The sequence below is a fragment of the Neisseria sp. HMSC061H08 genome (assembly GCF_001836795.1).
Classification (GTDB): domain Bacteria; phylum Pseudomonadota; class Gammaproteobacteria; order Burkholderiales; family Neisseriaceae; genus Neisseria; species Neisseria subflava_A.
In genome coordinates, this window is the sequence record NZ_KV830576.1 from 76,530 (window position 1) to 132,941 (window position 56,412).

Genomic DNA, 56,412 nt, shown 5'->3' on the forward strand with positions numbered 1-56,412 from the left:
AAGGTCGTCTGAAAAATTTTCAGACGACCTTTTAGGTTAATTTTCCGAATAGCCTTTCTAAGGCAGTACAACCACATTTCAAGATTTTTCTGCGCAGAAAAAGGAATACAGCAATTGTATCATCTCGGTTACCCTCGGGTCGGCAATGTAATATTGCCGTTCCCGATGGTTTACTTCAAATGATACCAAACCGGCTTCACGCAATAGGGCTAATTGGCTGGACATTGCCGCTTGCGGCAGTCTGGATGATTCAGCCAACTCGGTTACATTGTGCGGCCTTTCATGTAGTTTGCACAATACGGCGAGGCGGTTGGGATTGGCCAGTAGTTTGAGAAAAGCGCTGGCTTCTTCGTAGGGCGGTTGATTGTCGGCAATGGTCATTTTTCACGCTTGTCGGCAAATGAGGAGGTCGAATTATCAGTCATAATGGCCTCAGCAGCAACTTTCAGACGGCTTTTGTTTAATGATTCCATGGCATTTTGGCCAGCAGGCGCGCCATGCCGCAGAATCCGGTTAGTCCGGCCGTTAATAGGCCTGCGCCGACCATTACGTCTATCAGATAAAACCAAGGCGATACCAGCCAACCTGCCAGCACGCTTAACAGAATCAAACTGCCCGCTATGGTTTGCACCTGCCGCATGATGTCCGGTGCGGCACGGTCGGCAACAATAGGAAGCCCTGCAGCCTTCCATGCCTGTAAGCCGCCTTCTAAAATATAGCATTCGCGGCTTTGGCCAAGCGCTGACAATATTGTTTCAGCCCCTGCTGTACGTTTACCGCTCAGGCAATAAAAAATCAGGCATGGGGCCGTATCATCGGGCAGTTTGTCTCGCTGCTGTTCAGGCGGAAGGGATAATGCACCGCCAATATGCCCGCCCCGATATTCGGCTTGGCTTCGGATGTCCACTGCCAACGCGCCCTCACGGATTTTTGCCATTGCTTCGGAAGGCATAATTCGCGGGAGTTGTCCGACCGTAGTCATGTTTTGCCTTCGTTATTTTTTGTTGATACGGCAGGTGTTGATGCCCAATAAGCTGTACAGCGCGCAGTTGCCAATCAGTGCTGTACCCAGGGGGATGATGCCCAGCCAACCCCACCAGCCAATTTGTCCGGTAGCGGCTGCAGCAATCAGCGCTACGCCGATAACAATACGGATTACGCGATCTAAAGTACCCAAGTTTCGTTTCATTTTATTGCTCCTTGTTTAAGAACGGATTGTCTATAAATAAATATATATAACAAAAATCATATATGAGAAATATTATAGCTTTAAAGATGACTTTGTCAAATGGTTTACAGTAAAAGTGTAATGAATATTTGCATTGTATTTTTTAAACGCACAAATAGAATCAATCTCCAACGGCATGGTTAAATGTAAAAATACAGCCTGATATTTTCAGACGGCACTGGAGATGATCTATATAATATTTTATTTATATTGGAAGAATGAGTAGTCAGTTTTCAGAAGGAATCAAATCATGACCGATTCGGAAAAGAAGCCCAATGGAGACGATTTGAAGACTGGATAATCCGTTGTGTAACTAGCAAGGGAGAGGAAACAATTTAAAATCAAATTGTCTACGAATTATAAAAGGCCGTCTGAAAATTGAATCTCAGCCGGCCTTTAGTTTCTTTATAACGTCGTTCGTATCATCAGAAACGATAGTTCACACCCAAGGCAAACTCGCGGCCGCGCTCGTAGAAGGGGACGCGTCCGTTGCCGTCGGGGAAGCGTTGGCTGTGTGAACGGTATTGCTTGTTACCGATGTTGTTGACGGCGAAGTTGACGTTCAGGTTGTCTTTTTTCAGCGGCTGCCAGTTGGCGTAGATGTCGTGTACGCCGTAGCCTGATTTCTTGCCATGTATCGTGCCTTGTCCGCGGGCGACGTCGGTGTATTTCACACTTTGGGCGTAGCGGCCGCGCCAGCCGATTTCGAGTTTGGGGTTTTCAAACTGATAAGACAGGCCGGTCAGCCATTGGCGGCCCGTGTTCCAGAAGGTGAACGAGCTTTCGTGGTCTTCGGCTTGAATCGGGCTTTCGCCGTAGTACATTTCGCCGTTCAGACGGGGTTTGACGTAGGACACGCCGGCGCGCGCGGTCAGACCGCCCCAGCGGTAGGACGCGTCAAGTTCGTAGCCGTAGGTTTTAAGTGTGCCGCCGTTGTAGATCTTGCCGCGTTCGGTGATGGAGGCGGTGTTGTTGTTGATTTTTGCCCAACGATAGACGATGAGGTCTTTGATGCGTTGGTGGAACACGCTGCCGCTGACGTTGAAGTTGTCGTTGCGCCATTTGAAGCCCAATTCGGCACGGCGGGCGGTTTCGGCTTTGAGGTTGCCGTCCAAATCAGCGGCGGCACCTGCGCGTTCGTTAGCCAACAAGGCTTCGTTCAGGCGGGGCGCGCGGCTTGCCTGATTGAGGTTTGCCAAGAGGGAGAAGTTGTCATTGATGTCCCAAATCGCGCCGATGCTGGGGTTGAGCTGGCCGTGCGACGCGCTTTGTTTGCTGGCGGCGTTGTATTTGAAATGGTCGTAACGCAGGCCGGTCGTCAGGGTAACGGGGTGCAGGTTCCAAATGCCTTCCGCGTACACGCCGTATTCGGCTTTTTTCTCTTTGTCACGGTCATACAGGCCGAGAATCTTCAGCCACGCGCCTTTGTCGGAAGGCTCTGAGGTTTCGTGGCGGTAGTTGACGCCGTATTTCACCATGTGTCCGTCGCCGAAGGAGCTGGCGAGGTTCAGGTTAGCGCCGGTCGCTTTGATTTTGCTTAACTCAAGTTTGCCGATAGGAACGCCGCCTTGCGCAGTGCCGGAAGCTTGGGCTTTTGGAGAAGGGGCGCCTTTGGGCGGTTTGGTGTCGTCGGTATTGATTTGGAAGACGTTGGCGTCGATTTTGTCGATAAAGCCGACGTTGCGGCCACGGTATTCCAGATTGTAGGTTTGTTCTTTTTGATAAGTGCCGTCCACGCCGATGTAGCTGTCAACGTTTTGGAACTCGGCTTTGTCGGTGCGGTTGCCTTTTTGGTATTCCTGACGGTAGGTCAGGCGGATGCCGTGGTCGTCGTTGAAATCGTAGCCGAGTTTGGCGAGGTAGCTGTGCTGTTTCAGACGACTGCCGAGGTTGACATTGCCGTTGCCATCTTTGTAGTCACGGTTGTTGAGGAAGTTGCCTGCAAACAGGGCATCGAAGCCGTTTTGATAGCCATAAACCGCTGCGCTGCCGGTTGAGCCTTTATTGCTGCTCAAGCCTGCGCCCAGTTTGAAACCGAAAGGTTTGCCGTCGGTCAGCAGGTCTTTTGCGTCAACCGTTGTTACACGGATGGTACCGCCGACCGCACCCAAACCCGCGCTCGCCGCGCCTGTGCCTTTTTCGACGTTGATGCTTTTCACCAAAGCAGGATCAAGCTGGAAGCGGCTTTGGTGGTGGAAGATTTTTGTGGATTGGCTGGTGTTGTCGACTTCTAGGTTAATTTTGTCTTCACCAACGCCGCGGATGCTGTAAAACTGCGCCACGCCGTTGCCGCCGCCGACATCCATGCCGATTTGGTCTTTCATGACTTGTTTCAAATCGGTCGAAGTTTCGCGGTCAAGCTGATTGCGGGTAACGCGGGTCGGTACGGCAGTACCGGTAACCTTAATTTCATTCAGTTCGGCAGTTTCTGCGGGGTGCGTATTTTCGGCATGGGCGAAGCCTGTTGATAGTGCGAGTGTAATGAGACTAAGGCGGAATACAGGAAAAGAGGTTTTATTCATGATTTTTCCCAAGAAATAAAAAATTGACTGCTTATTCTAATTATTTTAATAATGATTATCAAACTACAAATAAATGTAAAAGAACATATTGGTCTCATTTTGATTTGTGGTTTGAATATTTTTATAAATATCAATCGGTTTATTTATGGTTAAATTTTGTAAAACTATTTTGAGAGAAAATATGTTGAGGCTTACTTTTTTGAAACTGAAGAAAAGGGATGAGTTGAATATTTATCGATGATAAATATTGTGTATAAGTGTTTTAAAAGGCCGTCTGAAAAGTGTTTTTCAGACGGCCTTTAAGTTTAACAAGCTTAACTATGCAGTTTGTGAGGCTTGTTTATTTGGAAGGTGGTTGGGCATATCCGTTATCGGCTGGGAATGCGTCAGGTTCGTTATTTTTTTGCGTTGGGTCGTATAGTTCAAAAATAGCCGTACCAATTACACCTGTATTTTTGATGGAGCCTTTATCCGAGTTTGCAGCGTAAGAGTCTTCTGGGTTGCTGAATACAAAAGATGCTACAGCATCATCACTTTTACGGAAACCTTCGATTACCAGTGAATCATGTGGGTACAGAACATAGCCATCTGAGTATCTGCTGGCAGCCTGGCCTGAGATGACATCCAAACCATCTACGCTGGCTATAATTTCCAAAGTTTTATTGCTATTGTTCTTATAAACCAAACGGTATGACTGACCGTCTTTACCTTGTAAAAAGTAGTTGCTACCGTCGCGGAAGATTGGAAATAGGTCGCCATTGTCAGATTGCACGGATAATTCCACTTTGCCTGCTGCTAAAGAAATCGAGTTGATTTTTTTACCCCGATAATCTTTAGCAGAGTAGTTCAATACGCCTTCTGCCAAAGGGTTTTTCGTGACACGGCGCAAATCTACGGAATGAACGGAAGACTGTACTTCATCTCCCCAGCTGGTTCCTAGTTTTTCTGCTGTTTCTACGCTTTGATTGGCTATTTCTGAATCTGCTGGTGCAGGAGCTTCAGATGAAGGAGATTGCTGGGAACAAGCAGCTAAAATTGCAGCCAACAGCATTGGCAGCCACAATTTGAATTTTATTTTAAACATAATTGCTCCTGAGATAATTTAATAGGTTAACAATTTGAATATATTAAATAATATGAAAAATTATCCGTATTCTATACTATTAATCTAATTGGGTAGAAAGCAGAGCTGTAAAAACAAGATAAATTATTTATAGTAATTAAAATAGATTTGAAAACAAACCGGACTTTGATTTTGTGAGTTGGTATCGCTGGTTAATCTGTTTCTGTATAAAAAGGCCGTCTGAAAAGTGTTTTTCAGACGGCCTCACTACTTTTTTACAGTAAAGGACTCATCAGGCGGACGGCATTTTCTACGAGGCCGCGGAGTTTGGAGCGTTGTTGCCATGATTTGATGGCAATGTAGCTGCTGTTTTTAAGGTAGCTGCGCTGTAGGTGGTAGATTTGTTTGGTGGTGTCGCGATCGTAGATGGCAAGGCTTATTTCGAGGTTGAGGAAAAAGCTGCGCATGTCCATGTTGACCGTGCCGAAGAGGGAGTAGTCTTCGTCAATGGTCATGGTTTTGGCATGTAGAAGACCGCCTTCAAACATAGCGATTTTGACGCCGGCTTCCAGCAACATAGGGTAGTAGGCGCGTGAGGCGTAGCGAACCATCAGTGAATCGACTTTGGCAGGCAGTATTAGAGTTACTTTGACGCCGCGTTTGGCGGCAACGGTTAATGCCATGAGAAGCGGCTCGTCGGGGACAAAGTAGGGAGTGGTAATCGTGATTTGTTTGGTGGCGGCATAGATGGCGCTGATGATGGTTTCGTAGATAACGAAGCTGCCTTGCTCAGGGGCGGATGGAATGATTTGGGCAACAATATTGCCTTGCTGCATTTTTTCAGGAAGGATTTGGGGCAGCAGGCTTTGGGCTTGGTTGAGGTATGTTTGTACGTTTTGGAGGTTTTCATCGGTTTCGACGGCGAGGTCGGCGAAGAAGACGGCAGACAGTTCCAAAACCATAGGCCCTGTACAGCGCATCATGGCATCTATCCATTCTCCGACGCCAGAGTTTTGTTTGAAATAGCGTGGGTCGACAAGGTTGAAGCTGCCGGTGTAACCGATTTTGCTGTCGATAACGAGGATTTTGCGGTGGTTGCGCAGGTCGGTGCGCGTGAATAATGTACGCCAGATGCCGACAGGTAATGAGGTATGTACTTCAATGCCTGCTTGGCGCAGTATCTCTACCCAATCGCTTTCAAAAAAGCTCCTGCTGCCGACGGCATCGGCCAGTATGGAGCAGTCTACGCCTCTGGCTTTGGCGGCAAGAATTTCATTTAGAATTTCTTCAATGCGGCCTTTGGGTTCGATAATGTAAAAGGCCAGTAGGCAGGAATGGGTTGCGGCGCGTATGTCTGCGAGCATGCTGTCGATGATGGTATCGGTGGTTGAGAGCAGGCTCATGGCGTTGCCTTTGGTGGCACCCAGCCCCGTTCCTTTTTCGGCAACTTTACTGATGCCGTGGTAACGTGATTTGACTTGGTCGGCAATGTCGAGATAGATATCGGCTAGATGGGTGGCGGCAAAGTTGCGGTAGAAGCGGTTCATTTCGCCGGTACGTTTGGCGCGGGCGGTGCCTAGACGAGGCTCTCCGATAAGGATGTAGGCGATGGTTCCGAATACGGGGAAAAGGAATAGGATAATCAGCCAGGCAAAGGTTGAGCCGATGTTTTTTTGTTTGTACAACACGCGCAGCATGCAGATGAGTGCGGCGCAGGTGTGGGCGAAGATAAAAATTTCGGTCCAGGTAATGTCTTTTAAAAAATTCATATTCGGTAGCGGGAGTAGATGTGTTTTAAGTTTGAAGGTGTCAGCTGATAAGCTTCAAATATTAAGTATATAGAAAAACTGTCTAAAAACAAATTTACACGATAATCGTGTTTTTGCTTTCAGACGGCCTTTGAGTTGCTTTAATTAACGGTGATACTGACGGGATAATTCATGTACGGTATCGACCAAAATTTTGGCGTGTTCGGGGTCGGCGTGTTGGTTGATGCCATGGCCGAGGTTGAATACATGGCCGCTGCCGTTGCCGTAGTCGGCGAGGATGCGTGCGACCTCGGTGCGGATAGATTCCGGTGTACCGAAGAGGGCAAACGGGTCGAAGTTGCCTTGCAAGGCAACTTGTTCGCCGACGCGACGACGTGCTTCGCCGATGTTGCAGGTCCAGTCTAAGCCCAATGCGTCTGCGCCGATTTCTGCCATACTTTCCAGCCATAAGCCGCCGCCTTTGACAAATACGATAACAGGCACGCGGCGGCCTTCGCTTTCGCGTTTGAGTCCGGCAACGATTTGTCGGATGTACTTCAGGCTGAATTCTTTAAATGCTGCATCGCTCAACACGCCACCCCAAGTGTCGAAAATTTGTACGGCTTGTGCGCCGGCATCGATTTGGGCGTTGAGATAAGCGGTAACGGCTTGGGCATTGGTGTCGAGGATTTTATGCAGCAAATCAGGGCGCGAATATATCATGGTTTTGATGGTGCGGAATTCTTTACTGCTGCCGCCTTCGACCATGTAGCAGGCGAGTGTGAACGGGCTACCGGAGAAGCCGATGAGTGGAACGCGGCCGTCCAGTGCTTTGCGGATGGAAGTTACCGCATCAAAGACGTATTGCAGTTTTTCCATGTCGGGAACTTGCAGTTTGGCGATGTCGGCTTCGTGTTGCAAGGCGCGTTCAAATTTTGGGCCTTCCCCTTCGGCAAAATATAGGCCCAAACCCATGGCATCGGGTACGGTCAGAATGTCGGAAAACAGAATCGCTGCGTCCAGATCGAAGCGGTCTAAAGGCTGGATGGTAACTTCAGTCGCCAGCTGGGTGTTTTTGCACAAATCGAGAAAGCTACCTGCGCGTGCGCGCGTGGCTTTGTATTCAGGCAGATAGCGTCCGGCTTGGCGCATCATCCAGATGGGCGTGTATTCGACAGGCTGTTTGAGCAGGGCGCGGAGGAAAGTGTCGTTTTTCAGAGCAGTCATGATCAATAGGCTTTCTGATTTGGTATGTTGGAACAAAGTTCAGACGGCCTTAGTTGTTTATTCAGGCCGTCTGAAATAATTAAATAGAAGCTGGTATGAAAGATTTCATGAGTTGTTAATGTGAAGCCGGCACATCAATTTGGTTGAGGAAGGGCTGCCGGATGTTCTTCCTCGGCCACGCTTTCCAAAACCAGATTGCGTTGTTCTTGCGCTTTTTGCGGCTGATCGGTTTCATCAAACACGCGCGCTAGGACTAAATGTGCGGATACGCTGGGTTGCAGGGCGATGCTGGCTTCGAGGTAGCCTTGGGCTTTGCCCCAAAGTTTGCGGCCGTAAGCCAGTTGGCCGAGATACATCAATAGTAGCGCATTGTTCGGTTGTTCCTGCAGCCAAGAATCTGCCAAATCGATGGCTTTTTGCTGGTCGCGCTCGCTTAGGAAACGAACGGATTCGACAAATGCTTCCAATAGCTCGGGCTGGCGGTTTTGCGGATAATGGGTTTTTACCCATTTGACCGCTTCGGCATACAAGCCCAAACGCTCGTATTTCTCGGCAATCGCGACGCACAATTCGCCAGATTTCACGCTTTCGGGAATCTGTTTCAAACAGGCTTTCAGACGGCCTGCATCGGTTACTTCGCTCAAGAGGCGGCGATATGCCCAGTTTTGATACTGTTCGGCTTCATAATCGTTGATGGCGCCGGCTTTGACCAGTTTTTCCGCTTTTGTCAAGACATCTGAGGCATCGCCGTGATCAAAGGCATAACGCAATTGCAGGCGGACCAGGCGACTTAAGTTGCTATTGATTTTTGCTGCTGCTTCAAGGTTTTGTGCGGCAGTCGGATAATCGCGGCGGCTCAGTGCAGATTCGACCAGCAAAAGATGACGGGAAAGCTGTTGTTTTTGTGGCAGCTGTTCGATTTCGTGCAGATAGCGGTCGCGTAATTCAAAGTTTTCCATTTGGTCGGCTGCGTGCGCGCCCAACATCAAAGCCAGGGTACGGTTGTCGCCTGCTTCTTTGTTTTGCAAGACTTTGGCGGCTTCTTGTTCGGCTTTTTCAAAACGGCCTTCAAAATATGCCAAACCTGCGCTGTTCAAAGAGGCGGAAGCCTGACGGCCTTTGCGGGCGATGCCGAAGCGTTGCATACGCGCCGGAATGTTCAAGAGGCCGAACACGAATTTAATCAGGAAATACAAGACGAATACGCTCAACAGCAGGCCTAAAACAAAGGCATGCAGATTGATACGCAGCATGGTTTGTTCAACCACGACATACACGTTGCCGGTATAAATGCCGGAAGCCAAGGCTAAACCGACGGCAGCGGCAAACAGAATGACAATCCAAACGACGGTTTTCATGCTTGCTCTCCTTTAATTTTGGCAGCAGGCTTGGTTTGGTTTTGTGGTTTGGCAGCTTCAGCGGCCGGTTCTTTTTTGTTTTCAGACGGCAATGCAGGTGCTTCCAGAGATTGAGGGGCAGAAGCGGCAGCCGGTGCGGAAGTTGTGGCTTGTTCGGTAGTCGCAGCCGGAGCGGAAGCGGTTTGCTCGGCAGCTTGGGTTTGTGCAGCTTCCTCGGTTGTCATTTGTGTACGCGAACCTTCTTGATAAGCGCGAACGGCGCTCAAGCTGGCTTTCAGGCTGTCGTCTGAAATCATACGGACATCAAGGGCTTTGAGTTCGGCTAACTCTTTCAACCATGACTGGGTAGCAGGGGATTTGCTATCGAAGTATTGTTTCACGGTTGCTTCAACGTTGTTCAAATCGCTTTGATACACTTCGCCGTTGTGTTGCAACAGGGCAATGCGCGCATCCAAAAGGCGCAGGCGCAGGTTTTCACGGATGAAGTAGGTTTGATCGGGGGAAATCAACATGGCGTCGTTGCTGTCCAGATGACGGACTTCAACCAAGCCTTTGAGGGCATTGAGGGATTTTTCCCATGTATTTTCCCACCAAGTTCCTGAATTAGCAGCTTCGACAGGCGCGGCACCTGGTTTCAATACGCCGTCCAAAACCAAAGGCAGGCCGGAAATACCGGTTTCCAAACGGTCGATACGCAAGGCAGTGGCGGAAATATCGACATAAGGACGGTTTTTCAGCGCGGCCAAATCATTGCTGATGGCTTGCTTGATGGGGATAAGCTCAGGCTGTTCAAAACGGCTTAAGCGGCTGTCGATGTGTTCCAATACGCTGACCGCGCCTTGGAGGTTGCCTGACAGCATCAATTGTTGCGAAGCAGTGTTCAACATGGATTCGGCTTCATCGACCAGCCAGTTGATACGGCCTTTGAGTAACTCTTGATAAGCTTTCTGCATTTGCAGGATTTGCTCGCTATTGCTTTTTTGACCGTTGTTCAGGCGGTCTAACTCGGCCTGAATAGCGGTTTGGCGGTTGAGGTTGTCTTTTAAAAGGCTGGCGTTTTCAGATTCGCCCAACGCAGCTTTGTCGATTTTTTGGTTGAATTCGAGTTCTTGGTTTTTTAAAACATTTTGACCCTGTACGAACAGGAATCCGCTCGCGCCCAAGCCAAGCAGTGCCAAGACAGTTGCACCTGCGGCCAAGGCTTTGCCGCCAGATTGTTTGATGATAACAGGGGCGTTGTTTTGTGGGAGATTGTTGGACTCGGGCATGCTCGCCTCCACTTGCTGAGGTTGGGTAGGTTTGATTTGTTCAGACGGCCTGGTGTTTTCAGAACGTTCAGGTGCCGGAGCTGCCGTATTGGCAACTTGTTGGGTATCTTTATTGTCTTCGACTGGGTTCACTGCTTGGCTCCTTTGTGGCATGGATGAAAGTGCAACGGATAAAGAAGTGACGGTTTCTACATGTTTGGCGCCGACAATGCGAAGCGCATCGGCAATGCGCGGATGATGGGTAAAGTATAGCAAGGATTCGAAGAATCGGGAAAATTGCGGCGGAATCTGATGGAAAAATTCGCGCGCGAGTTCGCCGGATGTGACGTAGGCGGCGGCGATGTCTTCGGTTTTAAAGTTCTGCCAATCGATGGGGTGTGGCCGTCTGAAATAGATTTCGGCGATGTCGATTTGGAAACCCAGTTCGGTCAGTTTGTCTGCCAGAAAATCACGGCCGCCATGGCCTCGAATGATTAGAACTCGGGCGTTGGGTGGCAGGGTTTTCCAAATAGGCATTCTCAAGACGGCTTCGCTGTCGTTACCATCTTCGGGAGAGAAGGCGGGATAGGGGGAGAATTGTGCCAAAGTATGTTGGCTGGTTTGGCCGACGGTAATGTGTACTTTAGGGCCGTCTGAAAAGGTCAGACACGGTACTGCAGTTTCAATAGCGGTCGGGCTGACCCAAAACACCACATCGGCTTGCTTGAATTGTTCGGGAAGTTTTTTTAGCGCCGAATGATCCAACTCTATTTCAATCGGACTCAATACCTGAGCCTGCCAACCGGCTGCATGGCAGGTTTGGATATCTTGCTGTGGACGGTTGGACGGACGGATGATGAGTAGAGTAGGCATAATGTGGGATAAATTATTAAGGTTTAGGCCGTCTGAAAGAAGGGTTTCAGACGGCCTGTTGCTGACGTACGTTATTGATCGACGAATGCGCGCTCAATCAGGTAGTCGCCGCGAACGCCGGTTTTCGGAGAAACGGTCAGGCCGAATTCGTCCAAGACGCTGCAGGTGTCTTTCAACATGGCAGGGCTGCCGCACAGCATGGCGCGGTCGTCTTGCGGATTGATTTTAGGCAGGCCGATGTCTTCAAAGAGTTTGCCGCTGCGCATCAAATCGGTCAGACGGCCTTGATGTACATATTCTTCGCGTGAAACGATCGGGTAGTAAATCAATTTTTCTTTAACCAAATCGCCCAAGTATTCGTGTTCGGGCAATTCTTTGGTGAAGCGGTCGTAGTATGCCAAGTCTTTTTTGTAGCGTACACCGTGAACCAAGATGATTTTTTCGAATTGCTCGTAAACATCAGGGTCTTTGGTAATGCTCAAGAAAGGGGCGATGCCGGTACCGGTGCTCAAGAGGTAGAGGTGTTTGCCCGGATTCAGGTCGCCGGCAACCAATGTGCCGGTCGGTTTTTTACTGATGAGGACATCGTCGCCGACTTTAAGGTGTTGCAGGCGGCTGGTCAATGGGCCGTCTTGTACTTTAATACTGAAAAATTCCAGATGCTCTTCCCAGTTGGCGGAAGCCACGCTGTATGCGCGCATCAGTGGTTTGCCGTCAACCATCAGGCCGACCATGACGAATTGGCCGTTTTCAAAGCGCAAAGACTCGTCACGGGTGCAGGTGAAAGTGAAGTAAGCGTCAGTCCAGTGGTGTACGGACAAGACTTTCTGGGTGTTGAATGCTGCCATTGATATTTCCTGTCGGATAAGGCCGTCTGAAAAGGATAGGTCGGGGCGGCCAAGGTTAATAAAAAGAATGGAATATGGTGTTCAGCTACTTGCTTGCCGGTTTGGCTGATTTTTCGCTGAGGCTGTGCAGGTCGGAATAGCGTCCGCCTGCGTTGATCAATTCATGATGAGTGCCTTGTTCGACTACATTGCCTTCATGCATCACAACAATATTGTCGGCTTTTTCGATGGTCGAAAGTCGGTGGGCAATCACCAATGTGGTACGGTTTTGCATCAGGTTTTCCAATGCGGTTTGTACCAAACGTTCGGATTCATTATCCAATGCACTGGTGGCTTCGTCCAAAATTAAAATCGGCGCATTTTTCAAAAGCGCACGCGCAATGGCAAGGCGTTGACGTTGGCCGCCAGACAGTTTTAAACCGTTTTCGCCAACTTCAGTGTGCAAGCCTTGCGGCATTTTTTGGATAAATTCCCAAGCATTGGCTGCTTTTGCAGCATTGATAATTTCTTCTTCACTGAATTTGTCAGCTTGAGCATAGGCAATGTTTTCAGCAATCGTACCATTAAACAGGACAACGTTTTGGCTGACGAATGCCATGCGGCTGCGTAGGCTTTCGAGCGTATATTCATTGATGTTGACGCCGCCAATCAAAACCTTGCCTTCATCCGGATTAAGGAAGCGCGGCAACATATTGGCCAGGGTGGTTTTACCGCAGCCTGATGCGCCGACTAATGCAGTCACTTTGCCTTGCGGTACAAGCAGGTTGATGTGGTTCAAACTGTTGCGTTCGGCTTCGGGATAACGGTGTACAACATCGCAAAATTCGATATCGCCAGGGTTTGGGCTGAGAATCTGTTTGCCTTCGTTGCTTTCTTCGGGTTGATCCAAAAAGGTGAAGACACTTTCTGCCGCCGCCAAACCGCGTTGTAGGGACTGCATCACGCCGGTCATGCGTTTGATGGGGTCAAACATCATGATCATGCTGGACAAAAATGACATAAAATCGCCTGCACTAAATCCTGAAAGTCCGGCTTGGCGGGCGGCTGCGTAAATAATCGCAGCCAGTGCAACCGAAGCCATTAATTGCGTAATGCCGGTACCGGCAGAGCTGGCGGAAACCTGTTTGAGCAGGTTGCGGCGAACATCATTGGCAATACGGTCGAAGCGGCGGTTTTCATAATCTTGACCGCCGTAGATTTTTACAACGCGTTCACCATTAATGCTTTCGCCCAAGACCTGCATCAGCTGGCCAAGATAAATTTGGTTGTTGGCAGACAGTTTGCGCAGGCGTTTGCTGACTGTTTGGATACATACAGCAACAACCGGCAAGATGATAAAAGTAATCAGGGTCAAACGCCAGTTCAGATAAGTCAGCAAGCCCAACAGGCCGACTACGCTCACACCGTCTTTGGCAATCACAGTAATGACGTTAAACCCTGCATCGGTAATTTGATTGACGTCGTTCAAGATACGAGACATCAAACGGCCGCCGGTATTGCTGCTGAAATACGAAGTCGGCAGGTGCATCATTTTGTTGAACATTTCACCGCGCAAGCGCTGCACTAAGTGGCTGGACAGATACGTTGTGCAATATTCGTTGATGAAGTTAAACAGGCCGCGAACGAAAAACAGCGCCACAATTGCCAGCGGCAACCATGACATGCTTTTCATGTTTTTATCGACAAAACCTTCATTGATCAAAGGTTTGAGCAAGTAACCGAAAGCCGGCATCGTACCGGCGACAATCAGCATGGCCACTACGGAGACGATAAACATCTTCCAATAGCTTTTCAAATATCCAAGCAAGCGCTTGTATAGCTCCCAGTTGGATGTGGCTTGTGTTGTCTGCATATCAATCCAAATTTAGAGCAAACATGCAATTCTAAACGAAAATATCTGTCATTACAATGTTTGCAATTGAAAGTCAAAAGGAGTCGGTATTGTTTTAACGCCTTGATTTTATATTGGGAACGACTATGGTTTGGTGGGTTTGGCAATAATGTTGCCCACTTCTCAAATATCGGTTGCGGCCGTCTGAAAAAGTTTCAGACGGCCTCATCAGTCGTCAAGGACGGCCGGTTAAGCCAGAGCTTCCTTAATGATGTCTTTCACTGCCGTCGCATTATTAGGGACAACACGGACCCGTTGTGGCAGATTTTCCAAGCCTTCCAATGCGGCAGGGCGGGGGATGGAAACTTCTCCGACCGCTTCATGGATGGTGGCTTCAAATTTGGCGGCCAGTGCGGTTTCGAGGCAGACGATGGTTTCGCCGGCTTCGCGGACTTCACGGGCAACTTTGACGCCATCGGCTGTATGCGGATCAATCAATTCATGATCTTGCTCGTAAACCTGTTTGATGGTGGCAAGGCGGTTGGCATGGGTTGATTTGCCGGAAACAAAGCCATATTGTTGATGTACTTTGTTTAAGGCAAATTCCAAATTGAAGCCTTTGCCGGAGGCTACTTCCGCCCATAAGGTTTGGATTTCGTCCGCATCGCGGTCCATCAGGTCAAACACAAAACGCTCGAAGTTGGAGGCTTTGGAAATATCCATGGACGGACTGGAAGTAACGTGGGTATGTTCGCTGTTGCGCGGACGGTATGCGCCGGTTTTGAAAAATTCGTCCAATACGTCGTTTTCGTTGGTGGCGACAATCAAGCGGTGGATGGGCAGGCCCATTTGGCGGGCGATATGGCCGGCGCAGACATTGCCGAAATTGCCGCTTGGTACGCAGAAGCTGACTTTTTCGTCATTGCTCGACGTGGCGTTGAAATAACCGGCAAAGTAGTACACGACTTGGGCGACGATACGGCCCCAGTTGATGGAGTTGACTGTGCCGATATGGTATTTGGCTTTGAATTCGGCATCGTTTTGTACGGCTTTGACGATGTCTTGGCAGTCGTCAAACATGCCTTCAACGGCGATGTTGTGGATGTTGGCATCTTGCAGGCTGAACATTTGCGCGCGTTGGAATGCGCTCATTTTGCCTTCCGGAGACAGCATAAAGACGTTGACGCCTTTTTTACCGCGCAGGGCGTATTCGGCGGCAGAGCCGGTATCGCCGCTGGTGGCACCCAAGATATTGAGTTCTTTGCCTTCTTTATTCAATACATATTCAAACGCATTGCCCAAGAATTGCATGGCCATGTCTTTGAATGCCAAAGTCGGACCATTGGACAGGGCTTGGATTTTGATGCCGTCTGAAAGTGTGCGCACCGGAGTAATGGCTTTGGTACCGAATACTTCTTCGGTGTAGGTGCGGTTGATAATGTCGCGTAAATCATCAGCAGGGATGTCGGTGGCAAACAGGCTCATGACTTCAAACGCCAGCTCGGGATAGCTGAGTGTGCGCCATTGGTCTAAAGTAGCTCGGTCGATTTGAGGGTATTGCTCAGGCAGCATCAAACCGCCATCAGGAGCCAAACCCATCAATAAAACTTCGCTAAATTGCTTGCGTGCGGTCGCACCGCGGGTGCTGATGTATTTCATGGTTTCTTCTCTATGTATTTAAAATTCAAATAGAAAGTCAAAACGAATTCAGACGGCCTTGATGTGAAAAAAGGCCGTCTGAACGATTATTTGTAGAGTCGTTTGAAGCAGGCGGTAACCGTTTTTGCGGTAACGGAAGCAATGGCCTGTTCGCGGGTTGCCGGACTCAATACCTGCATCATTTCGGTTGCAGTCAATTGGTTTGGTGCTTCTTCGCTGGCGCAGCCGCAGATTTTATTTTCCCATTCGGCTTGTTTTTCCGCGCTCATGGCCAAAGCAATGACGCGCCATTCGTTACGTTTGTTCAATTCGGTACGGCATTGGCTGTCTACCGCCATTTTCACTACGCTGCTGCCGATACCCGTACCGCTGCCCAAACCGCCGAAAGAGTCGCCGCCGGTAGCGCATGCACCCAATAAGAAAACTGATGTAACAGCTGCCAAAAGAGTTTTTGAAGTCATGATGTTTCCTGTAAGCAAGGCCGTCTGAAACGCCCGAAGAGTTCTCAAAATAGCATGTATTATACCGTAATGCGGCCCGATATGTGAGTTTGCGAAACTGCCGTATAATGCTAGCGAGTTTTCTTTTCAATCAGCCAGCACGAAAGCCGCTATGTCCGACCTTTTCGCCCGCCAACCCGAAGCCCCTTTAGCCGAACGCCTGCGCCCGCATTCTTTAGATGATGTCATCGGGCAGCAACACTTAATCGGCGAGGGTAAACCTTTGCGCGTGGCGGTGGAAGGCGGAAAGCCGCATTCTATGTTGCTGTGGGGGCCGCCGGGCGTAGGCAAAACCACGCTGGCACGGATTTTGGCGCAGAGTTTCAATGCGCAGTTTCTGCCTGTTTCCGCCGTATTTTCAGGCGTGAAAGACATACGCGAGGCTATTGAAAAGGCTGAAATTGCTCTGCAACAAGGGCGAGCGACGATTTTGTTTGTTGACGAGGTACACCGCTTCAACAAAGCGCAACAGGACGCATTTTTGCCTTATGTCGAAAGCGGCTTATTAACCTTTATCGGCGCGACCACGGAAAACCCGTCATTTGAAGTCAATCCGGCATTGCTCAGCAGGGCGCAGGTTTATGTCTTGCAATCCTTGTCTTCAGACGACCTAAAAAAACTGATTGCTAAAGTATTGGCTTTGCCCGAATACCAAGACTTTACGATTGAAGCGAATGCGCAAGAATTGCTTGTGAATACCGCCGATGGTGATGCGCGTAGATTGTTGAATTTATTGGAACAACTTTTACGTGCTGCCGATACACGCCGTCTGAAAACCTTAACCGCCGAATTTCTCGCCGATAGTTTGGGTGCGCAAATCCGCCGTTTTGATAAGGGTGGCGAGAGTTTCTACAATCAAATTTCCGCATTGCACAAATCCGTGCGCGGTTCGCATCCGAATGCCGCGCTGTATTGGTTCTGCCGTATGCTCGACGGCGGTACCGACCCGCGCTATCTCGCCCGCCGCATTGTCCGCATGGCATGGGAAGACATCGGCTTGGCTGATCCGCGTGCCTTAACGATTGCCAATGATGCCGCCGCGACTTATGAGCGCTTAGGCTCGCCGGAAGGGGAGCTTGCTTTGGCTCAAGCCGTGTTGTACCTTGCCGCCGCTGCCAAATCCAATGCAGGCTATAAGGCATACAACCAAATGCGCCGTTTCGTCAAAGAAAATGCCAGCGACGAAGTGCCCGTCCACCTGCGCAATGCACCGACTAAGTTGATGAAAGAATTGGGTTACGGACGCGAATACCGCTATGCCCACGACGAACCAAACGCCTACGCCGCTGGCGAAAGCTATATGCCCGACGGTTTGGACGAGCCGGATTTCTACCAACCTGTCCCGCGCGGACTGGAAATCAAAATTGGCGAAAAGCTGAAATGGTTGAAATCCTTGGATGAAGATGCGCTGGATGATTAAAACAGTAAATGTGTCTCAAGTTTCAGACGGCCTTTGGCTATTTTGAGCCTAATAAATTGTTTAATATTGGCATTATATCTTTAGTTTCGCTATAATTTTGTCACCCTATTTTCTTGCCGAATAATCGAATACATAAAAAATCGCGGCTGCTGAACCCGATTTCCGAAACAAAATTAGAAAGCAGATAATGGACAATTTAGATCAAAGTCGTAGCCGTGCATGGCGACGACATCAAGAGCAACGCCCTAGTCATCGTGTACATGGCAAAAATCCTTTGAAATATAAACCTGAAAAAAAGTGGGATTTGATGTATCTCCGCAGCAATAAAATCAAACGTGCACAAAAACTGGGTTTTATTTATCCGTTCAGACAGCATGAATTTGATGCTGAATGGTTTGATTAACTCAAAAGATACATTTTCGATTCAATCGAGATGGTTTTCACAAGGCGGATACTTTCCGCCTTTTTTAATTTTTATGAATGCACTTTTTATTTGTAGTCGTAACCAATGGCGCAGTCCTACCGCTGAAACCGTATTTCGACGTTATCCAAATGTGCAGGCACGTTCTGCAGGGACCAGCCCCAATGCGCGGCATACTGTTTCCATAGATGATATTGCATGGGCAGATAAGATTTTCGTGATGGAACAAAAACATAAGAGCCGTCTGCTGGCACAGTTTCCCCGTGCTTTGCAATATAAGGAAATGATTGTTTTAGATATTCCTGATGATTACAGATACATGGATGAAGAGTTGATAGAAATATTGAAGGAAAGTGTCGTGCCTTATCTGTCTAGATAATGAGGTTTTCCTCAAGATTATCTGAAAAAAATATGACTTACTTCTAAGTAAAATTTATTCCAAAACATCATTTACTTCACGCATCACTGACAAATAAAACGCAAATCTAAAATCAAATTGAATTTTTCAGACGGCCTTTTCTGTTTGAATATTTTTAACCTATACCATACACATACTTTTTCATGAATATTTTTGAAGCCTTACTATTATTGTGCCTGCTGATTGTCATTAGCGCGTTTGTGTCCTGTTCCGAACTCGCGCTTGCTTCGGCACGCAAAATCAAATTGCAGGTCATGGCGAAAGACGGCGGCGATACGCGTGCGCTTGACGTAATCAATATGCAGCAGCAGCCGGGCAGTTTTATTACCGTTGTCCAAATCGGTTTGAACGCCGTCGCCATTCTTGCCGGTATCGTCGGCGAGGCGGCAATACGTCCTTATTTTGGCAAGCTATTGGAGAATGCAGGCAGTTGGGGCAGCACAGTTGCCTCTTTGTTGACCTTCTCGCTGGTTACAGGCAGCTTTATTTTAATTGCCGACCTGATGCCCAAGCGTATGGCAATGACCCATCCCGAAGCGGTGGCGGTACGCATTGTCCGTCCGATGATGTTTCTGATTTTTATCTTAAAACCCCTTGTCTGGGTTTTTGACGGGTTGGCAAACACAATATTCAAACTCTTCAAAATCTCAACCGTCCGTCAGGAGCAGCTGACCTCGGAAGATATTTATGCCGTCGTTGATGCAGGCGCTCAGGCTGGTGTGTTGAAAGAGCAGGAACACTATCTGATTGAAAACATTTTTGATATGCAGGAGCGTAAGGTAACTTCCACCATGAGCACGCGCGAATACATTGTCTATTTTGATAAAAACGACAACAGCGATACCGTGTTGGAAATGATGTCCGACAAACCGCACAACAAATTCCTCGTATGCGACGGCGATTTGGAACGCGTCATCGGCTACATCGAATCACATACGCTGCTGACCTTGTTTTTAAAAGAAAAAGACGTCCGCCTGACCGACAAGCGTGTATTGCGCAAAGTCTTGTTTATTCCCGACACGCTGTCGCTTTATGATGTGTTGGAGACCTTCAAAACTTCCGGCGAAGACTTTGCCGTCGTAGTGAACGAATACGCGCTGGTGGTCGGCGTGGTAACGTTGAAAGACGTGATGAGCATTGTGATGGGTGAGCTGGTCAATACCGAAGAAGAGCCGCAAATCATCCGCCGTACCGAGGACACCTGGCTAGTGGACGGCGCGACCCCGCTCGCCGATGTCATGCGTGCGCTGGATATCGAAGAGTTTCCCGATTCGGAAAACTACGAAACCATCGCCGGCTTTATGATGTATTCCCTGCGCAAAATCCCGAAACGCACCGATTTTTTGGTTTATGCCGGTTATAAGTTTGAAATCATCGATACCGAAAACTTGAAAATCGATCAACTTTTGGTTTCCAAGCAAGAAAATGTGGTGGGGAAAATGTAACGGGTTGCTGGGAATATTTGAAAAGAAAATTAAAAAATAAATAAAAAGGAAAAAATATTATGACAACTAATGAACCTCAAAAATACGCCCGCAGCCTGCACGCACCCATCAGCCTCGGTACCACCTCTGACGACCGCTTTATGCCGCGCGGCTTTCTTTCATATTTTGCCTCGCTGCCGAAATTGGTTTTAACCGAAAAATTAGATGGGCAAAACAACTGCTTTGCCGCACACGGCCTCTATGCCCGTAGTCATACTGCGCCTACTCAGCATCCGTGGGATAAACCTTTGCTGCAACGATGGCAGCAAATCAAAGATGATTTGGGCGATCTCGAACTTTTTGGCGAGAATATGTACGGCATTCATTCGATTGCCTATTCTCAATTGGAAAGCTATTTTTATCTATTCGCCGTCCGTCGTGGCGGACATTGGCTTTCATGGGAAGAGGTTAAATTTTATGCGCAGCTGTTTGATTTTCCGACTGTGCCAGAAATTCCCATTGTGCAGCCTCTTGCCGACTTTACCCAAAAATACGCCAATGAAGATATTGCTTTAGCGCAATGGCTGGCCGCTAATTTGGGAGAGTCGTGGACGGAGAGCGTACAAACTGCCGGCAAACTTGGCGGCTACGATCCGAATACAGGAGCAGCATGCAGCGAAGGTTTTGTTATCCGTAACGCCGCTGATTTTGCCACCAACAACGGCAACCTGCCTGTTCAATCCAATGAATTCGACAACCTTTTCAAATTGGTACGAGCCAAACACGTTAAAACCGATGTTCATTGGACGAAAACTTGGAAGCCTGCCCATCTTATTGATTACGACAAATACCATTGGCAAAGCTGGCAGTTTCAGACGGCCTGAAGTCCAATTATTCAATAATAAGAAAGACAACCATGTGGACATTCCCATATTACATACCCGGCCAACTTCCTGATTGGCAAGCCTTAGAACGTCGTTTCAGCTGGTTTGCCGATATGAAAAACGTTCCCCAAGATCCTGAATGGCATGCCGAAGGCGATGTATTTACGCATACCAAAATGGTGTGCGAAGCCCTGCTGCAACTGCCCGAATTCCAAGCACTCGGCGAGCAGGAGCAACACATCTTGTTTGCCGCCGCCATGCTGCATGACGTAGAAAAACGCAGTACGACCAAGCGTGAAATAGAAAACGGCAAAGAGCGTATCGTTTCGCCGCATCACGCAAAAAAAGGCGAGCATACCGCCCGTACTTTACTGTATACCGAACTTGCCGCTCCGTTTGCCGTAAGAGAATCAATCGCCAAACTCGTGCGCTTGCACGGATTGCCCTTATGGGCGATTAACAAGCCTAATCCTGAGCGAGCCGTCATAGCGGCCAGTTTGCAGGTCAACACTGCGCATCTTGCCATGCTTGCTAAAGCCGATGTTTTAGGCCGTATATGTTGCGACCAACAGGATATTTTGCTGCGCATTGATTTGTTTCGTGAACTCTGTGAAGAAAATGCTTGTTGGGGTAAGGCACGTACTTTCGCCAGTGACTACGGACGCTATCTCTATCTTAACGGCCGTAGCGAAATGCCGGATTATCAGCCATTTGATGATCAGACCTTTGATGTGTACGCCATGTGCGCCATAGCAGGCAGCGGCAAAGACAGTTACATCAGGCAACATCTTGCTCATCTGCCTATGCTGTCGCTGGATGAGATTCGCCGTGAGCGAAAACTCAATCCCGCGGATTCCAAACATACCGCCGAAGCAGTGCGTTTGGGTAAAGAGCAGGCAAAAGAATACCTGCGTGCCCGTACGTCGTTTGTCTTTAATGCGACCAATCTTAACCGCGACCTGCGCAGCAAATGGCTGCCGATGTTTGCCGATTACGGCGCACGCGTGCATCTCATTTATTTGGAAGTGCCTTACACGCAATTACTATCGCAAAACCGTAACCGCGAACATTCTGTGCCGAATGATGTGTTGCATCGCATGATAGAAAAGCTAGAAATCCCTGATTACAGTGAAGCGCATACAGTGGATTTTGTGGTTTCTTCTTAATAGGTAAGAACCTTGTAATCAGGCCGTCTGAAACAATCCAATGTTTCAGACGGCCTTTTTATGAAATCAAAAATTGCTAGAGCTAAGACAGAAGTCTTTATTCGCAATTTAAGCCTTTTGTTTTTTCAGCGAATGTATCCATGGCAATTTGGCACATGCGTTCACGTTGGCCTACGTCGGCGGCAGGCAGGACTTGACGCAGGTATTTTGTGTTGTCGCGTTGGAACGATGCTTTATCGCCTGCTTTTTGGTAACACGCATCTGCGCGGGTAAAGTATTGCTGGCAAATTTTCGGCAATTCTTCAAAGGACAAGGGTTTGCTTTTGTGCATGCCGTGTGCGGAGACGGAGAGGGAGGAAAGGGCGCACAGCGCGATGATTAAGGTTTGGGAAATGGTTTTCATGGTCAGCCTATTAATTGAAGTGGTGTTTAAATTAATTGTTCGCCCCAATGCAGCTTTTGGCGCAGGGTTTTGAAGTATTGGTAATCGGTGGGATGGAGGACGCGCAAGGGGTTGTGATAGCGACGGATGATGATGCGGTCGAAATTTTGTACGTCGATATGGGATTGTCCGTCAAAATGTGCGCGTGCGTCGCCGCTTTTGGTAATGAGGATTTCGATCACGCTGGTGTCGGGTATGGCAATCGGGCGGTTGGTCATGGATTGCGGACAGATAGGCACAAGCGTGAAGGCGTGCAAACCGGCCTGCATGATGGGGCCGCCGGCGGCAAGCGCGTAGGCGGTTGAACCTGTCGGTGTGGAAATAATCAGGCCGTCAGAACGTTGGGTATAGACAAATTCTTGATTGATAAAGACTTCAAATTCAATCATTTGGCCTGCGCCGCCACGAGACAGTACGGTGTCGTTGAGGGCGAGGGCACGTTCAATCGTTTCGCCGTCACGAATGATACTGGCTTCGATGAGGATGCGTTCTTCGGGCAGATATTTGCCTTCCAGTACGGGGCGGATGCCTTCAACCATGGTGTCGCGTGAGATTTGGGTGAGAAAGCCCAAGTGGCCTTGATTGATGCCGATGATGGGGACGGCGCGCGGGGCGACTTCGCGGGCGGCGGAGAGGAAGGTGCCGTCGCCGCCGAGCACAATGACGAGGTCGCAGTATTTGCCCAGCTGGGCTTTGTTGACGGTTTCGCAGTAGGCGGAATCTTGGATATAGACGCAGTGTTCTTCTACGCTCAATTCATCCAGATAGATGGTGAAGCCGTTTTCGCGCAGAAAAGAAACCAATGTGTGGACGGTATCTTGAATCTCGGGCGTATTGGGACGCGTAACGATACCGATGTTTTTAAATGGGCTTTTCATGATAGCAGGCCGTCTGAAATTAAGTATTTAATCTATCCAGATATCGCGCTCGAGGCGGTCGAGGCGTTCGTTTAAGCGGGCAACGTCGTCGCGCAGTTTGTCCACTTCTTCCAGCCATGCGGCAAGCGTGGCTTGGTCGATAACAGGGGATTCGGGTTCGCGTGAAAAGTCGCTGATTTGCTCGGCAATGCTTTTGCCGATTTTTTTCATGGTGCGGCCGATGTCGCCGGCACGCGAGCTGATGCTTTCTGCGGCTACATGACCGAATATCCGCGCCAAATCTTCGCTCGGATAATAGCGCAGTCCACCCAAAATAGGAAGGACTGACATGCCCAATACCAAGTCGCCTTCGAGGCTGATGTCGCCCACGCCGGGCTGGCCGCCTTGGAGGATTTTTTGGATGGCGCTGTTGTGGAATGTGATGTTGGTGTCGACGGTATCGTTTGCGGTTTCAAGAAAACCTTGTTCGCTGATGCGTCCGGTCAGTCTGAAACCGGTCAGGCTGATGCAGATGATGCTGCCTGCAAATTCAGACAGCTCGCGCTGCTGCTCCGGATTTTGCTGTATCAGGTGGTTGATAATGGGAAATAGGGCGGACATGGTTTACTCTAAATGCCGTCTGAAACGGATGAATGGGTTGAGTCGCAATTTTACAGGCTTAGCCCGTCTGCGCAAACGGTATTTACAATTTTGCCGTTGCTTTCATCATCAACGATGAAATCAGGAGCCGGCAGGCCGAGTTTGGTCGCTTCGGCAGTATAAAATTCGGCCCGGCTTGGGTGGCGGGGTTCGACAATATTGCGGATACGTTTGCCGTCGGCTTGGCAGGCCGTCTGAAAAAGGATTTGGACGGCTAAGTCTTTATGAAGGATATTGACGGGTTGATTGCCGCCTTGAATGCGTGTTTTTTGAACCAGCTTGGTAACGGGGTGACGGTCGGCAGAGTAAAGCCCGCCCAGTCGCAATATGTCGATATGGGGGACGGCGCTTTTCAGCAAGGCTTGCTCAACCGCGAGGATTTGACGGGCGAATTCGGTTTGCGGATCGGGCGGCGTGGTTTCATCGCATATGCGTGCTTGGTCGCCATACACGCTGGTGCTGCTGGTAAAGATGATGTGTTGTACCTTGGACTGCTCGGCAAGTTGAATCCATTTTTTCAGCGTATCGGCGTAATGGTTTAATGACGAAGGCGGAAGCAGGCAGAACCATGTCGGCTTGTTGATATGGTTTTGCCACAAGGTCGAACTGTGAAAAATATCGTCTTGATTCAAATCGATGATGTCGAGTTCAATCGGCAGATTGATGTCGTCAGAGGTCAGGTTGCGTTTGATGGCGGCTACCTGACTGCCTTGCTCATAAAATTTCTGTGCCAGCGGCAGGCCGAGATAGCCTAAGCCGAGAATGGAAATATCGGGAAGGTGCATAAATAAAGCATCCGAAAATTAACAGGCCGTCTGAAAATAGCTTTAACTTGGTTAAAGCCACGTTTTCAGACGGCCTTTGTCTGGAAAAATTAATGGTTACTGCCGATTTTTTGGTCGAATTCAGCGCGGTGTTCCGGCAGGAGGTAAGGGCGCAACAGGCTGAGTGTGCGGCTGATGCCCCGTACTTTGGAATCTTCGGTCAACTTGGCGCGGCCGCGCAGGGAGCTGTCAAAGTCGAACCAGTATTTCGTTACCATCCACATATTGACGGCGAGGTCGTTCATCGCGGTTTGGTCTGCGCTGATGATGTTCAGACCGTTGAGCTGAGTCAGCAGGTTGACCAACAGCGGGGACACTTTGGCTTGGGTAAAGGTATTGTGTTCGCCCAATAATTCGGCACTGCGGGCAAGCAGGGTGTTCACATCGCTGAAAAGGAAACGGTATTCCCACATCACATCATAAATACCGGCCATGTAGTTGATGGAGTCTTCCACATTAGACGGCAATACGGCTTCATTAAGGTAGGCAAGCAGGGCCTCGCTGTAACGTTTGAACAATTGGACGATGATTTCGTCTTTGTTGCGGAAATGGTAGTAGAGGTTGCCCGGGCTGATACCTAAGTGGGCGGCAATATGGTTGGTGCTAATATTGCGCTCGCCTTCTTCGTTGAACAAGGCGAGGCTGGCATTGATGATTCGTGTGTAAGTGTTGACTTTAGCAATGCGCGGCATGGAATACACTCCTTTGTTTTATAGGCTGTATGAAGTAGGCAGCCAGTTGGGTTCTGCGTGTAATTCTACCTGAAATTGAGTAAATACTGTATTACAAACATATTGTGCCAGCTGGTGGACATCTTGCGCGGATGCATTGTTTTTATTCACCAAAACCAAAGCCTGTCTGTCATGCACTGCCGCACCGCCGATCTGATGACCTTTCAGACGGCATTGGTCAATCAGCCAGCCGGCCGCGAGTTTGACCGAACCGTCAGGCTGCGGATAGCGTGGCATATTGGGGTATTGCTGCAACAAATCGGCAGCTTTTTCAGCGCTGACAACAGGGTTTTTAAAGAAACTTCCGACATTACCAAGCACGTTAGGATTAGGCAGTTTACTGTTGCGGATTGCACACACTGCGTCGGAAACATCTTTGGCCGTTGCTTCTCTGCCTTGGCTCAGTTCGGCAACCGCTGCTGCCAAATCGCCATAGCCCAAGTTCGGCACAAAATGCTCTTTTAGCGCAAATACAACCGAAACAATCACATAACGTCCCTTGCCTTCCTGTTTGAACAGGCTTTCACGATAGGCAAAGTCACAGTCGGAATTAGAAAGCTCGACAAAGGTTTCCGTATCCAAATCAAAGCAGCGTACGCTATGGATAACATCTTTCGCTTCAACACCATATGCACCGATGTTTTGTACCGGAGACGCGCCGACCGTGCCCGGAATCAGGCTGAGGTTTTCCAGCCCGCTTAAACCCAGTCCAACCGTATGCAAAACAAAATCATGCCAAATTTCCCCGGCTTGCGCTTCGATATAAACCAGGCCGTCTGAACGCTCAATTTCACGAATTCCCTTGTTTTCCATATGCACAACCAGACCGGCGTAGTCCTCCATCAAAAGGATATTGCTGCCGCCGCCGAGCCATAAAACAGTATCTCGGTTGAACTCGGGCAGCCGGACGATGTCGCGTAATTCATCGGCATGTTTGAGTGAAACAAATGCTTGGGCTTGGGCTTTCAGGCCGAAAGTGTTGTAGGGAGTGAGGTCGGTTTGGTATTGGATGGGTTGCATGATGATTTGTAATTTCGTGGATTTCAGGTCATCTGAAAATTTACTATTTAACAATTACGATAGGTAATGGGGTTTTGGGGGGCTTTATAGTTTTCTTGGGAAGAATAGGTCAGCTTGTCCACGATTTCTTGATAAATCTTGGATTCTTCTGGTAGTGGCTTGCCTTCAAACATCCAGCGGCCTTTAATAATATCATCGGCGGAAATCCATCTTTTGATTTCATATACTGCCAATGTCCAGCCGCGATAGACTGCAACTGCATATTTTGCTTTTTCACGTCGGTTTCCGATTTTCCAATATTTCCGTGTGCGCTCATAAATTTCCTTATGCCTATCGGCTTCAGGAATATTCCCTGATCTGATGTCTTTTTTCAGTTTCTCGTATTCTTTATTAATCGTAATTAAAACAATAGGTTCACCAGTTTTTAATTCTTGTGCATCATATTTTCGTTTTAATTCGGACAAGCTCATCAGTCCTACTTCAGAAGAATGCGTGCCGCCTTGAATATTAGTCAGCGGCTGCTGGCTCGGTTTGACTAGGGAGAGTAGGTCTATTGCCATCGCTTCATATTGTTCAGCTTGGTCGCTGGTTTTGATGCCGTGCCGTAGAATGTAATACACAGGCTGGTTCCCACTTTTATGTATTTCCCTAATCAAGGCAATTTTATCACTTGGCTTTTCTGTTTCTTGTAATGAGGCTTGGGCATGATGGAAAACGCGATTGTTCAAGCCTTTACCTACATAGAAAATATTGCCGTCTCTAGGGTCAATCAGGCAATAAATATAGTAAGCAAGTTTTTCTATAATGGAAGTTGAAAACATTTTTTTCCTTAAAAGTGAATAAGCCGTAAATAAAACATCAATAGAGGCCGTCTGAAAGAAATTTCAGACGGCCTTATGCGATTTGACCATCTCTTTACTGCAAAGCTCCAGGCACCATACCAATGCGATGGCGGCAATCGTCAGTGAAACGGTCAGCGCGGTCCAGAAGCCGTAAATGCCCATATCGGCATGATAGGCAAGCAGGTAGCCGGGCAACAGGCCGCAACCCCAGAAAGCCACGGCATGGATGAACATCGGCATTTTGGTCACTTTATAGCCGCGCAGCGCATATGAAGCGATACATTGGGTAGCGTCTGCCAGTTGGAATAGGGAGGCGAAAAATAAAACGGTCGCGGCAATGCCTAATACTGCCGCATCGTTGGTGTACATACTGGCCAACTGAAAGCGAAAGATGACCAAGAGCAGCGCGGTGCAGGTGGCAAGTACCCAGCCTAACACCAGCGACACGCCTGAAATATAACGCGCCCGCAAAAAATCGCGCCGTCCAAGCGAAAAGCCTACGCGTACCGTGCTTGCTGAGCCGACGCTTTGCGGAACCATATACAAAATGCCCGACAGGCTGATGACGACTTGTTGCGCGGCGACATAATCTTCGCCGAATGGCGCCACCAAAAAGACGATAAACGAAAACGCGCTGGCTTCTAGAAAATAAGACAAGCCGATGGGTGCGCCGATTTTCCAAATCTGTTTGAAAGCCGCCAAATCGGGTTTGCCGATTTTTGCCGTCAAACCAAACGGACGGAAGAATTTTTCTTTGGCGATATAAAGCCACAAAGCCAATGCGCTGAACCAAAATACCGCCGCCGTTGCCACGCCGCAACCTGCGCCGCCCAAAGCAGGCATACCGAATTTGCCGTAAACGAACACATAGTTCAGTGGCACATTCAACACAAATGCCGCGAAACTGACCAACATAATCACGCGCGGACGGTTCAAGCTGGAGGCATAGGCGTGCAGGGCGCGGTGTATCATGGCGGCCGGCATTGCCAAGCTGGTAAAGAACATATATTGCGCCATCGTGTCTTCGACATAATCGTTCAATGTCAGCCAATGACGGAACGGCGTAATCATCGTCCACATCAACAGCATGCCGAATACGCCCAAACACAAGCCAAACCAAATGCCCTGCATTCCTGTTTTGCCGACTTCTTCGGTTTTACCTGCGCCGTACAACTGGGCAATCATCGGGTTCAACGCCGCCATTACGCCCATAAAGGTAATGTAAATCGTAGAAAACGCGCTGCTACCCAAAGCCACCGCGGCCAAATCTTCCTTACCTGCGCCGCCGGCCATCACTGTATCGACAAAACCAATGCCCACTTGCGCCACTTGCGCCAACAGCATAGGCAGGGCGAGGGCGGTAAGCAGGCGGGTTTCTTTTAAGAAAACAGGAAAGGCAAAGCGGTTGAGGTTCAGTAGCATAATGTGTGCGATTTGAGGATAAAGGCCGTCTGAAAACGGAAATTTAAAATTATAAAGGGTAATACTGATAAGCAGGCAATATGTTGTTTAATCGCTAAATTTTTCAGACGGCCTTAAAAGTCGGATGTCTTTTGACGGCTTCCAACCAGCTGTCCGGCGTTTGAAACTGCATTAGGCCGTCTGAAAGCGATACTGCGGCTTGGGTAGTCGAAGCGCGGGTCAGTTTTTCGTTGGTTTCGGCATCGTAAATGGTGTAATCGATACGCAGGCAGCTTTCGATTTCTACTATGTCCATATCAACGCGGATTTTTTGGCCGAAACGGGCAGGGCGGATGTATTTGAGGTTCATCTGCACAATCGGCCAGCTGTACCCCTGCCGCCCCATTTCATTGTAGTCATAACCGATGGAAGACAGAAAAGCGCAACGTGCAGTTTCAAGGTATTTGACATAGTTGCCATGCCACACGATGTGCATGGCATCTACATCAAAAAAAGGAACTTCGGTTTCAAAGCTGTGTTGGCAGTAGATGTGTTTTTTCATGGTTTAAAAGAGTAAGTGTGATGGTTTCAGACGGCGTCTTCGCCCCAAAAATCATAAAAATTGAACCATTGTAGCGGATTTTGCGCACATTCTTGCGCCAAAATGTCGGCAAAACCCTGCATCGCATCTTTGACGGCGGCTTCGCGGTTGCCGCGTTTCCAGCTGGAAGTATCGGTAAAGCGGCGCAGTTTCAAATGATGGCGGCCGTTTTGTTTGACGCAAAACAGCGTGTTTACTTGCGTTTTTAAAAGCGAAGCCAACAGCCATGCGCCTTGCGGCATAGGGGCGGTATGTCCTAAGAAATTAATGTCGGCGGTTTTCTCGCCGCGTACAGGCACGCGGTCGGCCGCGATGGCAATCCATTCGCCGTCTTCGATACGGCGGTTCAATTCCATCATCAGGGTGGTGTCCAAATCTGTCACCTGAATCAGACGGATATGATCTGCACCGGCTTTTTGCAATGCCTCGTTAAATGCCTGCGCGTGCTTGCTGTGCACCAATACATTGAGTCTGAAATCTTTATGGTGCGACACCAGCGCACGGCAAACTTCGGTATTGCCTAAGTGCGAACAGGCAAAAATCTGGCCGCGTTCGTTGCGCTTGATTTGCGAATAGATGTCGTCCGGATCTTCAATCACCAAATCTTCATAACGGATTTTGCGTTGCCACACGGCAAAACGGTCGCAAACCGCTTCGCCAAATGCGACGAACTGTTTGAATACGCTGTGTTTCGGCAGGACGGTATGGGGAAAGGCCGTCTGAAGACGGGTTTGATAGCGTAAGACATGACGGCGCGGTTTGGGCGCGGTTGCATAAAAATACAGCACCACAAACCAAATGCACGGCCTCATGAAAAAAGCCGGCAGATAGCGCACCATCAATGTGGTCAGGGCGAGAAACAGGCGGCTGCCACGTTCGGGTTGCGCCGCCCAATGGGTTTGTTTATTATCGGTCATGGTTTCAGACGGCCTTTCCGAAAACTTTACCCAATCGGTGTTTCAACATACCGAAAAACAGCCGTGTGTGCATTTTGCTGATGCGGACATTGTCGGCAAAGGCATCAAAGTGAGACACGCCGTCGGCGGCATATTGGACGGGCGTTTTAATCCAAACCGGTTTGACGTTGCGCCAGTACAGGCGGATAAGGATTTCCGTATCGAAGTCCATGCGGTCGCCTACGGTTTCTTCGCGGACGACGGACAGCGCGGGTGCAAGCGGATAGAGGCGGAAGCCGCACATGCCGTCTTTGATGTCGCATGACCAAGTGTGCAGCATATTCCAGAAATCGGTAATTTTGCGTCCGTAAAGCCGTGCTTTGGGCGCGTCATCGCCGTATTGCGGCCATCCGCAAACAACGGCTTCGGGGTTTTGCTCTGCTGCGGCGAGGAGTTTGGGTGTGTCGCTCAAGCAGTGTTGGCCGTCTGCATCAACCTGCAAGACGTGGGTATAGCCATGTTCTTGAGCGTATTCCAAGCCGGTTTTGACTGCTGCGCCTTTGCCGCCGTTGATGGGACGGTAAAGGACATCAATGCCGTCTGAAACCAAAGCCTGCAATACAGGTTTGCATTCTTCGCGTGAACCGTCGTCCACAATTAAAACGTTTAAACCAAAGCCGCGCATGGTTTGGGCAACGTGGCTGATGGTGGTCGGGTGGTTGTAATGTGGAATGAGGGCCAGGGTTTTCATAAATATTTTTTTAGACGACGTTAACACAATGCAGAGTATAGCAAATAAACATGCCATGGCGTTTGAAAAGGCCGTCTGAAACGGCGATGACAAAATCGTTAGATTTCGTTTTTCACTGTTTCAGACGGCCTTTGGTATGCCATTAATTCAGCATTGTACATGACCGACATCGAGGCATAAATCATGGAACTCGTTGAGCGTGCTGCGGTGGCCGATGCTGATGATGATGCTGTCGGGCAGTTTTTGCTTTAAGGCGCGGTAGAGCATGGCTTCGGTCGGTTCGTCCAAAGCGGCGGTAGCTTCGTCAAGCAGGATGACTTTGGGCTGCGAGAGCAGGGCGCGGACGAAGGCGACGCGTTGGAGTTCGCCGGGGGAGAGTTTGTGTTGCCAATCGTCGGGTTTGTCTAATTTATCAACGAGATAACCTAAGCGGCAGGTATTCATGGCGTCGATTAGTTCCGGATGCTGCTTGTCGATGTCGGGATAACAAATCGCGTCGCGCAGGCTGCCTTGCGCCGTGTACGGGCGTTGCGGCAGGAAGAGGATGTCTTGATGCGGTGGATGGCTGACTTTACCACTGCTGCCGAAAGGCCAAAGCCCAGCCAGCGCGCGCAGCAATGAAGTTTTGCCGCAACCGCTCGGGCCGCGTATCAACAGGGAATTGCCGCTTTTGAGGTTGATGTTGATGCCGTCTAATAAAACTTCGCCGTTGTGGCGGTATAGGGCAACGTTTTCCAAGATCAGGCCGTCTGAAACTTCGGTAAGCTCGGGTTGTTGTGCGGTGTGTTTTTCTTCCGTACTCAGCAAAAAGCCGTACAGACGCTCCAATCGGGCGCGGTATGCGGTGAATTTGTTGTAGAACATCCGGAAGAAAGACAGCGCGTTTTGCAGTCGTGCGAAGGCTTGGACGGTCTGCTGGATGTCGCCGATTTTGATTTGTCCGGCAAACAGGCGCGGGGCTTGCAAAATAATGGGGAAGAGCTTGATTCCGTTGGTAAACATATCGTTAAAGCCGCTTAAGCAGACGCTTTGGCGGGCGATGCGCCAACGGTTGCGGATAATGGCTTTAAAGCGGTTGGAAAGCTGGTCATGTTCGTGTTTTTCGCCGCTGTAAAACGCCACGCTTTCGGCGTGGTCGCGCACGCGGATAAGGGAATAACGATAGTCGCCGTTGAGCTTTTCGTTTTCATAGTTGTAACGAATCAAAGGGTTGCCTATCCACATGGCGATAAAGGTCGCCAAAATCACAAACATATAGACAAACCAAACGATGCCGTGCGGAATGTCGAAGCCGAACACGGTCAGGATGCCCGCCAAGCCCCACAAAACAACGGCAAATTCCAACGAGGTAACGACCGAATTGACCATGCCGCGCACAAATTCTATGGTCGAAGCGATGAAATCCTGCGCGTCCTGTTGGATACGTTGGTCGATGTTGTCCGGCGCGTGGCGGCGCATTTGCAGGCGGTAGTAGTTTTTGTCGGCAAGCCAGCGTGAAGTCAAAACTTCATTGAGCCGCTCCGACCATTTAATCGCCAAGCCTTGATCGAGAAAGTCGTTGACGACGTTGTTAAACGCACGTATCAACACCACGCCCGCGTTCATCGCTGCAAACATCCAAAACGTGGAGGCATTCAAATCCTGCATCGAGTCGTAAAGCCCTTTGGACATAAAGGTACTCAACACATTCAGCCGTACTTCGGTTAACAGCAGCGTAATCATCGCCGTAATCAGCAGCAATACTTTGACCGTACTTTTCGGCGTCAGACACAGCCGCAGGATATAGCTAAACTCGCGCCCGAAGCGTGTGTTGCGTGCAAAAAACAGAATGACCGCCGAGGCTGCAGCGACCATCAATAAGGTCTGCAACAGCCAAGACGGCGTGGAATAAAGCTCGATTTGCCATTTTTGCATGAGGTGTTCTCTGAAAGGAAGTAAAGGCCGTCTGAAAGGACGGCAAATTTATTTGACTATGGTAACTGTAATAATAGTTTTCTGAACTGTTGTATTTTTTGTATTTACAAACGGTTCTTATTTGTTTTTGTGGAAAGCAGAAATCTTATCAAATATAATCGCAAAACCAAATTACTTTGTAATTTTTTACTCGATATAAGAAATAAGAATTATTAATATTTCAAACCAGAAGGTATTTTATGAACAGCAAATTAGCCCTGATGCCGCTTTTGATTATGAGCGCATTTTCTTATGCCGCCGATGAAGCGACACCCGAAACCCCTGTGCAACAGCAGTTGCAGGAAGTCAATGTCCGCGCCGACGCCAAACGCGTCAAAGCCGCCCGTTCTTACTCCATCGCCAGCGACGGCGATATGCGCGACCGTGTGAATTTGGGTGTGTTGGGTAAAGCGAATGCCTTTACCGCTCCGATTACTGTGGTCAATTACGACGAAAAAGCCCTCAACAATACCGAAGCGCGTACTTTGGTAGATGCCGTAGCGAAAAAAGACGCTTCGACTTGGCAGTTTGGCGGCGAAAGCAACACCTTGACCGGCCTGTATTTCCGCGGTTACCAACTTGATGCGCGCCAATTCAGCGTCAACGGTTTGGCAGGTATGTACGGCACGCAAGGTACGGCCAGCGTGCAAGTCGGCTCCGCACAACTGATTAAAGGCGCATCCACTGCCGTAAACGGTATGGATCCTGAAGGCGCGGTATCCGGTTCCGTCAATATCGAAACCAAAAAAGCCGCCGACGAAGGCAACCGCAAAATCGGTTTGGGCTGGTTCAGCAACAACCGCGCCCAAGGTACGTTCGACTTGGGCCAACGCTTCGGCGAAAACAAAGAATTCGGCGTACGCGCCAACGGCAAACTGCGCCACGGCGACACCCCGCGCGACGGTTACAGCGAGGACAACAAAGAATTTGCTTTGAATACCGACTACCGCGGCGAAAAACTGCGCGTGGCGTTCGATTCCATCTACGCGAAACGCAAAACCAATGGCGGCCGCGCGCGTATGCAGGACATTCAAAACCTGCAAGGCCGTCTGTTTGATGCACCTGACGGTAAAACCAACCTGCTGCCTTCTTGGAACTGGCAAAACACCGTCGGTCAAACCAATATGCTGACGTTTGAATGGGATGCGTTTGACAATGCACAGATTACAGGCGGTATCGGCTACAACAAGGCGCGTTATTACGGCACGCTGATTTCTCCAACTATTTGCGGCAAAGATGGCGCAAGCAGCCAAACCGCAACCTGCTCAAGTGCCAACCAATACCACACAGGTACGGCACGCCTGACCGACCAATATTTCCGTACTTTGAGTATGAATTTATCCGCGCGCGGCGAATTTGAAACCGGCCCGGTAACGCATAACTGGAGTACTGCTTTTGACCGTGTCATTCGTCAGCGTGCGACTGTCCGTGGTTCGGCTGGTAAAAGCCGCGTTGAGGTTGATGCAAACGGCAATATTGAAAATCAACTGGCTTCTTTTGTTCCTAATTACGCGACAGACTGGGAAGGCTCAGCAAACCTGGATGCCAATATCAAAGTCAACAGCTTGGCCTTGTCCGACACACTGGGCTTTGCCGACAATAAATACCGCCTGACGCTGGGCGGACGTTTCCAAGCAGTTGAATACACCAATAAAAAAGAAGGTCAAAGCGGAGATTCCAAACGCTTCAGCCCGATGCTGATGGCTGCATGGGTACCGCAACCTGACTTGGTCGTGTACGGCAACTACATGGAAGACTTAGAGCCTGCCGACATCAAAACCGATGATGACGGCCATACCACCATGTCCAAACCACGTGTCAGCCGTCAGTTTGAAGTGGGCGTGCGTAAAAACTGGGGCAATTTCGTAACCACGTTAAACGCGTTCCAAATCAAACGTCCGGGCTACTGGCGCGGTCAGACAACCACCAAGACAATAAATGGGGTAACAACAACAACGCTGACCTATGGCAACAATTCCGCTTTTGCCCGTTCCGGTGCTGCGGCAGGCGACGAACAAGGCATGGAACGTAGCCGCGGTATCGAGTTCAACACCTACGCGAATTTGCTCAACAATACTTTGCGTCCGACTTTGGGTCTGATGTATCTGCAATCGACCGTGAAAGACTATCCAAATTCACGCGATATGCTGGTCAGCGGCGTACAAGTCGCCAACCCACGCGTGATTGCCAAAGCAGGCGTTGAATGGGACACCCCGTTTGCCAAAGGCTTGACCCTGAACGGCAACGTTTCGTATTTCGGCAAGTCTTACCAAGACACGCAAAAACAATACGCCTTCCCGTCCTACACCTTGGTTGACGTAGGCGCGCGCTACAAAACCAAGCTCGGTAAAAACACACTGACCGTCAGCAGCTCGGTAGAAAACCTGTTCAACAAAAACTACTGGCAGGTACAGCGCGGCCAATACGATCGCAGCTTCGCCGTCGTCGGTATGCCGCGCACTTACTGGCTGAAAGCGGAATTGGATTTCTAATCTGATTTCGGTTTGACCGTAATAGCAGGCCGTCTGAAAGGGAATGATAAAGAGCAAGAATTTGGTTTTTATCCCTTTTCAGACGGCCTGATTTGATTGCCTTATGTTTTTTGCTTGAAAAATCTTACATGTTTTTTATGGATTTCACGCGAAACAAGGTTAATATTCCATTTTCACAATACATTATTCGAGAAGACATATGAAAAAATCCATCAAACTGACCCTGTGCGCCCTCGCACTCTCACTTTCCGTGCAAGCGCAAGCGGTTACCCATGCGGTGATTGAAACCAATATGGGCAACATCCAACTGGAGCTGGATGAAGTCAAAGCGCCGAAAACAGTGGCAAACTTTGTCAATTACGCCAAAAAGGGTTTTTACGACAACACGATTTTCCACCGCGTTATCGACAATTTTATGATTCAAGGCGGCGGATTTACCGAGAAAATGGTTCAAAAATCCACCGATAAAGCCATCAACAACGAAGCAGACAACGGCTTGAAAAATAACGTCGGCACCATCGCCATGGCGCGCACCGGCGATCCGAATTCCGCAACCAGCCAGTTCTTTATCAATACGGCCGACAACGACTTTTTGAATTTCAAAAGCAAAACCCCTCAAGGCTACGGTTATGCCGTTTTCGGTAAAGTTACTTCCGGCATGGACGTTGTCCGTAAAATCAGCAAAGTGAAAACAGCGACACGCGGTTTCCATCAAGATGTACCGACCGAAGCCGTGATTATCCGCAAAGTCAGCATCAAATAATTTTGATTGCTTGAATCCAAACAACAGGCCGTCTGAAACATTCAGACGGCCTGAATTTATTTATTTGATAATAAGCAGCAATTTGGGCGATAATTCAGCATCTACAATTTAAGGAGTTGATTATGCAAACCCGCCTGCCTTTTTTCGGCGTTGTCCGCGTCAGCGGTGAAGACAGAGCATCATTTCTTCATGGCCAATTATCCAACGATATTAATAATTTAGCTATCGGTCAGGCATGTTATGCCACATACAATACGCCTAAAGGCCGTGTGTTGGCGAATATGCTGGTCGTCAACCGCGGAGAAGATTTACTGTTGGTCATGGCGCAAGATTTGACCGAAGCCATCGTCAAACGTTTGAGAATGTTTGTCTTGCGCGCAAAAGTCGTCTTCGAGTTAATGCCTGATTTAGTAGTCAGCAGCGAGTTGGCAGACAATGCAGAACCACATCCTGCTGCCGAACCGCAACTGTCTTTCCCGGCCCAAATTCAAGAAAACACCGTAGAAATTGCCTTGCCGCACACAGGCCGTCTGAAAATTTCAGCAGCCGAAAACGCAGCCGAATATCAAGCAGGAGCCGAAAACGCGTGGAACCTGCACGAAATCCGCAGCGGCTATCCGTGGATTTGCGCTGCAACCAAAGAAGCGGCTGTTGCCCAAATGCTCAACCAACACATCATCGGCGCCGTCCATTTCCGTAAAGGCTGCTACCCCGGCCAAGAAATCATCGCCCGCGCCCAATACCGAGGCCAAGTCAAACGCGGTCTGGCCGTATTAAGCGGCGATTCTTTAGAAGCCGCCGGTATTGCCGTCAAAGTCGGCGAGGAAGAAGCAGGCGTTATTCTTAATACTGCACTCACAGAGCAAGGCAGCCTCAGCCTCGCCGTTATCAAGTTTTCCGCAGCAGAAGCAGTATTGACCGATGCAGACGGCAATGCTTTAGAACAGGAAGAACTGTTTTTTACGGTTGAGAAAGATTGATGTTAGATGGCTGAATAAAAAGCTTAAATATTAGCTTGAAATGAAAACAGAAAGGCCGTCTGAAATTCAGACGGCCTTTGATATTGAGTTTTGTTGGTACATGCCCCAAGCTGCGTTTGCTGCTGACTGGATTACGGCATGGTTTGGAATCATTCGGTAGCAACAAAAACCGCGTGCGTGCGTACCGCACACACCCTACACCTTAATCTTAAGGTTTGCGTCGCCCGCAGGTAGGGTGTGTGGCGTAGCCACGCACGCGGTTGGTGGGAATGCAGGCTACGGCTTGCTATAATTATAGTACAGGACTTTCCATTTTTTTTGAAAATAAAGCAGTCATTTTGCCAGGAACAACAGGATCCTTACGTGATTGGAATCAATGGTTACCTAAGCTTGCAAGATTTCGTCCAAGGGATTTAATAAAAGCCGTTCAAGAGTTAATTAAAGAGGCAAAAAAAGATAAGGCAGATAAAATCAGTTCAAGACAAGCTCATGCTATATTATTACAATTTTCCAAAGATAGAGTTGACAATATTTTCAATGAATACAAACAAATATGTCCACAAATAAAAGAAATTATGAGAGACTTCTCAGAAAAAGATATATATAGTTTTAAAGAGGTAACTGATATAATTAAAGCTATTCCAAGTAGAAGGGCAACACAGATTGATGGAATTTCAATTCAAGCTCCACCAACGAAAGAACAACAAATCAGTATTCTTAAATTATTGCACATGGCATGTTTTTTAAATCCAAGAGAAGACTCAGGAGATTCTTATAGCCATTTAAATTACAATGATTTTCCTGATTTATTAACAATAAATAATTACAGTGATCTTCAAAAATATAAGTGGCAAATTCACCCCGTATTCCATGCGTACACAGCAGAAGAAAGAAGAGGTAAGCGATATCGATGATCAAACCATAGCAAGCTTTAGCAAGCCATATCCTGTATATATCGCAGGCTGTACAAAGAAGGTCGTCTGAAAAATTTTCAGACGACCTTCTCTACTTAACTTAATACATCACTTATCAAACCAGCTTACTGTTCACCCAACCTTCCACGGTTCCCAGCATTTCAGGCAGTTTCTCAGCATCAGTACCACCGGCTTGTGCCAAGTCAGGACGGCCGCCGCCTTTGCCGCCGACTTGTTCGGCTGCAAATTTAACCAGATCACCTGCTTTGACTTTGGCAGTCAACGGTTTGGATGCGCCGGCACACAGGGAGACTTTGCCGTCGTTGACTGCGGCGAGCAATACGATGGCTTGTTCTGATTTGCCGGTCAAGTCGGTCACAATTTCGCGTAGGGCGGCTGCATCGGCTTCGATTTGTGCGGCAACGAGTTTGGCTGAACCCAAGTCTTTTGCATCGTCCAAGAGTTTGGCGCCTGCGTGGACGGCGAGTTCGGCTTTGGCGCGTGCCAATTCTTTTTCCAATGCTTTGGCGTGTGCCGCGCCTGCTTGGATTTTCGCCAGTACGTCTTTTTCGGTTTGGGCTTTGGTTTCGGCAATAATGTCTTTCACCAAACGCTCTTGTTCTTGCGCCCATTTGAGTGCGTTCAGGCCGGTGATGGCTTCAATACGGCGCACGCCTGCAGCAATACCGCCTTCGCTGATGATTTTGAAGAGGCCGATGTCGCCGGTGCGTGAAACGTGTGTACCGCCGCACAATTCGGTAGAGAAACCGCCCATTTGCAGTACGCGTACTTCGTCGCCGTATTTTTCGCCGAAGAGCATCATGGCGCCGGTTTTTTGGGCATCTTCCATGCTCATAATGGCGGCGTTGACGGCAACGTTGGCCAAGATGGCTTCGTTGACGCGGCGTTCTACTTCGGCGATTTCTTCGGCAGTTACTGCTTGAGGATGGGAAATGTCGAAACGGGTGGATTCGGCGGTAACTAAAGAGCCTTTTTGTTCAACGTGTTCGCCCAATACGTCGCGCAGGGCTTTGTGCATCAAGTGGGTCGCGCTGTGGTTGCGCATATTGGCATTGCGGATTTCGTCATCCACTTTGGCAGTAACGCTGTCGCCGACTTTCAGACGGCCTGAAGTTTGTACGCCGAATTGGCCGAATACGGCCGCTTTGATTTTTTGGGTATCGCGTACTTCAAAGCGGTTTTCGCCTGCGAAGATATAGCCGACGTCGCCGACTTGGCCGCCGGATTCTGCATAGAACGGGGTAAAGTCGATAACGACGGCACCTTCGTCGCCTTCGTTCAATTCGTTGACTTGCTCGCCGTTTTTGTAGAGGGCGAGGACTTTGGATTCGGTTTGGCGTTCGCTATAACCTTTAAACTCGGTGTCCTGACCTTCGTAAGGCAGTTGAGCGTTGGCTTTGAAGCTTTGTGCGGCGCGTGCGCGTGCGCGTTGGGCTTCCATCTCACGCTCGAAGCCTGCTTCGTCCAGTTCGATGCCCAGTTCGCGCGCCATGTCGGCGGTTAGGTCGTAGGGGAAACCGTAGGTGTCGTAGAGTTTGAAGATGTGTTCGCCGCCGATAACGAGTTTGCTGTTGGCGATGTTGTCCATCAAGTAGGTATTCAAGGCTTCGGCAAACGGTTTTTTCGCGTCGGGAATATGGGCGGTTTCCAAAGCAGCCTGCAAATCGATATACATGCCTTCGTTCAGGCTGCCTGAAACTCGAGGACGGATAACGATTTGCTTTTTGCTCGGAGCAACACGGGAAGCGGCGGTAAATTCCACACCATCTGCGGTTTTCAATGTCAGAGGTTTGCCCGCACCATCTTGCGGCAGCAGGCTTTCCAGTTTCAAGAATTTCATGCCGTTGAACACTTGATTGAACAAGCCCATGCCTTTTTCCAGCGTTTCGCCGAAGCGGCTTTCTTCCGCGCGCAAGGCTTCCATAATCTGTGTCTGTTTCTCTTTCAACTCAGGATACGCGGCGCCCATTTCTTTCACCAAATCGGGCACGAGTTTGTAGAAAAACGCCTGTTTCTGGCCTAGTTTGTAACCGTGGCGCACGGCGCGGCGGATGATGCGGCGCAATACGTAGCCGCGGCCTTCGTTGGACGGCATCACGCCGTCTGCAATCAGGAAGGAGCAGGATCGGATGTGGTCGGCGATGACTTTCAGGCTGGGTTCTTCCATGCTGAAAGCTGCGCCGGTTTCGCGGGCAACGGCTTTGAGCAGGTCTTGGAACAAGTCGATTTCGTAGTTGCTGTGAACATGCTGCATGACGGCGGCCATGCGCTCCAAGCCCATGCCGGTATCGACGGAAGGCTTGGGCAGCGGATTCATATTGCCTTGTTCGTCGCGGTTGAACTGCATAAATACGCAGTTCCAAATTTCAATCCAGCGGTCGCCGTCTTCTTCAGGGCTGCCCGGAATGCCGCCCCAGATTTCTTCGCCGTGGTCGTAGAAAATTTCGGAGCAAGGGCCGCAAGGGCCGGTGTCGCCCATTTGCCAGAAGTTGTCGGATGCGTATTTCGCACCTTTGTTGTCGCCGATGCGGACGATGCGTTCGGCAGGCATGCCGATTTCGTTCAGCCAGATGTTGTAGGCTTCGTCGTCTTCTGCGTAAACGGTTGCCAACAGTTTGTCTTTAGGGATGTTCAACCATTCGGGGGAGGTCAGGAATTCCCAAGCGAAGTGGATGGCATCGCGTTTGAAGTAGTCGCCGAAGGAGAAGTTGCCCATCATTTCAAAGAAGGTGTGGTGACGGGCGGTGTAGCCTACGTTTTCCAAGTCGTTGTGTTTGCCGCCTGCGCGTACGCATTTTTGCGCGGTAGTGGCGCGGTTGTAGGGGCGTTTGTCAAAGCCGAGGAATACGTCTTTAAATTGGTTCATACCTGCGTTGGTAAACAGCAGGGTTGGGTCGTCGTGTGGCACGAGCGAGGAGGAGCGGACGATGGTGTGGCCTTTAGATTCGAAAAATTTCAGGAATTTTTGGCGTAGTTCGGTGGTTTTCATAATGTCTCGATAAAATTTTGTACAAAGATTTCAGACGGCCCGGACGGCGCGTTGCGATTAAAAACGAATGGGCGTTATCTTACCGCAAAACCATATTTCAAGCTATCGGCAGAAAGGTTTTAAGTTGGCGGCAAGCTGTCTTTCAGACGGCTTCAAGCGGGTCGATATCTTTTAGCAATGAAGCCTATCCGCCCCGGCTTGCCTGCTTTATAATGCCTTTCTCTTTTCAACCGGATACGCAAGGAATGATAATGGCCAAACATCTGCCCCTCATCGTACTGACTGCGCTGGCATTGGCCGGCTGCGGCGGCTCGGACAAAACTTCTGCCGACAAGGCGGCGCAAACCGATAATCAAAAGGTATTGAGCATTTACAACTGGTCGGAATATGTCGATCCCGAGACGGTTGCCGCGTTTGAGAAAAAACACGGTATCTCAGTAACTTATGATGTATATGACAGCGATGAAACGCTGGAGAGCAAGGTGTTGACCGGCAAGTCGGGTTACGACATCGTGGGTCCATCCAATGCGTTTGTCGGTAGGCAGATTAAGGCAGGTGCGTATCAGAAAATCGACAAATCCCTGATTCCCAACTATAAAAACTTGAATCCTCAGTTGATGAAGCTGATGGAAGGCGTTGATCCGAACCACGAATATGCCGTTCCGTTTTATTGGGGGACTAACACTTTTGCCATCAATACCGAGCGTGTGAAAAAGGCTTTGGGTACGGACAAACTGCCGGACAATCAATGGGATTTGGTGTTTAACCCCGAATACACGTCCAAACTCAAGCAATGCGGCATCAGCTATTTGGACAGCGCGGCAGAGATTTATCCTATGGTATTGAATTATATGGGTAAAAATCCAAACAGCAGTGAAACGGTGGATATTAAGGCGGCTACGGAAGTCTTGAAGAAAAACCGTCCGTACATCAAGCGTTTTACCTCGTCCGGTTTTATCGATGATTTGGCGCGCGGCGATACTTGCGTAACAATTGGTTTTGGCGGCGATTTGAACATTGCCAAACGTCGTGCCGAAGAAGCGGGCGGCAAGGAAAAAATCCGTGTGATGATGCCGAAAGAAGGCGTGGGAATTTGGGTGGATTCGTTTGTGATTCCGAAAGATGCCAAACACGTGGCCAATGCCCATGCGTATATCAATGATTTCTTAGATCCTGAAGTTGCGGCGAAAAACGGCAATTTTGTTACTTATGCGCCGTCCAGCAAACCAGCTCAGGAGCTGATGGATGAAGAGTTTAGAAACGACAATACGATTTTCCCGACTGATGAAGATTTGAAAAACAGCTTTATCATGGTGCCTATTCAACCTGCGGCGTTGAAATTTATGGTCCGCCAATGGCAAAGCGTGAAAGCAGGAAAATAAGCTGATTTGAATCATATTCAGGCCGTCTGAATGGTGTAACCGAAATCCTTGATTTCGTTTTACGGCTGTTCAGGCGGCCTTTGGTTTGTGTCAGACTGGCTTGAATAAGGTTTGAAAAAAACAAAGGGCGTGTCTATCAATCACGCCCTTTGTGTTTGTTTCAGACGGCCTTAGAATTTCACGCCTTTATGCAGGGCAACGATGCCTGCGCTCATGTTGTGGTAATCCACGCTGTCGAAGCCTGCATTCAGCATCATTTGTTTCAAGGTTTCTTGGTCGGGGTGCATGCGGATGGACTCGGCGAGGTATTGGTAGCTGTCGGCATCTTTGGCAATCAGTTTGCCCATAATCGGCAACAGTTTGAAAGAGTAGAGGTCGTACACGCCTTCCAAAGGTTTGTACACTTTGGAGAATTCCAACACCAGCAGGGTGCCGCCCGGTTTCAACACGCGGTACATTTCTTTCAACGCGGCATCTTTGTGCGTCATATTGCGCAGGCCGAATGCGACGGAAACCAGATTGAAATAGTTGTCGGGGAACGGCAATTTTTCAGCGTCTGCCAACGATACGGGCAGAATCACGCCTTCGTTGAGCAGGCGGTCGCGGCCGACGGTCAGCATGGAGGAGTTGATGTCTGTCAGCCAAACTTCGCCTTCTTTGCCCACACGTTTCGCCCAGCCTCGGGACAAATCGCCTGTACCACCGGCGATATCCAATACTTTGTCGCCTTTTTTCAGACGGGCGGTATTGATGGTGAAATGTTTCCAAACGCGGTGCAGACCGCCGGACATTACGTCATTCATAATGTCGTAGTTTTTTGCCACGGAGTGGAAGACTTCGGCAACTTTGCCTGCTTTTTCGTCTTCGTCAACGGTAGTGAAGCCGAAATGGGTTTTGTGGTCGCTCATAGTGTCTGCCTTCTTAAAATAATACGGATTCAGTATCGAATACGTCGAAATCGCCAACCACTTTCGACGCGGGAAATATAGTTTGTGCCTGCCGCTCCAGCATCAGGCGTTGCCCTTCTTCGGTATAACGTGCGCTGATGTGGGTCAGGTAAAGTTGTTTCACATTGGCCTGTAAAGCCAGCTTGGCGGCATCGGATACGGTCAAATGGAACACTCGTTCCGCTGTCTCTTCATCGCCTGCCGCAAAGGTTGCTTCATGCACCAAAACATCTGCATTTTGCGTGGCGCGTACTGCTTGCAGGCAGGCTTTGGTATCGCCGAAGATAGCCACTACTCGTCCTTTTTGGGGCAGAGAGAGGAATGCTTTGCCGTCAATGATTCTGCCGTCGTTGAATGCTACGGTCTCGCCTTTTTTCAGACGGCCTTTCCGCCGCAACCGCCGCTACCGCAGGAATGTGTGTGTTTGGGTTTCAAATCTTCAGCACTTGGCGTTCTGGACGCGCCGGCTTTTTCGAGGCGGTCGAGATAGTCTTGCCAAAGCACATCTTGATTGTGAGCCAGTCGGTAGAGATAGTCCCAGTCGTAAAGGCCGCTATCGTGGCCGTCTGAAAAAGTAATTTTCAAGGCGTATTGGCCGACGGGGTCTAAATCGGTAATGCTGACTTCGGCTTTGCCTGTTTGCAAAACATCTTGACCTGGACCGTGTCCGCGCACTTCCGCGCTGGGCGAGTACACGCGCAGGTATTCGGCAGGAAGGCTCTTGGCACCGTCAACGTAGACCAAAGTCAGTACGCGCCGCTCTTTCTGAAGGCGGATTTCTTGTGGGATTTTATCGGCTTGGGTCATGTCATGCTCCGTTCTTTTTACGCAAATAGGCAACGCGTACAGAAAAAATACCGCCAAGTACGGCAAACAGCACGATTGCGTAGAGTGAAAACCGTATCAGGCTCACTTGCGTGCCCGCCGTCAACCCCAAAGGCAGCAACATGACGGCAACGAACAGTAAAAACGCGGCCAACATGGCGGCAATGCTGGCAAAGGCATAGCGGGTATTGGCTGCTGTCTGAGGATGTTTGGTCATATTGGATAGCTTGCCGTAGGGTGGTGAGGCGGTATTTTATCAGCTTTTTGGTGCTTCATGCCGTCTGAAAACGGCTTTATTTCCATAAATAAAGTGTAATGGCGCGCCTATCTTCGCCTTCGGGCATTAAGCGGATGCTGCTGCCTTTGCTTCCGTTGACACGGATAATGATGCCGCCGGCCTGCCGCTCGATGATGTCGAGTTGGGTGTCGCGGTTCATGCGGTAGTTGTAGCGTTCGCATTGCTTCAAGCACCAGAAATCTTGCCAATGGATAAAATATTTTTGTCCGGATTCGATGGCCAGTGTTTCGCCGCCTTTGACGATGAAGTAAGGATAATCGGGTTTTTGCGTGCTGAATGTCCATTCGGCCGTTTTGTCTTTTCCGTTTTGACGGTATTGGAACACGGCACGGTATTCGGTGTCGTATTCCAAGGGCTGTAAAGGAAACAGCGCAAATTGGCGTTCGGTCAGGAGGCGGTTTGGGTCATTATCTTTATCTAAGATTTTGACGTCTTTGATTTCTTTTGTGTCCTGATACAGTTTGAACGAACGCATTTTGACCGGGGGCGATTGTTCGGAGAAGGCGATGCTGACCGGATTGCCGGTCATTTCATAATGCGGCATAGGGTCGGGACGCTCGCCGTGGAAAACCGGCAAGGCGAAGTTGCCTTGCGGATAGGTGATGTAAGGCCGGAGTTTGCGGTTGGAAATTTCATCTGCATAAACAATAGCATGACCATGACAGGCATCTTGATAAAACGAGCGGCTGAGGTCGGAGAGAGGGCGGTTTTTTTGGCAGAGGCTGTTGAATCTGCTGTCGCCCTGATTGATGCTCAGCGCGATTTGTTTGCCTTGCGATTCAAATGCTGCACCGGCTTCGTCGATATTTTGATCGAGCAAGGAGAAACGGTGGTAAATCGCCGTCATCAGATTGTCCAGCTGATGTTGGGCAGGTAGATGGTCGTTGATTTTTTCGTTTGGCGGGTGCTGGCCGGTACTGACGTTTTCATGCACGCCTTTATAGGCATAACCGGCTTTGCGCGTGCGGTCTGATGGGCGTGGGCCTGTATAAAAGGGATTGCGCGTATTGTGTTCGTCATGGCCGTCGTCGGGGTTTTGCAACAAATAGCGGGCATGATTGCGCGCGGCGCGTTCGAGTGTGGCCGAGTGCGCCAGTGCGGGCAGGTTGGCTGAGGCGCGGAGGAAGTTTAAATACGCCAAGGCGTCAAAATCGGCCACGGCAGTACGATTTTGCGGTGCTTGGGCATAGATGAGCTGGTCTTCGGAATAGCGATGGGTTTCGTAGTATTGGAATATGCCGAGGGCGACGGCAAAACCGCCCAGCCAGTAAAGAATGTGTTTCATTATATATGCTGCGTTCAGACGGCCTTGAGCTACGGCTCTTTCCTCTTGAAACTCATGCCGCTACATGATTATTTTGATAGCGGCTTGACTTGGAATGCTTCAGGGTGGGATTTGAAATATTCGACAGCGATAAATCCGCCGCCAATAATAATCAGCAGGGCAATGGCCATGCCGATCATCGCTAAAATGAATTTGTCCATATTGGTCCGTTTGAATGAAGGCCGTCTGAAACACTTGAAAGCGTTCAGACGGCCTTAAAGTCAGGTTAATTAACGTTCGATTTGCGATACGTCGCGTACTGCGCCTTTGTCGGCAGAAGTCGCCATCGCGCCGTAGGCACGCAGGGCTGCGGAGACGTAGCGGTCGCGGTTTTCCGGTTTCCACGCTTTGCTGCCGCGTGCTTCCATTTCGGCACGGCGTGCGGCAAGCTCTTCATCGGAAATGACAAGGTGGATGCTGCGGTTTGGAATGTCGATTTCGATGGTGTCGCCTTCGTGTACCAAACCGATGGCGCCGCCTTCAGCCGCTTCAGGCGAAGCATGGCCGATGGACAGGCCGGAAGTACCGCCGGAGAAGCGGCCGTCGGTCAGAAGGGCGCATTCTTTGCCCAAACCTTTGGATTTCAGGTAAGAAGTCGGGTAGAGCATTTCTTGCATGCCCGGGCCGCCTTTAGGGCCTTCGTAGCGGATGATAACGATGTCGCCGGCGACGATTTGGTTGCCCAAAATGCCTTCGACTGCGTCTTCTTGGCTTTCAAACACGCGGGCGCGGCCAGTAAATTTGAGGATACTCTCGTCCACGCCTGCAGTTTTTACCACGCAACCGCGCTCGGCGATATTGCCGAACAATACTGCCAAACCGCCGTCTTGCGAGTAGGCATGTTCGACATCGCGGATACAGCCTTTTTCTCGGTCGAGGTCGAGGGTTTTCCACATACGGTTTTGCGAGAACGCCTGAGTGGTGCGCACGCCGCCGGGAGCCGCTTTGAAACGCTCGATGGCGTGGGTGTTTTCAGGGTTGGTCACGTCCCATTTTTCAATCGCGTCTTTCAGCGTCGGTGCGTGGATGGTATACACGTCGGTGTGCAGTTTGCCTGCTTTGTCCAATTCTTTCAGGATGGCGAAAATGCCGCCTGCGCGGTGTACGTCTTCCATGTAGTAGTCGTGGTTGTTTGGGGCGGTTTTGCAGATGCAGGGCACAATGCGGCTCAGGCGGTCGATGTCGGCCATTTTGAAATCGACACCGGCTTCGTTGGCAACGGCCAACAGGTGCAGAATGGTATTGGTAGAGCCGCCCATGGCGATGTCCATGGTCATGGCGTTTTCAAACGCTTTTTTAGTGGCAATGCTGCGCGGCAACACGGTTTCGTCGTCTTGCTCGTAGTAGCGTTTGGTGATTTCGACAATCATACGGCCGGCTTCGAGGAACAATTCTTTGCGGCCTGCGTGGGTAGCCAGATAAGAACCGTTGCCCGGCAGGGAAAGGCCGAGCGCTTCGGTCAGACAGTTCATGGAGTTGGCGGTAAACATACCGGAGCAGGAGCCGCAGGTCGGGCAGGCGTTTTGCTCGACTTCTTCGACTTGTCTGTCGCTGATATTGTCGTCAGCCGATTCGATCATGGCATCGATCAAGTCCAAACGGCGTTCGGGCTGAATATTGGCCACGCCGATAACTTTACCGGCTTCCATCGGGCCGCCGGAAACGAAGATGGTCGGAATATTCAGGCGCATGGCGGCAATCAGCATGCCCGGGGTAATTTTGTCGCAGTTGGAAATGCACACCAGTGCGTCGGCGCAGTGGGCGTTGACCATGTATTCGATGGAGTCGGCAATCAGGTCGCGGCTGGGCAGGGAGTAGAGCATACCGCTGTGGCCCATGGCGATGCCGTCGTCAATGGCGATGGTGTTAAATTCTTTGGCAATGCCGCCGGCTTTTTCGATTTCACGGGCAACCAGTTGGCCCATATTGTGCAGGTGCACATGGCCTGGGACGAATTGGGTGAAGGAGTTGGCAATGGCGATAATCGGTTTGCCGAAGTCGGTTTCCATGACGCCGGTCGCACGCCACAATGCGCGCGCGCCTGCCATATTGCGGCCGTGGGTAGAGGTTTTGGAGCGGTATTCAGGCATTTTTGTTCCTTTGTTTTATGCTGAGGCCGTCTGAAATAGGCTGGTTAATTGGCGGCCCGTTGTAGAAATAACTCGGTATTTTATACCAATTACGAGCGATGAAGCACGCTATTTTGTAATAAAACTAAACTGTGTTTGCTTCACCTGAATTTGCTGTCCTCTCGTTCAGACGGCCTGAAGTTTTCTTAGGATGAAACGTTGTCTTTCTCATTTGCAAAAGATGTTGGCATCAAAAAGTGATATGATAGGGAACTTCTCACATTTCTAAGGATAAGACGATGAAAAAAATCATGTTTGCATTGTGTTCTGCCATGTTGGCTTCTGCTGCGTCTGCCGCTGTTTATAAAGTGGACGAATTTCATGCCAATGCCCGCTTTGCCATCGACCATTTCAACACCAGCACCAACGTCGGCGGTATTTATGGTTTGACCGGCAATTTGGAATTTGATCGTGCCAAACGCCAAGGCTCTATCGATATCGTATTGCCTTTGTCCAAACTGCAAACCGGTTCTGATCACTTTACCCAACATTTGAAATCTGCCGATATTTTCAATGCAGACAAATACCCTGAAATCCGTTTTGTATCCACCAAATTCAATTTCAACGGCAAAAAACTGCTTTCCGTTGACGGCAATCTGACCATGAACGGCAAAACTGCGCCGGTAAAACTCAAAGCCGACAAATTCAACTGCTACCAAAGCCCGATGTTAAAAGCAGAAGTGTGTGGCGGCGACTTCAGCACCACCATCGACCGTACCAAATGGGGCTTGGATTATTTGGTAAGTGCCGGTATGAGCAAAAAAGTAAACATCAATATCCAAATCGAAGCAGCCAAACAATAATCCTGTTTGATTTCAAAATAAAGGCCGTCTAAACAGGTAAGGCAGAAATCGTTGATTTCGTTTATCCCTGTTCAGACGGCCTTATGATTGCCTTATGATTAAAGACGTTTAGGATTCTTTATTTTTATCGGCTTTGGCTGCCCAATAAGTTGCCAGAAGCGAGCCGGAGATATTGTGCCACACGCTGAACAATGCGCTGGGAACGGCAACGACCGGCGCGGCGGCAAAGTGTGCGGCGGCAAGGGCGGCGCCTAAGCCTGAGTTTTGCATACCGACTTCGATGGCCAGCGTTTTTTGTGCATCATAAGGCAGGCCGGTCCATTTGGCGGCAAAGAAGCCGAGCAGATAGCCGATGCCGTTGTGGAGTACGACAACGGCAAAAATCAGCAGGCCGCTTTCAATAATTTTACCTTTGCTGGCGCCGACGACTGCGCCGATAATCAGCACGATGGCGGCAACGGAAACCAGCGGCAGCGCATCGGTCAGTTTTTCAGTTTTGTTGCCCAAGACTTTATGGACAATCAAGCCCAAAACGATGGGGAACAAAACCATTTTGACGATGGACATCAACATACTGCCCGCTTGTATTTCCAGCATTTCACCGGCAAGCATCAGGAAGATGGCAGGAGTCAGCAATGGGGAAATCAGGGTGGAAACCGATGTAACGGCAACCGACAAAGCCACATTGCCGCGTGCCAAATAGGTTATCACATTGGAGGCCGTACCACCCGGGCAGCAGCCTACCAAAATCACACCGACCGCGATTTCGGCAGGCAGGTTCAACAGCTTGGCCAGCAGATAGGCAGTCGCAGGCATGATGGCGAATTGGGCAATCACGCCGATAATGACGGCTTTGGGGTGTTTGAACAAAATGTCAAAGTCGGAGGGTTTGAGGGTTAAGCCCATGCCGAACATGATGACGCCCAGTAGCCAAGGAATGTAAGGGCCGACCCATTTGAAGGTGTCGGGTGCGAAAAAAGCGATGCCGGCAAAGAGCGCGGCCCAGAGGGAAAAGGTCTTTCCGATAAAATTACTGATTTTGTTGAGGGTATTCATGATGATATGTTGTGAAGTTGTTTTTAAAGGAAACCAAGGATACACGCCTTAACCTTAATTTGCAAAATGGATTAGAATAAATAAGGCCGTCTGAAGATAAGAATTGATTTTCAGACGGCCTGTGATTTGTATTTGCTATATAGACGGCATTATTCTTTTGATAAAATATTGCGCAGCCATCGGGCGGCAGGTGCGATTTCTCCAGCGAGCATACCGGTTTCGATTTGGCTGCTGTGTTTGATGACATCGGCCGCCGCACCATGCAGCCATACGCCGGCGCAGGCGGCTTGGAATATTGGAATGCCTTGCGCCAGCAGGCTGCCGATAATGCCGCTCAAGACATCGCCGCTGCCTGCGGTGGCTAAACCGGCATTGCCGCTGGTGTTGGTATAGACTATGCCGTCTGCCGTGGCCACCAATGTATGGTGGCCTTTCAATACGACGGTCGCACCATATTTACGGCTGATTTCAGTTACGGCTTTTTGCCTGTCGGTTTGAACTGATTGGGTATCGACACCAAGTAAGCGTGCAGCTTCGGCCGGATGAGGTGTCAGGACGATATGTTTGTACGATTTGAGGCGTTCGGCTAATTCGGAAGAACGGGCAAGCAGTGTCAAAGCATCTGCATCGAGTAATAAAGGCTGGTTATGGTGTGTAGACAGGATTTGGTGCAGCAGCTGCTCTGATAATCCGTCCAAGCCAAAGCCGCAGCCGATTACGCGCGCGCTGACATCGTTGCGCTCCATCAGTTGGGCCGTAGTGGCGAGCATGATTTCAGGGCGTTCGGGAATAATGGCAAAGGGCAGCGTGGCTTGGTTGAAGCCTGCCCAAACCTTGCCGCATCCTTGATACATCGCGGCTGTGGCTGCCAAAACCACCGCGCCGCTCATTCCTGTTGTACCGCCGATAATGGCAAGCGTGCCGTATGTGCCTTTGTGTGATTTTTGGGCGCGGGGGCGGAATACGTCGGGAAATGCTAAGGCCGTCTGAAAAGCTTGAAGCGATTCGGGAAGCGTGTAGATGGGCTGCATGGCGTAACCTTCCAAGATAAGAGATTTAATTTTAAATCAGAAAGTAAAAGGTAATGAAGCAAAAAATAAAAGTTTGGGACGCATCCACGCGCCTGTTCCATTGGCTCTTGGTGTTATTGATGGGATTCATGTGGTACAGCGCAACCCAAGGCGGCGATATGCTGGTATGGCACTTGCGCGGCGGCTTGTTGATGCTGGCTTTGGTAGTTTTCCGCTTGTGCTGGGGGATTTGGGGCAGCGATACGGCAAAATTCAGCCGATTTGTGCGTCCGTTTTCCGAAATCCGCCGCTACACGCAAGGCCAAATGTCTGAAGACGAATTGGTCGGCCACAATCCTTTGGGCGCGCTGATGGTCATTGCTTTATTGGCCGCGTTGGTTTTTCAGACGGCCACAGGCTTATTTGCCGCCGATGAAAATACGTTTACCAATTCCGGCTTTTTGAATCATTTGGTCAGCGAACACGCCGGTACGCTGGCGCGAAAAATCCATGTCAATTTCTTTAATGTCTTAGCTGTTTTGGCGGGCGTACATATCGCGGCTGTTTTGCTGTATCGCTTTGTGAAAAAACAGGATTTGATTACGCCGATGATTAACGGCTTTAAAACCATCGATGTCAAGCAGCCTAAATTGGCCGGAGTGGGGCAACTGTTTGCTGCTTTGTTGGTGGTGATTGCGGTAGTGTGCGCAGTATGGATGTTGCGCGGCTGATGTTTTAAGGCTGTTACCTAAAAACAAACCGACCCTGATAGCTGAAATGGCTGTCGGGGTCGGTTTCTTTGTAGGGTTTAAAAGATAATGTTCAGACGGCCTTAACGCAGCGCAAGATGCTGTGGCCGCGACCGATGCCGTCTGAAATTTCCGCTACTTTCAATCCGGCTTTTTCAACGCAACGGATCAGGTCTTCAGAGTGGAAGATTTTGCTGTTGCCGTTGGCCATGGCAGTGAAATACAGGCTGGTCATGGTCAGGCAGTAGGCGGCGGTTTCGTAGCGTTGTCTGTCCCAGAAAGGCTCCATGATGTAGAGGCTGGTGTTTTCACTCATGGATGCAGCGGCGCGTTGAAGAATGCTGGTGGCTTGTTCTTCGGTGAAACAGTCTAGGAATTGGCTCATCCAAATCGCGTCAAAACCGGTTGGGAACGGAATCTCAGGATCAAGCAGGTTGGCCGGATGGGCGTGGATACGGTCCGCGCCGTTTTTGCCTTTGGTTGCCTCACGCATCAAGCCGATTTGTTGCGGCAGATCCATGATGGTTACTTCAACTTCGGCATTGTGGTTGACGCATTGCTCCGCCCAGCGGCCGGTATTGCCGCCGACATCGAGCAGTTTTTTAACCGGTTTGGCGAACACGGTGTTGAGTGCTTCGGCGAAGGAGTTGTCGGAATAATAATGGTCGAATGCAAACCATTTTTCCTGCGCGATGCTTGGCAATGAAGACAAGCCTTCGTAAATGGTCGGCCAGTCGCCGAATACTTTCAGGCCTTCGGGCTTGCCGGTTTGCAGGGTTGTTTCCAAGTCAAACATACCTTGGTAGCAGATTTCCTGCGTGAAATCCATGTTGACGCGGGCCATTTTGTCTTTGAGGACAAACCAACCGGCCTTGCTGATGAAATAGCGGTTGTCGCGAGTCAAGACGGTACCGATAGACAGCGAGGCTTCCAGCAGGACTTGTGCCGCGTAGTTGCTGATTTTCGCTTTTTCGGCGATTTCGGCTTGAGTGAGGCCGTCTGGATGGTCGTTCAGCAGGTCCAGAATGCCAAATTTCACCATCAGGCGGGAAACTTGGAACACAATCGGTGCAAAAGCGATTTCTTGAGCCAGACGTTGAGCCTCGCCTGCGGACTGGTGTTCGTGGGAATAGCGTTGTTCTAGGGCAGGGAAGAGTTGCATATTGTTGGTTTTCCACTAAAAAGTTAATAAGTATATTCAGACGGCCTCAAACACAATCCGTCCTGATGCACACGGATGCTCTCCGTTGTTGATTTTAAAGCTCAGTTTGTTTTTACCTTCATCAAATTTCAGCTCTACCGACACTTCATCGTGAGGATGGATAAACTGCTGATATTTTAGATTTTCGATGCGGATAACGCGCTGTTTACTCCATGGATGCGGTGCGATCAGGTTGCGCACCCATTGCAGCTCGACCACGCCGGGAACCAGCGGGAAGGTGGCAAAATGGCCGCCGAAATAAACCAAATCCAAAGGCACGCGCCCGATAAAAGTTTCGGTATTAGTTTCATCGTCAGATGATGTTTTCGACCAAACGGGCGAAGTTTGGGCAACGGTAAAGGCCGTCTGAAAATCCGCTGCGGCGATTTTAGCTTGGGCATTGCGCGGCAGGCTGTCGGTAAAACGCCAGTAACGCGGCAGGGCAATGGTGTCCTGCGTGGCGGCTAGGTGGCGTTTGAGCGTATCGGCAACCGCAGCACGGCCTTTCTCGCGCAAGGCGGCGATACCGTCTGCATTTAATGCCGCCCATATGGCAATGCGTTGATGCTGCGGATGGCGGCCGCAGTGGGCGTCGGCAATCCAAGGGTGTTGTAAAAGTTCGTGTTCGATTTGGGTCAGCGACACGCGTTTGTCCTCAAATTTAATAATGCGGTCTTGGCGACCGAGTAACAGAAAACCGTCATCTTGCGGCTCGATCAAATCGGCTGTTTGACGGCGTTCGGGCGACCAAGGCGAAGAAGCCCAAAGTGCGCCTTCTTCGTTTTGCCCGATTTCCACGCCCTTGAAAGGCTGCCATTCTTGGCATTCGCAACGTGAGGCAATCACGCCGGTTTCGGTACTGCCATAGACTTCAAACGGGCGGACGGCAGCCTGTTGCAGCAAATCCGCTGTGGCTGCGGGCAATGCGCCGCCAGCCGAGACAATGCCTGCAATTTTATGGCCGATACTTTGCCAGTTGCGGTTTTCGCCCAAGCGGTTGAGTACGGCCGGGCTGGCAATCCAAACCACTTTATCGTGTGCGGCCGTGCTGGAAAGCAGGTTTTCCGGATACACCGCCTGCTGCCGCTCCATAGTCCAACCCATTGTCAGCGCGAGTGCGAAGCGGAACGTGAAGCCGTAAAGGTGTTGCGGAATCACGCTGCCGACCACGGTTTCACCGTGTTGCCCAAATGGCAGCGTATTTGCCAAAGTCAGGGCTTCTGCCTGCATTTGCGCGGCGGTTTTCACAATAATCTGCGCTTCGCCGCTGGAGCCTGATGTTTTCAGCCATGCTTCGGCATGGTCGGGAATCAGATGGTTTTCAGGATAGGTGCCCAGCTCTTCCAAATCTGTTTTAGCTAATACATCAGGCAAGTGCCAGATGTTCAGGCCGTCTGAAGACAGCTTTTTATCTGTTGAATCTGTTAAAAACGCTTCTGCCGTTTTTCCCCATTCCAAATTGTCTTGCGCCAAATTGGGCAACAATAAAACCTTTCCGCCAGAATGCCATACTGCCAACACGGCACAGGCAAACAGCGCGGCATCGTCAAACCACAACGCGGCCGTTTGCATGCCTGCCTCTTTCAGACGGCCTGACAGATGGAAAACCGCACGGTTGAAATCAGCACGCGTCCAATTCGGATGGGTGGCGATAAGGTCGTGTTGGGGTAGGTTGGGGGATAGGATTCGGGTTAGGTGCATGATGGTTCTAAGGTTTTATAATTTCGATGTATTTGCCTTGGTTTCTTCTTTGATTTGTGCCAAGCATTCATCGTATTGTTTGTTTGTCGTTTGGCGTACCAATTCGTAATCATTTGCCTGCCACCCTTCCAATGAATGGCTTTCACTTCTTTTGAAGCAATGGAGTAACCGATCGGTTTTGCCGTTTTGTCCGTCTACAAAAAGGCTGATAATTGATGAAATATTTTTAATGGATTAAACCTTCAAAACCAATTTCCGATAAATCCACTCTCCGGCAAATAAGATTCCCATTAACACATACGACACAATGCCTGTATAAGCTGCCCACCAATCGTAATATTGCAAGCCTGCCAAAATGGCGGCGGTTGCGCCGTTGAAGATAAAGAACGCGCACCAGATTTGCGTAACGCGCCGGGTGTGGCGCACGCCTTCGGGCGGCAGGTCGGGGTGTTGCAGTCGGGCAAGGCGTTCGATAACGGTTTGTTTGGCAAACAGGCTGCCGCCGAAAACGGCAAGCATCAGCGCGTTGACGGCAACGGGATACCAATACATCGAGTCAGGCCGTCTGAAAACTAGTACCGCCGCAAAAAAAGCGGCAAGGATAATGGCCGTAATGCGTTGTGCCGTGGTTTGTGGCATGGCGGCGCGTATCAACCATAACACACACATGGCCGCTGCAAGCCAGAAAAATGCGCCGTTTTCCCTGCCGTAATACCATAGGAGCGGATAGGCGAGGCTGGCGAGGGTCAGTAGGAGTTTTCCTAATATTTTCATGGTTGTGATTGATTTTCAGACGGCCTTGCCGATTGACAAGGCCGTCTGAAAATATGTTGATTCAAAGCGGAATCAGGAATCTTGTTGTACTTTCAAAACCGCTTGAACCACGTCTTCTACGGTGCGCACATTGCGGAAGTCTTCGGCTTGCAGTTTGCGGCCGGTTTCGCGTTTGATGTGGTCGATAAGGTCGATGGCGTCGATGCTGTCGATTTCCAAATCTTCGTAGAGGTTGGTTTCGGGTTTGATACGTTCCGGTTCGATTTCAAACAGGTTAACCAGTGCATCGGTCAGCAGGGTGCGTACTTCTTGTTCGGTCATCTTCTCTCTCCCTTATGCTTGGCGGCTCTTGACGAACTCGGCCAAAGTTTTGACGTTGGCGAAGTTTTCACGCAGGTTGTCGTTTTCACCGTCGAGCTGGAAGCCGAAGGTTTTTTGTACGGCCAAACCAAGTTCCAATGCATCAACCGAATCCAGACCCAGGCCGTCGTCGCCGAAAAGCGGATCTTCGCTGCCGATGTCGGCAACGGTAATGTCTTCCAGACCTAAGCTGTCGATGATTAATTGTTTGATTTGGTTTTCTAAATTGCTCATGTGGTTTTCCTTGTAAAATAGTCTTGCAGGTATTCGTTTAAACGTCGTGCGGCGATGGGCAGGGGTTTTTCTGCCAGCCATTCTTCCGGCAGGATGTCGTCACCGACGGTAATTTCATAATGAATTTTTTGTGGCGGGATTTTGTACCACGGTTGCCCCTTTTTAAAATTGGGCGGCGTCATCTTGATGCACACGGGCGTGATGACTGAAGCGCTGCGCAAACCGAGTGATACGGCGCCGCGGTGCATTTTAACCTGTCCGTCCCAACCTGTGCGCGTGCCTTCGGGGAAAATCAGCAGACTTTGCCCGCTTTTGAACACGGCGTCGATTTCTTCCAACATTTCCATGCTTTCGTCGTTGGGAATGTAGCCTGAAGCGATAATTTGGCTTTTCATGCTGGGGTTGTGCAACAGGTCTTTTTTGACCAACACGTTCGGGTCGGGGAAGTGGCTGATCAGTAAAACAACATCCAAAAGCGAGGGGTGGTTGGCAAGGATGAGCTGGCCGGGTTTGCCGAGTTTTTCCAAGCCGTTGAAGCGGACGCTCAATACGCCTGACCATTGCAGGTAGCCGACGAAGAAACGCCAAACTTTGCCTATCATGCGCCTTGCTTCAAGTTGGCGTTTGATGTCGCCCTTGGTCGAT

Annotated in this window: 54 protein-coding genes and 1 pseudogene (1 of these 55 cut by a window edge); 13 read left to right on the forward strand and 42 right to left on the reverse strand. The window is 49.7% G+C overall.

Annotated elements, in window-relative coordinates; all coding sequences use genetic code 11:
- Positions 1-78 precede the first annotated feature (78 nt).
- The 14 genes and pseudogenes from HMPREF2675_RS07010 to HMPREF2675_RS07070 form a co-directional block, all read right to left on the reverse strand.
- The gene (locus HMPREF2675_RS07010) at positions 79-381 is read right to left on the reverse strand and encodes an ArsR/SmtB family transcription factor (RefSeq protein WP_070814539.1); all 303 of its coding nucleotides are present in this window, start codon (positions 379-381) and stop codon (positions 79-81) included.
- Between the two features lie 79 nt (positions 382-460).
- Positions 461-982 (reverse strand): rhodanese-like domain-containing protein, encoded by a 522-nt coding sequence (locus tag HMPREF2675_RS07015; RefSeq protein WP_070814540.1) that lies wholly within the window; start codon positions 980-982, stop codon positions 461-463.
- A gap of 12 nt (positions 983-994) precedes the next feature.
- Positions 995-1,189 carry a YgaP family membrane protein gene (locus HMPREF2675_RS07020; protein ID WP_003685761.1) on the reverse strand — a complete coding sequence of 65 codons (195 nt, stop codon included), beginning with the start codon at positions 1,187-1,189 and terminating at the stop codon, positions 995-997.
- 464 nt (positions 1,190-1,653) lie between these two features.
- Positions 1,654-3,750, reverse strand: a complete 2,097-nt coding sequence (locus HMPREF2675_RS07025; RefSeq protein ID WP_070814541.1) for a TonB-dependent receptor plug domain-containing protein — start codon at positions 3,748-3,750, stop codon at positions 1,654-1,656.
- 340 nt (positions 3,751-4,090) lie between these two features.
- Positions 4,091-4,834, reverse strand: a complete 744-nt coding sequence (locus tag HMPREF2675_RS07030; RefSeq protein WP_070814542.1) for a hypothetical protein — start codon at positions 4,832-4,834, stop codon at positions 4,091-4,093.
- A 254-nt stretch (positions 4,835-5,088) separates the two neighbouring features.
- Positions 5,089-6,582: a cardiolipin synthase gene (cls, locus tag HMPREF2675_RS07035; RefSeq protein WP_070814543.1), complete on the reverse strand. Its 1,494-nt coding sequence runs from the start codon at positions 6,580-6,582 to the stop codon at positions 5,089-5,091.
- A 144-nt stretch (positions 6,583-6,726) separates the two neighbouring features.
- A complete protein-coding gene (hemE, locus tag HMPREF2675_RS07040) occupies positions 6,727-7,788 on the reverse strand; it encodes a uroporphyrinogen decarboxylase (RefSeq protein ID WP_049344254.1) in 1,062 nt (353 codons plus the stop codon).
- Between the two features lie 134 nt (positions 7,789-7,922).
- Positions 7,923-9,146 carry a heme biosynthesis protein HemY gene (locus tag HMPREF2675_RS07045; RefSeq protein WP_070814544.1) on the reverse strand — a complete coding sequence of 408 codons (1,224 nt, stop codon included), beginning with the start codon at positions 9,144-9,146 and terminating at the stop codon, positions 7,923-7,925.
- On the reverse strand, positions 9,143-10,414 hold the full coding sequence (locus HMPREF2675_RS11585; protein WP_239665347.1) for a uroporphyrinogen-III C-methyltransferase: 1,272 nt from the start codon (positions 10,412-10,414) through the stop codon (positions 9,143-9,145). Before HMPREF2675_RS11585 ends, HMPREF2675_RS07045 begins: the two co-directional genes overlap by 4 nt.
- Before the next feature lie 159 nt (positions 10,415-10,573).
- A pseudogene (locus tag HMPREF2675_RS11590) lies at positions 10,574-11,266 on the reverse strand (uroporphyrinogen-III synthase); the annotation flags it as partial.
- Between the two features lie 71 nt (positions 11,267-11,337).
- Complete coding sequence (locus HMPREF2675_RS07055; protein WP_003679792.1) at positions 11,338-12,114, reverse strand: ferredoxin--NADP reductase; 777 nt, start codon at positions 12,112-12,114, stop codon at positions 11,338-11,340.
- Between the two features lie 85 nt (positions 12,115-12,199).
- Positions 12,200-13,966 carry a lipid A export permease/ATP-binding protein MsbA gene (gene msbA, locus HMPREF2675_RS07060; protein WP_070814545.1) on the reverse strand — a complete coding sequence of 589 codons (1,767 nt, stop codon included), beginning with the start codon at positions 13,964-13,966 and terminating at the stop codon, positions 12,200-12,202.
- A 228-nt stretch (positions 13,967-14,194) separates the two neighbouring features.
- Positions 14,195-15,604 carry a threonine synthase gene (gene thrC, locus HMPREF2675_RS07065; RefSeq protein WP_003746333.1) on the reverse strand — a complete coding sequence of 470 codons (1,410 nt, stop codon included), beginning with the start codon at positions 15,602-15,604 and terminating at the stop codon, positions 14,195-14,197.
- 86 nt (positions 15,605-15,690) lie between these two features.
- Positions 15,691-16,065, reverse strand: a complete 375-nt coding sequence (locus tag HMPREF2675_RS07070) for a hypothetical protein (RefSeq protein ID WP_070814546.1) — start codon at positions 16,063-16,065, stop codon at positions 15,691-15,693.
- 151 nt (positions 16,066-16,216) lie between these two features.
- On the opposite strand from HMPREF2675_RS07070, the gene HMPREF2675_RS07075 reads away from it, so the two are divergent.
- The 6 genes from HMPREF2675_RS07075 (at position 16,217) to HMPREF2675_RS07100 (ending at position 21,837) form a co-directional block, all read left to right on the forward strand.
- A complete protein-coding gene (locus HMPREF2675_RS07075) occupies positions 16,217-17,524 on the forward strand; it encodes a replication-associated recombination protein A (protein ID WP_070814547.1) in 1,308 nt (435 codons plus the stop codon).
- A gap of 187 nt (positions 17,525-17,711) precedes the next feature.
- Positions 17,712-17,927 carry a hypothetical protein gene (locus HMPREF2675_RS07080; protein WP_004519973.1) on the forward strand — a complete coding sequence of 72 codons (216 nt, stop codon included), beginning with the start codon at positions 17,712-17,714 and terminating at the stop codon, positions 17,925-17,927.
- Entirely contained in the window at positions 17,899-18,324 is a 426-nt protein-coding gene (locus HMPREF2675_RS07085; RefSeq protein WP_231550755.1) for a low molecular weight protein tyrosine phosphatase family protein, read from the forward strand. Before HMPREF2675_RS07080 ends, HMPREF2675_RS07085 begins: the two co-directional genes overlap by 29 nt.
- A gap of 182 nt (positions 18,325-18,506) precedes the next feature.
- Positions 18,507-19,808, forward strand: coding sequence for a polyamine export protein PaeA (locus HMPREF2675_RS07090; protein ID WP_070814548.1), 1,302 nt, complete (start codon positions 18,507-18,509; stop codon positions 19,806-19,808).
- 59 nt (positions 19,809-19,867) lie between these two features.
- The gene (locus HMPREF2675_RS07095; RefSeq protein ID WP_070814549.1) at positions 19,868-20,671 is read left to right on the forward strand and encodes an RNA ligase family protein; all 804 of its coding nucleotides are present in this window, start codon (positions 19,868-19,870) and stop codon (positions 20,669-20,671) included.
- 32 nt (positions 20,672-20,703) lie between these two features.
- Positions 20,704-21,837 (forward strand): AAA family ATPase, encoded by a 1,134-nt coding sequence (locus HMPREF2675_RS07100; RefSeq protein WP_070814550.1) that lies wholly within the window; start codon positions 20,704-20,706, stop codon positions 21,835-21,837.
- A gap of 97 nt (positions 21,838-21,934) precedes the next feature.
- On the opposite strand, the gene HMPREF2675_RS07105 is transcribed toward HMPREF2675_RS07100, so the two are convergent.
- The 12 genes from HMPREF2675_RS07105 to HMPREF2675_RS07160 all read right to left on the reverse strand — a co-directional run bounded on the left by HMPREF2675_RS07105 (position 21,935) and on the right by HMPREF2675_RS07160 (position 32,776).
- Complete coding sequence (locus HMPREF2675_RS07105) at positions 21,935-22,240, reverse strand: hypothetical protein (protein ID WP_070814551.1); 306 nt, start codon at positions 22,238-22,240, stop codon at positions 21,935-21,937.
- Between the two features lie 26 nt (positions 22,241-22,266).
- Entirely contained in the window at positions 22,267-23,157 is an 891-nt protein-coding gene (locus HMPREF2675_RS07110) for an NAD(+) kinase (RefSeq protein WP_049322157.1), read from the reverse strand.
- A gap of 27 nt (positions 23,158-23,184) precedes the next feature.
- Entirely contained in the window at positions 23,185-23,757 is a 573-nt protein-coding gene (locus HMPREF2675_RS07115; RefSeq protein ID WP_070814552.1) for a ubiquinone biosynthesis accessory factor UbiJ, read from the reverse strand.
- Positions 23,758-23,807: 50 nt separating this feature from the next.
- Positions 23,808-24,581, reverse strand: a complete 774-nt coding sequence (locus HMPREF2675_RS07120) for an NAD-dependent epimerase/dehydratase family protein (RefSeq protein ID WP_070814553.1) — start codon at positions 24,579-24,581, stop codon at positions 23,808-23,810.
- Positions 24,582-24,670: 89 nt separating this feature from the next.
- Positions 24,671-25,312, reverse strand: coding sequence for a TetR/AcrR family transcriptional regulator (locus tag HMPREF2675_RS07125; RefSeq protein ID WP_036491149.1), 642 nt, complete (start codon positions 25,310-25,312; stop codon positions 24,671-24,673).
- An 18-nt stretch (positions 25,313-25,330) separates the two neighbouring features.
- Complete coding sequence (gene murB / locus HMPREF2675_RS07130; protein WP_049344255.1) at positions 25,331-26,371, reverse strand: UDP-N-acetylmuramate dehydrogenase; 1,041 nt, start codon at positions 26,369-26,371, stop codon at positions 25,331-25,333.
- 47 nt (positions 26,372-26,418) lie between these two features.
- Positions 26,419-27,192 carry an LEM-3-like GIY-YIG domain-containing protein gene (locus tag HMPREF2675_RS07135; protein WP_049344209.1) on the reverse strand — a complete coding sequence of 258 codons (774 nt, stop codon included), beginning with the start codon at positions 27,190-27,192 and terminating at the stop codon, positions 26,419-26,421.
- Positions 27,193-27,255: 63 nt separating this feature from the next.
- Complete coding sequence (locus HMPREF2675_RS07140; RefSeq protein ID WP_070814554.1) at positions 27,256-28,635, reverse strand: MATE family efflux transporter; 1,380 nt, start codon at positions 28,633-28,635, stop codon at positions 27,256-27,258.
- Between the two features lie 103 nt (positions 28,636-28,738).
- On the reverse strand, positions 28,739-29,176 hold the full coding sequence (locus tag HMPREF2675_RS07145) for an acyl-CoA thioesterase (protein WP_004519960.1): 438 nt from the start codon (positions 29,174-29,176) through the stop codon (positions 28,739-28,741).
- A gap of 26 nt (positions 29,177-29,202) precedes the next feature.
- On the reverse strand, positions 29,203-30,132 hold the full coding sequence (locus HMPREF2675_RS07150) for an LpxL/LpxP family acyltransferase (protein WP_070814555.1): 930 nt from the start codon (positions 30,130-30,132) through the stop codon (positions 29,203-29,205).
- Positions 30,133-30,136: 4 nt separating this feature from the next.
- Positions 30,137-30,862: a glycosyltransferase family 2 protein gene (locus HMPREF2675_RS07155; RefSeq protein ID WP_070814556.1), complete on the reverse strand. Its 726-nt coding sequence runs from the start codon at positions 30,860-30,862 to the stop codon at positions 30,137-30,139.
- Between the two features lie 147 nt (positions 30,863-31,009).
- Complete coding sequence (locus tag HMPREF2675_RS07160) at positions 31,010-32,776, reverse strand: ABC transporter ATP-binding protein/permease (RefSeq protein ID WP_070814557.1); 1,767 nt, start codon at positions 32,774-32,776, stop codon at positions 31,010-31,012.
- 239 nt (positions 32,777-33,015) lie between these two features.
- Between HMPREF2675_RS07160 and HMPREF2675_RS07165 the strand changes: the two genes are divergently transcribed.
- The 4 genes from HMPREF2675_RS07165 to HMPREF2675_RS07180 all read left to right on the forward strand — a co-directional run bounded on the left by HMPREF2675_RS07165 (position 33,016) and on the right by HMPREF2675_RS07180 (position 37,964).
- Positions 33,016-35,307 (forward strand): TonB-dependent receptor, encoded by a 2,292-nt coding sequence (locus tag HMPREF2675_RS07165; RefSeq protein ID WP_070814558.1) that lies wholly within the window; start codon positions 33,016-33,018, stop codon positions 35,305-35,307.
- A 199-nt stretch (positions 35,308-35,506) separates the two neighbouring features.
- Entirely contained in the window at positions 35,507-36,070 is a 564-nt protein-coding gene (locus tag HMPREF2675_RS07170; RefSeq protein WP_004519955.1) for a peptidylprolyl isomerase, read from the forward strand.
- 122 nt (positions 36,071-36,192) lie between these two features.
- Positions 36,193-37,050, forward strand: coding sequence for a CAF17-like 4Fe-4S cluster assembly/insertion protein YgfZ (locus HMPREF2675_RS07175; protein ID WP_070814559.1), 858 nt, complete (start codon positions 36,193-36,195; stop codon positions 37,048-37,050).
- Between the two features lie 269 nt (positions 37,051-37,319).
- Positions 37,320-37,964 (forward strand): P-loop ATPase, Sll1717 family, encoded by a 645-nt coding sequence (locus HMPREF2675_RS07180; protein ID WP_070814560.1) that lies wholly within the window; start codon positions 37,320-37,322, stop codon positions 37,962-37,964.
- Positions 37,965-38,079: 115 nt separating this feature from the next.
- On the opposite strand, the gene alaS is transcribed toward HMPREF2675_RS07180, so the two are convergent.
- Entirely contained in the window at positions 38,080-40,974 is a 2,895-nt protein-coding gene (alaS, locus tag HMPREF2675_RS07185; RefSeq protein WP_070814561.1) for an alanine--tRNA ligase, read from the reverse strand.
- Positions 40,975-41,225: 251 nt separating this feature from the next.
- On the opposite strand from alaS, the gene HMPREF2675_RS07190 reads away from it, so the two are divergent.
- Positions 41,226-42,356: a polyamine ABC transporter substrate-binding protein gene (locus HMPREF2675_RS07190; protein WP_049322171.1), complete on the forward strand. Its 1,131-nt coding sequence runs from the start codon at positions 41,226-41,228 to the stop codon at positions 42,354-42,356.
- A 170-nt stretch (positions 42,357-42,526) separates the two neighbouring features.
- On the opposite strand, the gene ubiE is transcribed toward HMPREF2675_RS07190, so the two are convergent.
- The 7 genes from ubiE to ilvD all read right to left on the reverse strand — a co-directional run bounded on the left by ubiE (position 42,527) and on the right by ilvD (position 47,840).
- A complete protein-coding gene (gene ubiE / locus HMPREF2675_RS07195; RefSeq protein WP_070814562.1) occupies positions 42,527-43,264 on the reverse strand; it encodes a bifunctional demethylmenaquinone methyltransferase/2-methoxy-6-polyprenyl-1,4-benzoquinol methylase UbiE in 738 nt (245 codons plus the stop codon).
- A 13-nt stretch (positions 43,265-43,277) separates the two neighbouring features.
- On the reverse strand, positions 43,278-43,700 hold the full coding sequence (locus tag HMPREF2675_RS07200; RefSeq protein WP_283127809.1) for an MBL fold metallo-hydrolase: 423 nt from the start codon (positions 43,698-43,700) through the stop codon (positions 43,278-43,280).
- On the reverse strand, positions 43,679-44,110 hold the full coding sequence (locus tag HMPREF2675_RS07205; RefSeq protein ID WP_070814563.1) for a gamma-butyrobetaine hydroxylase family protein: 432 nt from the start codon (positions 44,108-44,110) through the stop codon (positions 43,679-43,681). The genes HMPREF2675_RS07200 and HMPREF2675_RS07205 overlap by 22 nt, the downstream gene beginning before the upstream one ends.
- A gap of 1 nt (position 44,111) precedes the next feature.
- Entirely contained in the window at positions 44,112-44,345 is a 234-nt protein-coding gene (locus HMPREF2675_RS07210; protein ID WP_070585675.1) for a cytochrome b6, read from the reverse strand.
- A 76-nt stretch (positions 44,346-44,421) separates the two neighbouring features.
- The gene (locus HMPREF2675_RS07215; protein ID WP_070814564.1) at positions 44,422-45,711 is read right to left on the reverse strand and encodes a CAP domain-containing protein; all 1,290 of its coding nucleotides are present in this window, start codon (positions 45,709-45,711) and stop codon (positions 44,422-44,424) included.
- A 68-nt stretch (positions 45,712-45,779) separates the two neighbouring features.
- Positions 45,780-45,911 (reverse strand): hypothetical protein, encoded by a 132-nt coding sequence (locus HMPREF2675_RS11595; RefSeq protein WP_256388404.1) that lies wholly within the window; start codon positions 45,909-45,911, stop codon positions 45,780-45,782.
- Between the two features lie 69 nt (positions 45,912-45,980).
- A complete protein-coding gene (gene ilvD, locus HMPREF2675_RS07220; protein ID WP_070814565.1) occupies positions 45,981-47,840 on the reverse strand; it encodes a dihydroxy-acid dehydratase in 1,860 nt (619 codons plus the stop codon).
- A gap of 278 nt (positions 47,841-48,118) precedes the next feature.
- Between ilvD and HMPREF2675_RS07225 the strand changes: the two genes are divergently transcribed.
- Positions 48,119-48,682 carry a YceI family protein gene (locus HMPREF2675_RS07225; protein ID WP_070585678.1) on the forward strand — a complete coding sequence of 188 codons (564 nt, stop codon included), beginning with the start codon at positions 48,119-48,121 and terminating at the stop codon, positions 48,680-48,682.
- Positions 48,683-48,790: 108 nt separating this feature from the next.
- On the opposite strand, the gene HMPREF2675_RS07230 is transcribed toward HMPREF2675_RS07225, so the two are convergent.
- Both HMPREF2675_RS07230 and HMPREF2675_RS07235 read right to left on the reverse strand, forming a co-directional pair.
- A complete protein-coding gene (locus HMPREF2675_RS07230) occupies positions 48,791-49,738 on the reverse strand; it encodes a bile acid:sodium symporter family protein (protein WP_070814579.1) in 948 nt (315 codons plus the stop codon).
- A gap of 149 nt (positions 49,739-49,887) precedes the next feature.
- Positions 49,888-50,769, reverse strand: a complete 882-nt coding sequence (locus tag HMPREF2675_RS07235; protein ID WP_070814566.1) for an NAD(P)H-hydrate dehydratase — start codon at positions 50,767-50,769, stop codon at positions 49,888-49,890.
- 53 nt (positions 50,770-50,822) lie between these two features.
- Here HMPREF2675_RS07235 and HMPREF2675_RS07240 point away from each other — a divergent pair, with 53 nt between their 5' ends.
- On the forward strand, positions 50,823-51,479 hold the full coding sequence (locus HMPREF2675_RS07240; RefSeq protein WP_070814567.1) for a cytochrome b/b6 domain-containing protein: 657 nt from the start codon (positions 50,823-50,825) through the stop codon (positions 51,477-51,479).
- A gap of 91 nt (positions 51,480-51,570) precedes the next feature.
- On the opposite strand, the gene HMPREF2675_RS07245 is transcribed toward HMPREF2675_RS07240, so the two are convergent.
- The 6 genes from HMPREF2675_RS07245 to HMPREF2675_RS07270 form a co-directional block, all read right to left on the reverse strand.
- The gene (locus HMPREF2675_RS07245; RefSeq protein ID WP_070814568.1) at positions 51,571-52,659 is read right to left on the reverse strand and encodes a FlxJ family methyltransferase; all 1,089 of its coding nucleotides are present in this window, start codon (positions 52,657-52,659) and stop codon (positions 51,571-51,573) included.
- Positions 52,660-52,695: 36 nt separating this feature from the next.
- Entirely contained in the window at positions 52,696-54,399 is a 1,704-nt protein-coding gene (locus tag HMPREF2675_RS07250; protein WP_070814569.1) for an ApeI family dehydratase, read from the reverse strand.
- 234 nt (positions 54,400-54,633) lie between these two features.
- Positions 54,634-55,173 carry a COG4648 family protein gene (locus HMPREF2675_RS07255; protein WP_070814570.1) on the reverse strand — a complete coding sequence of 180 codons (540 nt, stop codon included), beginning with the start codon at positions 55,171-55,173 and terminating at the stop codon, positions 54,634-54,636.
- Positions 55,174-55,245: 72 nt separating this feature from the next.
- On the reverse strand, positions 55,246-55,494 hold the full coding sequence (locus HMPREF2675_RS07260) for an acyl carrier protein (RefSeq protein ID WP_003680823.1): 249 nt from the start codon (positions 55,492-55,494) through the stop codon (positions 55,246-55,248).
- Positions 55,495-55,506: 12 nt separating this feature from the next.
- Complete coding sequence (locus HMPREF2675_RS07265; RefSeq protein WP_003680822.1) at positions 55,507-55,767, reverse strand: phosphopantetheine-binding protein; 261 nt, start codon at positions 55,765-55,767, stop codon at positions 55,507-55,509.
- A protein-coding gene (locus HMPREF2675_RS07270) for a lysophospholipid acyltransferase family protein (RefSeq protein WP_070814571.1) crosses the window boundary here: on the reverse strand, positions 55,764-56,412 show its 3' portion. Its footprint extends 110 nt past the window's final position; the window shows 649 of its 759 coding nt (coding positions 111-759); its start codon lies beyond the right edge, outside the window; it ends in the stop codon at positions 55,764-55,766. Before HMPREF2675_RS07270 ends, HMPREF2675_RS07265 begins: the two co-directional genes overlap by 4 nt.

What these genes read in the sequence shown, in the direction of transcription:
- HMPREF2675_RS07010 (WP_070814539.1), bottom strand. Translation starts at nt 381, where the DNA reads ATGACCATTGCCGACAATCAACCGCCCTACGAAGAAGCCAGCGCTTTT.
- HMPREF2675_RS07015 (WP_070814540.1), bottom strand. Translation starts at nt 982, where the DNA reads ATGACTACGGTCGGACAACTCCCGCGAATTATGCCTTCCGAAGCAATG.
- HMPREF2675_RS07020 (WP_003685761.1), bottom strand. Translation starts at nt 1,189, where the DNA reads ATGAAACGAAACTTGGGTACTTTAGATCGCGTAATCCGTATTGTTATC.
- HMPREF2675_RS07025 (WP_070814541.1), bottom strand. Translation starts at nt 3,750, where the DNA reads ATGAATAAAACCTCTTTTCCTGTATTCCGCCTTAGTCTCATTACACTC.
- HMPREF2675_RS07030 (WP_070814542.1), bottom strand. Translation starts at nt 4,834, where the DNA reads ATGTTTAAAATAAAATTCAAATTGTGGCTGCCAATGCTGTTGGCTGCA.
- cls (WP_070814543.1), bottom strand. Translation starts at nt 6,582, where the DNA reads ATGAATTTTTTAAAAGACATTACCTGGACCGAAATTTTTATCTTCGCC.
- hemE (WP_049344254.1), bottom strand. Translation starts at nt 7,788, where the DNA reads ATGACTGCTCTGAAAAACGACACTTTCCTCCGCGCCCTGCTCAAACAG.
- HMPREF2675_RS07045 (WP_070814544.1), bottom strand. Translation starts at nt 9,146, where the DNA reads ATGAAAACCGTCGTTTGGATTGTCATTCTGTTTGCCGCTGCCGTCGGT.
- HMPREF2675_RS11585 (WP_239665347.1), bottom strand. Translation starts at nt 10,414, where the DNA reads ATGCCCGAGTCCAACAATCTCCCACAAAACAACGCCCCTGTTATCATC.
- HMPREF2675_RS07055 (WP_003679792.1), bottom strand. Translation starts at nt 12,114, where the DNA reads ATGGCAGCATTCAACACCCAGAAAGTCTTGTCCGTACACCACTGGACT.
- msbA (WP_070814545.1), bottom strand. Translation starts at nt 13,966, where the DNA reads ATGCAGACAACACAAGCCACATCCAACTGGGAGCTATACAAGCGCTTG.
- thrC (WP_003746333.1), bottom strand. Translation starts at nt 15,604, where the DNA reads ATGAAATACATCAGCACCCGCGGTGCGACCGCACGCAAGCAATTTAGC.
- HMPREF2675_RS07070 (WP_070814546.1), bottom strand. Translation starts at nt 16,065, where the DNA reads ATGACTTCAAAAACTCTTTTGGCAGCTGTTACATCAGTTTTCTTATTG.
- HMPREF2675_RS07075 (WP_070814547.1), top strand. Translation starts at nt 16,217, where the DNA reads ATGTCCGACCTTTTCGCCCGCCAACCCGAAGCCCCTTTAGCCGAACGC.
- HMPREF2675_RS07080 (WP_004519973.1), top strand. Translation starts at nt 17,712, where the DNA reads ATGGACAATTTAGATCAAAGTCGTAGCCGTGCATGGCGACGACATCAA.
- HMPREF2675_RS07085 (WP_231550755.1), top strand. Translation starts at nt 17,899, where the DNA reads ATGAATTTGATGCTGAATGGTTTGATTAACTCAAAAGATACATTTTCG.
- HMPREF2675_RS07090 (WP_070814548.1), top strand. Translation starts at nt 18,507, where the DNA reads ATGAATATTTTTGAAGCCTTACTATTATTGTGCCTGCTGATTGTCATT.
- HMPREF2675_RS07095 (WP_070814549.1), top strand. Translation starts at nt 19,868, where the DNA reads ATGACAACTAATGAACCTCAAAAATACGCCCGCAGCCTGCACGCACCC.
- HMPREF2675_RS07100 (WP_070814550.1), top strand. Translation starts at nt 20,704, where the DNA reads ATGTGGACATTCCCATATTACATACCCGGCCAACTTCCTGATTGGCAA.
- HMPREF2675_RS07105 (WP_070814551.1), bottom strand. Translation starts at nt 22,240, where the DNA reads ATGAAAACCATTTCCCAAACCTTAATCATCGCGCTGTGCGCCCTTTCC.
- HMPREF2675_RS07110 (WP_049322157.1), bottom strand. Translation starts at nt 23,157, where the DNA reads ATGAAAAGCCCATTTAAAAACATCGGTATCGTTACGCGTCCCAATACG.
- HMPREF2675_RS07115 (WP_070814552.1), bottom strand. Translation starts at nt 23,757, where the DNA reads ATGTCCGCCCTATTTCCCATTATCAACCACCTGATACAGCAAAATCCG.
- HMPREF2675_RS07120 (WP_070814553.1), bottom strand. Translation starts at nt 24,581, where the DNA reads ATGCACCTTCCCGATATTTCCATTCTCGGCTTAGGCTATCTCGGCCTG.
- HMPREF2675_RS07125 (WP_036491149.1), bottom strand. Translation starts at nt 25,312, where the DNA reads ATGCCGCGCATTGCTAAAGTCAACACTTACACACGAATCATCAATGCC.
- murB (WP_049344255.1), bottom strand. Translation starts at nt 26,371, where the DNA reads ATGCAACCCATCCAATACCAAACCGACCTCACTCCCTACAACACTTTC.
- HMPREF2675_RS07135 (WP_049344209.1), bottom strand. Translation starts at nt 27,192, where the DNA reads ATGTTTTCAACTTCCATTATAGAAAAACTTGCTTACTATATTTATTGC.
- HMPREF2675_RS07140 (WP_070814554.1), bottom strand. Translation starts at nt 28,635, where the DNA reads ATGCTACTGAACCTCAACCGCTTTGCCTTTCCTGTTTTCTTAAAAGAA.
- HMPREF2675_RS07145 (WP_004519960.1), bottom strand. Translation starts at nt 29,176, where the DNA reads ATGAAAAAACACATCTACTGCCAACACAGCTTTGAAACCGAAGTTCCT.
- HMPREF2675_RS07150 (WP_070814555.1), bottom strand. Translation starts at nt 30,132, where the DNA reads ATGACCGATAATAAACAAACCCATTGGGCGGCGCAACCCGAACGTGGC.
- HMPREF2675_RS07155 (WP_070814556.1), bottom strand. Translation starts at nt 30,862, where the DNA reads ATGAAAACCCTGGCCCTCATTCCACATTACAACCACCCGACCACCATC.
- HMPREF2675_RS07160 (WP_070814557.1), bottom strand. Translation starts at nt 32,776, where the DNA reads ATGCAAAAATGGCAAATCGAGCTTTATTCCACGCCGTCTTGGCTGTTG.
- HMPREF2675_RS07165 (WP_070814558.1), top strand. Translation starts at nt 33,016, where the DNA reads ATGAACAGCAAATTAGCCCTGATGCCGCTTTTGATTATGAGCGCATTT.
- HMPREF2675_RS07170 (WP_004519955.1), top strand. Translation starts at nt 35,507, where the DNA reads ATGAAAAAATCCATCAAACTGACCCTGTGCGCCCTCGCACTCTCACTT.
- HMPREF2675_RS07175 (WP_070814559.1), top strand. Translation starts at nt 36,193, where the DNA reads ATGCAAACCCGCCTGCCTTTTTTCGGCGTTGTCCGCGTCAGCGGTGAA.
- HMPREF2675_RS07180 (WP_070814560.1), top strand. Translation starts at nt 37,320, where the DNA reads ATGCAGGCTACGGCTTGCTATAATTATAGTACAGGACTTTCCATTTTT.
- alaS (WP_070814561.1), bottom strand. Translation starts at nt 40,974, where the DNA reads ATGAAAACCACCGAACTACGCCAAAAATTCCTGAAATTTTTCGAATCT.
- HMPREF2675_RS07190 (WP_049322171.1), top strand. Translation starts at nt 41,226, where the DNA reads ATGGCCAAACATCTGCCCCTCATCGTACTGACTGCGCTGGCATTGGCC.
- ubiE (WP_070814562.1), bottom strand. Translation starts at nt 43,264, where the DNA reads ATGAGCGACCACAAAACCCATTTCGGCTTCACTACCGTTGACGAAGAC.
- HMPREF2675_RS07205 (WP_070814563.1), bottom strand. Translation starts at nt 44,110, where the DNA reads ATGACCCAAGCCGATAAAATCCCACAAGAAATCCGCCTTCAGAAAGAG.
- HMPREF2675_RS07210 (WP_070585675.1), bottom strand. Translation starts at nt 44,345, where the DNA reads ATGACCAAACATCCTCAGACAGCAGCCAATACCCGCTATGCCTTTGCC.
- HMPREF2675_RS07215 (WP_070814564.1), bottom strand. Translation starts at nt 45,711, where the DNA reads ATGAAACACATTCTTTACTGGCTGGGCGGTTTTGCCGTCGCCCTCGGC.
- HMPREF2675_RS11595 (WP_256388404.1), bottom strand. Translation starts at nt 45,911, where the DNA reads ATGGACAAATTCATTTTAGCGATGATCGGCATGGCCATTGCCCTGCTG.
- ilvD (WP_070814565.1), bottom strand. Translation starts at nt 47,840, where the DNA reads ATGCCTGAATACCGCTCCAAAACCTCTACCCACGGCCGCAATATGGCA.
- HMPREF2675_RS07225 (WP_070585678.1), top strand. Translation starts at nt 48,119, where the DNA reads ATGAAAAAAATCATGTTTGCATTGTGTTCTGCCATGTTGGCTTCTGCT.
- HMPREF2675_RS07230 (WP_070814579.1), bottom strand. Translation starts at nt 49,738, where the DNA reads ATGAATACCCTCAACAAAATCAGTAATTTTATCGGAAAGACCTTTTCC.
- HMPREF2675_RS07235 (WP_070814566.1), bottom strand. Translation starts at nt 50,769, where the DNA reads ATGCAGCCCATCTACACGCTTCCCGAATCGCTTCAAGCTTTTCAGACG.
- HMPREF2675_RS07240 (WP_070814567.1), top strand. Translation starts at nt 50,823, where the DNA reads ATGAAGCAAAAAATAAAAGTTTGGGACGCATCCACGCGCCTGTTCCAT.
- HMPREF2675_RS07245 (WP_070814568.1), bottom strand. Translation starts at nt 52,659, where the DNA reads ATGCAACTCTTCCCTGCCCTAGAACAACGCTATTCCCACGAACACCAG.
- HMPREF2675_RS07250 (WP_070814569.1), bottom strand. Translation starts at nt 54,399, where the DNA reads ATGCACCTAACCCGAATCCTATCCCCCAACCTACCCCAACACGACCTT.
- HMPREF2675_RS07255 (WP_070814570.1), bottom strand. Translation starts at nt 55,173, where the DNA reads ATGAAAATATTAGGAAAACTCCTACTGACCCTCGCCAGCCTCGCCTAT.
- HMPREF2675_RS07260 (WP_003680823.1), bottom strand. Translation starts at nt 55,494, where the DNA reads ATGACCGAACAAGAAGTACGCACCCTGCTGACCGATGCACTGGTTAAC.
- HMPREF2675_RS07265 (WP_003680822.1), bottom strand. Translation starts at nt 55,767, where the DNA reads ATGAGCAATTTAGAAAACCAAATCAAACAATTAATCATCGACAGCTTA.